56 protein-coding genes are annotated in these 55,092 nt (G+C 71.8%); 33 read left to right on the forward strand and 23 right to left on the reverse strand.

The window, feature by feature from the left end; genetic code table 11:
- The coding region (locus ABD268_RS16370; protein WP_344154543.1) for a hypothetical protein at nt 1-181 on the reverse strand (181 nt) is incomplete at its 3' end.
- 105 nt (nt 182-286) lie between these two features.
- On the opposite strand from ABD268_RS16370, the gene ABD268_RS16375 reads away from it, so the two are divergent.
- Complete coding sequence (locus ABD268_RS16375) at nt 287-1,264, forward strand: GNAT family N-acetyltransferase (RefSeq protein WP_344154546.1); 978 nt, start codon at nt 287-289, stop codon at nt 1,262-1,264.
- 167 nt (nt 1,265-1,431) lie between these two features.
- Nucleotides 1,432-1,797, forward strand: a complete 366-nt coding sequence (locus ABD268_RS16380; protein ID WP_344154549.1) for a YciI family protein — start codon at nt 1,432-1,434, stop codon at nt 1,795-1,797.
- Between the two features lie 77 nt (nt 1,798-1,874).
- Here the strand turns inward: ABD268_RS16380 and ABD268_RS16385 are convergent, their stop codons facing one another.
- A complete protein-coding gene (locus ABD268_RS16385; protein WP_344154552.1) occupies nt 1,875-2,573 on the reverse strand; it encodes an alpha/beta fold hydrolase in 699 nt (232 codons plus the stop codon).
- Nucleotides 2,574-2,711: 138 nt separating this feature from the next.
- Here ABD268_RS16385 and ABD268_RS16390 point away from each other — a divergent pair, with 138 nt between their 5' ends.
- The 3 genes from ABD268_RS16390 to ABD268_RS16400 all read left to right on the forward strand — a co-directional run bounded on the left by ABD268_RS16390 (nt 2,712) and on the right by ABD268_RS16400 (nt 4,584).
- Nucleotides 2,712-3,599 (forward strand): GNAT family N-acetyltransferase, encoded by an 888-nt coding sequence (locus tag ABD268_RS16390; protein ID WP_344154555.1) that lies wholly within the window; start codon nt 2,712-2,714, stop codon nt 3,597-3,599.
- Nucleotides 3,600-3,728: 129 nt separating this feature from the next.
- Nucleotides 3,729-4,139, forward strand: coding sequence for a hypothetical protein (locus ABD268_RS16395; protein ID WP_344154558.1), 411 nt, complete (start codon nt 3,729-3,731; stop codon nt 4,137-4,139).
- A 178-nt stretch (nt 4,140-4,317) separates the two neighbouring features.
- A complete protein-coding gene (locus ABD268_RS16400) occupies nt 4,318-4,584 on the forward strand; it encodes a hypothetical protein (protein ID WP_344154561.1) in 267 nt (88 codons plus the stop codon).
- Here ABD268_RS16400 and ABD268_RS16405 read toward each other — a convergent pair.
- The 4 genes from ABD268_RS16405 to ABD268_RS16420 are packed head-to-tail and all read right to left on the reverse strand — an operon-like array spanning nt 4,535 to nt 8,065.
- A complete protein-coding gene (locus ABD268_RS16405) occupies nt 4,535-5,617 on the reverse strand; it encodes an NAD(P)H-dependent flavin oxidoreductase (protein WP_344154564.1) in 1,083 nt (360 codons plus the stop codon). The two genes, ABD268_RS16400 and ABD268_RS16405, sit on opposite strands and share 50 nt — an antisense overlap.
- Complete coding sequence (locus ABD268_RS16410) at nt 5,614-6,417, reverse strand: CoA-transferase subunit beta (RefSeq protein WP_344154567.1); 804 nt, start codon at nt 6,415-6,417, stop codon at nt 5,614-5,616. Before ABD268_RS16410 ends, ABD268_RS16405 begins: the two co-directional genes overlap by 4 nt.
- Nucleotides 6,417-7,292 carry a CoA transferase subunit A gene (locus ABD268_RS16415; RefSeq protein ID WP_344154570.1) on the reverse strand — a complete coding sequence of 292 codons (876 nt, stop codon included), beginning with the start codon at nt 7,290-7,292 and terminating at the stop codon, nt 6,417-6,419. Before ABD268_RS16415 ends, ABD268_RS16410 begins: the two co-directional genes overlap by 1 nt.
- Complete coding sequence (locus tag ABD268_RS16420; RefSeq protein WP_344154573.1) at nt 7,289-8,065, reverse strand: enoyl-CoA hydratase family protein; 777 nt, start codon at nt 8,063-8,065, stop codon at nt 7,289-7,291. The genes ABD268_RS16415 and ABD268_RS16420 overlap by 4 nt, the downstream gene beginning before the upstream one ends.
- A 153-nt stretch (nt 8,066-8,218) precedes the next feature.
- Between ABD268_RS16420 and ABD268_RS16425 the strand changes: the two genes are divergently transcribed.
- Genes ABD268_RS16425 through ABD268_RS16435 form a run of 3 tightly spaced genes read left to right on the forward strand, consistent with a single transcriptional unit; the run spans nt 8,219 to nt 10,206 of the window.
- A complete protein-coding gene (locus tag ABD268_RS16425; RefSeq protein ID WP_344154576.1) occupies nt 8,219-8,983 on the forward strand; it encodes an SDR family oxidoreductase in 765 nt (254 codons plus the stop codon).
- On the forward strand, nt 8,980-9,897 hold the full coding sequence (locus tag ABD268_RS16430; protein WP_344154579.1) for an SDR family oxidoreductase: 918 nt from the start codon (nt 8,980-8,982) through the stop codon (nt 9,895-9,897). Before ABD268_RS16425 ends, ABD268_RS16430 begins: the two co-directional genes overlap by 4 nt.
- Nucleotides 9,898-9,918: 21 nt before the next feature.
- Entirely contained in the window at nt 9,919-10,206 is a 288-nt protein-coding gene (locus ABD268_RS16435; protein ID WP_344154582.1) for a DUF1905 domain-containing protein, read from the forward strand.
- Between the two features lie 12 nt (nt 10,207-10,218).
- On the opposite strand, the gene ABD268_RS16440 is transcribed toward ABD268_RS16435, so the two are convergent.
- The 4 genes from ABD268_RS16440 to ABD268_RS16455 form a co-directional block, all read right to left on the reverse strand.
- Nucleotides 10,219-10,821: a DivIVA domain-containing protein gene (locus ABD268_RS16440; RefSeq protein ID WP_344154585.1), complete on the reverse strand. Its 603-nt coding sequence runs from the start codon at nt 10,819-10,821 to the stop codon at nt 10,219-10,221.
- Between the two features lie 46 nt (nt 10,822-10,867).
- Nucleotides 10,868-11,977, reverse strand: coding sequence for a DNA glycosylase AlkZ-like family protein (locus tag ABD268_RS16445; protein WP_344154588.1), 1,110 nt, complete (start codon nt 11,975-11,977; stop codon nt 10,868-10,870).
- On the reverse strand, nt 11,974-14,922 hold the full coding sequence (locus ABD268_RS16450; protein WP_344154591.1) for a M36 family metallopeptidase: 2,949 nt from the start codon (nt 14,920-14,922) through the stop codon (nt 11,974-11,976). Before ABD268_RS16450 ends, ABD268_RS16445 begins: the two co-directional genes overlap by 4 nt.
- A 102-nt stretch (nt 14,923-15,024) precedes the next feature.
- Nucleotides 15,025-16,191, reverse strand: a complete 1,167-nt coding sequence (locus ABD268_RS16455) for a steroid 3-ketoacyl-CoA thiolase (protein ID WP_344154594.1) — start codon at nt 16,189-16,191, stop codon at nt 15,025-15,027.
- Nucleotides 16,192-16,338: 147 nt separating this feature from the next.
- Between ABD268_RS16455 and ABD268_RS16460 the strand changes: the two genes are divergently transcribed.
- A complete protein-coding gene (locus ABD268_RS16460) occupies nt 16,339-17,577 on the forward strand; it encodes a cytochrome P450 (protein WP_344154597.1) in 1,239 nt (412 codons plus the stop codon).
- Here the strand turns inward: ABD268_RS16460 and map are convergent.
- Complete coding sequence (map, locus tag ABD268_RS16465) at nt 17,571-18,365, reverse strand: type I methionyl aminopeptidase (protein WP_344154600.1); 795 nt, start codon at nt 18,363-18,365, stop codon at nt 17,571-17,573. The genes ABD268_RS16460 and map overlap by 7 nt on opposite strands.
- A 24-nt stretch (nt 18,366-18,389) precedes the next feature.
- Between map and ABD268_RS16470 the strand changes: the two genes are divergently transcribed.
- Nucleotides 18,390-19,328 (forward strand): aldo/keto reductase, encoded by a 939-nt coding sequence (locus ABD268_RS16470; RefSeq protein ID WP_344154603.1) that lies wholly within the window; start codon nt 18,390-18,392, stop codon nt 19,326-19,328.
- 13 nt (nt 19,329-19,341) lie between these two features.
- Here ABD268_RS16470 and ABD268_RS16475 read toward each other — a convergent pair whose 3' ends face one another.
- Genes ABD268_RS16475 through ABD268_RS16485 form a run of 3 tightly spaced genes read right to left on the reverse strand, consistent with a single transcriptional unit; the run spans nt 19,342 to nt 22,525 of the window.
- The gene (locus ABD268_RS16475) at nt 19,342-20,505 is read right to left on the reverse strand and encodes a thiolase domain-containing protein (protein ID WP_344154606.1); all 1,164 of its coding nucleotides are present in this window, start codon (nt 20,503-20,505) and stop codon (nt 19,342-19,344) included.
- The gene (locus ABD268_RS16480) at nt 20,505-21,557 is read right to left on the reverse strand and encodes a thiolase domain-containing protein (RefSeq protein ID WP_344154609.1); all 1,053 of its coding nucleotides are present in this window, start codon (nt 21,555-21,557) and stop codon (nt 20,505-20,507) included. Before ABD268_RS16480 ends, ABD268_RS16475 begins: the two co-directional genes overlap by 1 nt.
- 8 nt (nt 21,558-21,565) lie before the next feature.
- Nucleotides 21,566-22,525, reverse strand: coding sequence for a Zn-ribbon domain-containing OB-fold protein (locus ABD268_RS16485; RefSeq protein ID WP_344154612.1), 960 nt, complete (start codon nt 22,523-22,525; stop codon nt 21,566-21,568).
- Nucleotides 22,526-22,583: 58 nt separating this feature from the next.
- On the opposite strand from ABD268_RS16485, the gene ABD268_RS16490 reads away from it, so the two are divergent.
- Together ABD268_RS16490 and ABD268_RS16495 are read left to right on the forward strand one after the other, a co-directional pair.
- Nucleotides 22,584-23,627: an LLM class F420-dependent oxidoreductase gene (locus tag ABD268_RS16490; protein ID WP_344154615.1), complete on the forward strand. Its 1,044-nt coding sequence runs from the start codon at nt 22,584-22,586 to the stop codon at nt 23,625-23,627.
- 4 nt (nt 23,628-23,631) lie between these two features.
- A complete protein-coding gene (locus ABD268_RS16495; protein ID WP_344154618.1) occupies nt 23,632-24,171 on the forward strand; it encodes a DUF1697 domain-containing protein in 540 nt (179 codons plus the stop codon).
- Nucleotide 24,172: 1 nt separating this feature from the next.
- Here ABD268_RS16495 and ABD268_RS16500 read toward each other — a convergent pair whose 3' ends face one another.
- Nucleotides 24,173-24,562 (reverse strand): cupin domain-containing protein, encoded by a 390-nt coding sequence (locus ABD268_RS16500; protein WP_344154621.1) that lies wholly within the window; start codon nt 24,560-24,562, stop codon nt 24,173-24,175.
- 55 nt (nt 24,563-24,617) lie between these two features.
- Nucleotides 24,618-25,967: an HNH endonuclease signature motif containing protein gene (locus ABD268_RS16505; RefSeq protein ID WP_344154624.1), complete on the reverse strand. Its 1,350-nt coding sequence runs from the start codon at nt 25,965-25,967 to the stop codon at nt 24,618-24,620.
- Nucleotides 25,968-26,063: 96 nt separating this feature from the next.
- Here ABD268_RS16505 and ABD268_RS16510 point away from each other — a divergent pair, with 96 nt between their 5' ends.
- Nucleotides 26,064-26,426, forward strand: coding sequence for a hypothetical protein (locus tag ABD268_RS16510; protein ID WP_344154627.1), 363 nt, complete (start codon nt 26,064-26,066; stop codon nt 26,424-26,426).
- Nucleotides 26,427-26,568: 142 nt separating this feature from the next.
- Nucleotides 26,569-26,907, forward strand: a complete 339-nt coding sequence (locus ABD268_RS16515; RefSeq protein ID WP_344154630.1) for a VOC family protein — start codon at nt 26,569-26,571, stop codon at nt 26,905-26,907.
- A 72-nt stretch (nt 26,908-26,979) separates the two neighbouring features.
- Here ABD268_RS16515 and mraY read toward each other — a convergent pair whose 3' ends face one another.
- Complete coding sequence (gene mraY, locus ABD268_RS16520) at nt 26,980-28,032, reverse strand: phospho-N-acetylmuramoyl-pentapeptide-transferase (RefSeq protein ID WP_425573748.1); 1,053 nt, start codon at nt 28,030-28,032, stop codon at nt 26,980-26,982.
- Nucleotides 28,033-28,259: 227 nt separating this feature from the next.
- Here mraY and fadD8 point away from each other — a divergent pair, with 227 nt between their 5' ends.
- The 4 genes from fadD8 (at nt 28,260) to ABD268_RS16540 (ending at nt 32,027) form a co-directional block, all read left to right on the forward strand.
- The gene (gene fadD8, locus ABD268_RS16525; protein ID WP_344154636.1) at nt 28,260-29,882 is read left to right on the forward strand and encodes a fatty-acid--CoA ligase FadD8; all 1,623 of its coding nucleotides are present in this window, start codon (nt 28,260-28,262) and stop codon (nt 29,880-29,882) included.
- 27 nt (nt 29,883-29,909) lie between these two features.
- The gene (locus tag ABD268_RS16530) at nt 29,910-30,821 is read left to right on the forward strand and encodes a lytic transglycosylase domain-containing protein (RefSeq protein WP_344154638.1); all 912 of its coding nucleotides are present in this window, start codon (nt 29,910-29,912) and stop codon (nt 30,819-30,821) included.
- A 5-nt stretch (nt 30,822-30,826) separates the two neighbouring features.
- Nucleotides 30,827-31,300 carry an SRPBCC family protein gene (locus ABD268_RS16535; RefSeq protein WP_344154640.1) on the forward strand — a complete coding sequence of 158 codons (474 nt, stop codon included), beginning with the start codon at nt 30,827-30,829 and terminating at the stop codon, nt 31,298-31,300.
- A gap of 262 nt (nt 31,301-31,562) precedes the next feature.
- Nucleotides 31,563-32,027 (forward strand): hypothetical protein, encoded by a 465-nt coding sequence (locus tag ABD268_RS16540; protein WP_344154642.1) that lies wholly within the window; start codon nt 31,563-31,565, stop codon nt 32,025-32,027.
- A 34-nt stretch (nt 32,028-32,061) separates the two neighbouring features.
- Here ABD268_RS16540 and ABD268_RS16545 read toward each other — a convergent pair whose 3' ends face one another.
- Nucleotides 32,062-32,865 (reverse strand): crotonase/enoyl-CoA hydratase family protein, encoded by an 804-nt coding sequence (locus tag ABD268_RS16545; protein ID WP_344154645.1) that lies wholly within the window; start codon nt 32,863-32,865, stop codon nt 32,062-32,064.
- 47 nt (nt 32,866-32,912) lie between these two features.
- Between ABD268_RS16545 and ABD268_RS16550 the strand changes: the two genes are divergently transcribed.
- The 3 genes from ABD268_RS16550 to ABD268_RS16560 all read left to right on the forward strand — a co-directional run bounded on the left by ABD268_RS16550 (nt 32,913) and on the right by ABD268_RS16560 (nt 37,196).
- Complete coding sequence (locus tag ABD268_RS16550) at nt 32,913-34,541, forward strand: acyl-CoA synthetase (RefSeq protein ID WP_344154648.1); 1,629 nt, start codon at nt 32,913-32,915, stop codon at nt 34,539-34,541.
- Nucleotides 34,541-35,644 carry an NAD(P)H-dependent flavin oxidoreductase gene (locus tag ABD268_RS16555; protein WP_344154649.1) on the forward strand — a complete coding sequence of 368 codons (1,104 nt, stop codon included), beginning with the start codon at nt 34,541-34,543 and terminating at the stop codon, nt 35,642-35,644. The genes ABD268_RS16550 and ABD268_RS16555 overlap by 1 nt, the downstream gene beginning before the upstream one ends.
- 61 nt (nt 35,645-35,705) lie before the next feature.
- Nucleotides 35,706-37,196: an LVIVD repeat-containing protein gene (locus ABD268_RS16560; RefSeq protein ID WP_344154651.1), complete on the forward strand. Its 1,491-nt coding sequence runs from the start codon at nt 35,706-35,708 to the stop codon at nt 37,194-37,196.
- 15 nt (nt 37,197-37,211) lie between these two features.
- Here ABD268_RS16560 and ABD268_RS16565 read toward each other — a convergent pair whose 3' ends face one another.
- Nucleotides 37,212-38,324 (reverse strand): acyl-CoA dehydrogenase family protein, encoded by a 1,113-nt coding sequence (locus tag ABD268_RS16565; protein ID WP_344154654.1) that lies wholly within the window; start codon nt 38,322-38,324, stop codon nt 37,212-37,214.
- Between the two features lie 52 nt (nt 38,325-38,376).
- Entirely contained in the window at nt 38,377-39,564 is a 1,188-nt protein-coding gene (locus tag ABD268_RS16570; protein WP_344154657.1) for an acyl-CoA dehydrogenase family protein, read from the reverse strand.
- 87 nt (nt 39,565-39,651) lie between these two features.
- Here ABD268_RS16570 and ABD268_RS16575 point away from each other — a divergent pair, with 87 nt between their 5' ends.
- From ABD268_RS16575 to ABD268_RS16595, 5 genes are all read left to right on the forward strand, one after another.
- Complete coding sequence (locus tag ABD268_RS16575) at nt 39,652-40,842, forward strand: 3-ketosteroid-9-alpha-monooxygenase, oxygenase component (RefSeq protein ID WP_344154660.1); 1,191 nt, start codon at nt 39,652-39,654, stop codon at nt 40,840-40,842.
- Nucleotides 40,842-41,144, forward strand: a complete 303-nt coding sequence (locus tag ABD268_RS16580; RefSeq protein ID WP_344154663.1) for a hypothetical protein — start codon at nt 40,842-40,844, stop codon at nt 41,142-41,144. The genes ABD268_RS16575 and ABD268_RS16580 overlap by 1 nt, the downstream gene beginning before the upstream one ends.
- A 15-nt stretch (nt 41,145-41,159) precedes the next feature.
- Nucleotides 41,160-42,293: a 2Fe-2S iron-sulfur cluster-binding protein gene (locus ABD268_RS16585; RefSeq protein WP_344154666.1), complete on the forward strand. Its 1,134-nt coding sequence runs from the start codon at nt 41,160-41,162 to the stop codon at nt 42,291-42,293.
- 112 nt (nt 42,294-42,405) lie between these two features.
- Entirely contained in the window at nt 42,406-42,843 is a 438-nt protein-coding gene (locus ABD268_RS16590; protein ID WP_344154669.1) for a hypothetical protein, read from the forward strand.
- A 58-nt stretch (nt 42,844-42,901) separates the two neighbouring features.
- A complete protein-coding gene (locus tag ABD268_RS16595) occupies nt 42,902-43,321 on the forward strand; it encodes a hypothetical protein (protein WP_344154672.1) in 420 nt (139 codons plus the stop codon).
- 25 nt (nt 43,322-43,346) lie between these two features.
- On the opposite strand, the gene ABD268_RS16600 is transcribed toward ABD268_RS16595, so the two are convergent.
- Nucleotides 43,347-44,021: an MBL fold metallo-hydrolase gene (locus ABD268_RS16600; RefSeq protein WP_344154675.1), complete on the reverse strand. Its 675-nt coding sequence runs from the start codon at nt 44,019-44,021 to the stop codon at nt 43,347-43,349.
- Entirely contained in the window at nt 44,015-44,716 is a 702-nt protein-coding gene (locus ABD268_RS16605; protein WP_344154678.1) for a maleylpyruvate isomerase family mycothiol-dependent enzyme, read from the reverse strand. The genes ABD268_RS16600 and ABD268_RS16605 overlap by 7 nt, the downstream gene beginning before the upstream one ends.
- Before the next feature lie 143 nt (nt 44,717-44,859).
- Here ABD268_RS16605 and uvrA point away from each other — a divergent pair, with 143 nt between their 5' ends.
- On the forward strand, nt 44,860-47,874 hold the full coding sequence (gene uvrA / locus ABD268_RS16610; RefSeq protein WP_344154681.1) for an excinuclease ABC subunit UvrA: 3,015 nt from the start codon (nt 44,860-44,862) through the stop codon (nt 47,872-47,874).
- Complete coding sequence (locus ABD268_RS16615) at nt 47,871-48,308, forward strand: Rieske (2Fe-2S) protein (protein WP_344154684.1); 438 nt, start codon at nt 47,871-47,873, stop codon at nt 48,306-48,308. Before uvrA ends, ABD268_RS16615 begins: the two co-directional genes overlap by 4 nt.
- Here the strand turns inward: ABD268_RS16615 and ABD268_RS16620 are convergent.
- Nucleotides 48,252-49,595, reverse strand: coding sequence for a tetratricopeptide repeat protein (locus ABD268_RS16620; RefSeq protein ID WP_344154687.1), 1,344 nt, complete (start codon nt 49,593-49,595; stop codon nt 48,252-48,254). The genes ABD268_RS16615 and ABD268_RS16620 overlap by 57 nt on opposite strands.
- Before the next feature lie 88 nt (nt 49,596-49,683).
- Between ABD268_RS16620 and ABD268_RS16625 the strand changes: the two genes are divergently transcribed.
- Genes ABD268_RS16625 through whiA form a run of 5 tightly spaced genes read left to right on the forward strand, consistent with a single transcriptional unit; the run spans nt 49,684 to nt 54,966 of the window.
- On the forward strand, nt 49,684-50,076 hold the full coding sequence (locus tag ABD268_RS16625) for a hypothetical protein (RefSeq protein WP_344154690.1): 393 nt from the start codon (nt 49,684-49,686) through the stop codon (nt 50,074-50,076).
- Nucleotides 50,077-50,100: 24 nt separating this feature from the next.
- The gene (gene uvrC / locus ABD268_RS16630; protein ID WP_344155063.1) at nt 50,101-52,083 is read left to right on the forward strand and encodes an excinuclease ABC subunit UvrC; all 1,983 of its coding nucleotides are present in this window, start codon (nt 50,101-50,103) and stop codon (nt 52,081-52,083) included.
- Entirely contained in the window at nt 52,080-52,958 is an 879-nt protein-coding gene (rapZ, locus tag ABD268_RS16635; RefSeq protein WP_425573749.1) for an RNase adapter RapZ, read from the forward strand. The genes uvrC and rapZ overlap by 4 nt, the downstream gene beginning before the upstream one ends.
- Nucleotides 52,958-53,920 carry a gluconeogenesis factor YvcK family protein gene (locus ABD268_RS16640; protein WP_344154696.1) on the forward strand — a complete coding sequence of 321 codons (963 nt, stop codon included), beginning with the start codon at nt 52,958-52,960 and terminating at the stop codon, nt 53,918-53,920. The genes rapZ and ABD268_RS16640 overlap by 1 nt, the downstream gene beginning before the upstream one ends.
- A gap of 59 nt (nt 53,921-53,979) precedes the next feature.
- On the forward strand, nt 53,980-54,966 hold the full coding sequence (gene whiA / locus ABD268_RS16645) for a DNA-binding protein WhiA (RefSeq protein WP_344154699.1): 987 nt from the start codon (nt 53,980-53,982) through the stop codon (nt 54,964-54,966).
- Nucleotides 54,967-55,092: the final 126 nt, after the last annotated feature.

The raw sequence follows: 55,092 nt of genomic DNA on the forward strand, positions 1-55,092 counted from the left end.
GCTGATCGGTGAGCCGGGCCTGGGCGGCCGCGGCGGCGGACTTGACCCGCTCCAGGGCCTCGAGGTGCTCGAGGCAGGCGGCGTCGTCGGTGGGGGTCTGCAGGTCGGCGAACATGTCGACCAGGCCCGCGAGCGCGTGCTGCTGGAGGTCAGCAACGGGAGCGTCCGGCAAGTCGATCATGTGTTCGAGTATAGTCGGCAGCGCGTGGCGCCACAAGGGCCGGTTCCGTGCAAATAACCGGTGGCGTGCCCGGCCGGGTCGGCGGATCCTCGAAGGATGGAGATCGTGGAGTTCGCTCCCGACGACGACGCGGCGGTCCGCGACTACGTGACGGTCGCGAACGCCGCGCGCGCGGTCGACTCACCGTTCGAGCACCCGATGACCGAGCGGGAGGCCGCGGGCATCCTCCGCTACGGCTGGGACCTCGATCCCGCGCTGCCGTACCTGCTCCGCGTGGACGGCGAGGCGGTGGCGCTGGGGGAGTACGACGTCAGCCGGCGCGACAACTTCCACCTGGCCTGGCTGACCGTGCAGGTGCACCCGGAGCGCCGGCGGCGTGGCCACGGCAGCGCCCTCCTCGACGCGCTGGTGGCGCGCGCCCGGGCGGAGGGACGCACCTCGGTGGGCACCGCCGGCTGGGAGTCGGAGGCGACCACGGGCTTCGCGGCTCGGCACGGGTTCGAGCTGAAGCAGGTCGAGGTGGCGCGACGGCAGGTCGTCGCGGAGGTGGACTGGCCGCGGCTCGACAAGCTGTACGACGAGGCGTTGCCGCTCGCCGCGGCGTACGAGCTCGTGCGCCGCGCCGGCATGACGCCCGAGCAGGACCTCGAGGCCGTCGCGACGATGGTCGCCGCCATCAACGACGCTCCGACCGGTGGCCTCGACATCGAGGACGAGGTGTTCACGCCGCAGCGCGTGCGGGACTACCACGAGGCGCAGCGCGGGTGTGGCCACCGCGTGCGCTTCGTCTACGCGCGGCACCGTGCCACCGGAGAGCTGGCCGGCCAGACGACGGTGGCGGTGGACGGGGAACGCCCACACCTCGCCGAGCAGCACGACACCTCGGTGGTCCGGGCACACCGCGGACACCGGCTGGGCCTGCTGATGAAGATCGAGATGCTGCGCTGGTTGCGCGAGGACGAGCCGCAGCTCGAGTCGATCGACACCTGGAACGCGGAGGAGAACGCCTTCATGATCGACGTCAACGAGGCGCTGGGCCTCCGGGTCCTCGGTCGGGGGCTGGCCTTCCAGCGCTCGATCTGACTGGGTGTGTCCCGGTTCGCCGAGTGGATGAGTCTTGGATGCCGCACGCGCTGGTATGCCAGTGAGCGAGCGTTGGTGCTGTCGCCGGCTGGTGGGTTGGCGCCGAAGTAGGGTGCGGGATCCAGACGTCGTCCACTTCGAAGCATCAAGCGCCGGGAGGCGAGTTCATGGCTCTGTTTGCCGTTCTCATCTATGCCAGCGACTCCGCTCATGAGCCTGGCGAGAGCGCAGAGACCTCCGAGGACATCGCGACGTGCGACGCCCACGCCGAGGAGATGTCGTCGTCAGCCGCCATGACCGCAGCCTGGGCGTTCACGCCGCGATCCATGGCCAGGAGCGTCAGGGAGAGCGGGGTGACCGAGGGCCCGTTCATCGACGGGGCTGACGTCGTCGCAGGCGTCTACCTCCTTGAGGCTCCGGATCTGGAGTCGGCGATCGCGTCGGCCGCGAGCAACCCCGTGGTGCACCAAGGGGGCGGCGTCGAGATCCGACCGGTGCACAGCGGGGGCCTCGTCGCGTCCGACCAGGGCTGACCTGCCCACGGACGCGGTCTTGCCGAAAGTCGGGGGGCTTATCTGCACACCTCTGCGCCCATGGTGAGGTGGGCCTGTCAGAGGCCAGCGCAGGCGCGCTTCACCGTCTTGATCCAGATGTCGGGGGCCGTCCACCAGAAGTCGTGCGGAACGTCCGGCACGATCGAGAACCTGCCGTGACGCACCAGGGTGGCAAGCTGTCGAAGGGGCCAGGACGGGCGAATGTCGTCACCGGCGGCGATGAAGTGCATCGGCACCACACAGTCAGCAAGACCTCGCCACAGGTCGGGTCGGTGGATCCAATCGGTGAAGGACTGGCTCAAGGACGACCACACCTCTTCGGACATGTCGATCTCGACAACCGGCTCCGTCGCCTGGCCCGCTTCGTAGATCTCGGACCAGGTGCGGTCCCGCTGGGCACCCCTGCCTGCGATGCCCACCACACCCTTGACGACATCTGGATGCTCAACGGCGTAGCGAACCGCCAGGTCGCTGCCCCACGAGTGACCGAGTACGACCCATGCGACCACACCCATGGCTCGACGTATCGCTTCGAGATCGGCGATTGCTCGCTCCATGTCGTGGCGACCGCCGCCTGATCGGCCGACACCGCGTGGTTCCGGATACCAGGAACGGTGACCAGGAACGGCGATCTCATCGCTTTCCAGGTACTGCACGCATCCTGGCCCGCCGGTCAGCACCAGGATGTCCGGCCCGTCGCCCGTCACGCCGACATGTAACGCGGTGCCTTCTACATCCACGAAGCGTGATTCCACGCCCGGACGCTAACAGCGGTTCGGTTCCGCCCGGATCTGTAGCCGCGAAGAGGGCGTATCGCGAGCGGATGCCTGGTGGCGTCACGCGTTGCGCGGCCCGGTGCGTCGCTGTCAGCCGAGATCCGTCAGGATGCACGGATGGAGATCTCCGAGGCTCGTCTTCCGGTCGACGCCGACGAGATCGTCGAGTTCGTGGTGAAGCGGACCCCGGGACAGGATCGCGCGGTCCTCCGCGCGGATCTTGATCTGAACAGTGCACGCAGTCTGCGGGTCCTGGTGGCGCGTGAGGCCGACGGTGCGATGGCTGGGGTTGCTCTCGCACGAGCCTCAGCGAACCTGCCGGCGGGTGCGCTGTTCGTCATGGTGGTCACGCGGGCCGACTGCGGCGGGCGAGGTCTCGGCTCGCGCTTGTTCGCGGCGGTGCTGGCGGAGCCGGCCGACGACGTGACTCGTCTGGTGGGGTGCGTTCTCGACGGAGACCAGGTCTCCATGGACGTGGCGCTCCGGTGGGGCTTCGAGCGCAGGCAGACGTCGATCACCAGCGCGTGCGTCCTCGACGGCGCGGTGTCCGTCGAGCCGCCCCGCGGTGTGACCGTCGAGGTGTGCGACGACCTGACCTTCGACGACGAGGAGGGCGTCGAGGCGATGCTTCGAGCCAGCCAGACGAACCCCGAGGCCGATCTCGGGCTGGTCCTCACGTTGTCGGGCCTGCGTCGGACCCCGGCGCCCGGACAGCGGCCCGTGGCAGTGCTCACCCGAGTCGAGGGGCGACCTGCCGCGATCGCGTTCGCCGTGGCCGACGGCGACCAGATGCACCTGATGTACACCGGAGTCGATCCGAACCTGCGGGGTCGAGCCCTGGGCCGCTGCACCAAAGCACTCATGCATGCCCACGCGCACGGCCTGGGCATCCGGATGGCACTCACCGAGAACGACGAGAGCAACGCGGGCATCCGCCACGTCAATGACCAGCTCGGCTACACGCCACACAGCGCGTGGCACTGGATGATGCGGCCGCTTCAATGACCTCGCTGGGCGGGCCCTGGAGGACTCGGCGCTGAGCGGCAGCGGCGGCACGGGTCCAAGCGCTGCGCCGCAGAACACCCGTACGGCAGTATCTGCTTGCCACACCTGACGCATGACCACGGGGGAATCGTGACGTTCCAGCAACCGCCGGGCCCATCGACGCGACCGCTTCTGGCACCACACGCGAGGACTCTTGTTCTCGTCACGCTCGCGGCTCTGGTGGTCGGCGGGATCGCCGGTTACGTGCTTGGGCAACGGCACCCCGTGATGCACGCGACCCAGGTTCGATGCCTCTCGGCCGAGGGCGCCATCTCGTGCCTGACAGCAGATGACAGCGGCGACGTCGACCGAAACGATGACTGGACCTACGGCGTCCCGTCGGACGTCGCCTGGACAAGCGGCGGCACCTTCCACGACGGGCGCTGGCCTGAGTGCCTGCCGCCGACCGGCCGCGGTCTTTCAGACGTCGTCCGGCTTACCTGGGTCGAGGTCGCGGCCGGAGAAACGGGCTGGCGCGACGTCGTCGCGGTCGCGTGCTGAGTTGACGCGAGGGACCACCTCGCAAGCGCTGGGAGGTAGAGCGCCCGGCTCGTACGACGTGCCACTGTCGGCCATGCCATGGTCGAGGGACTCGCGGTAGCACCGCGGGGGCCGGAGGCGCAGACTGGAGGAGGCGACCCGACCTCCGTTGACGGGGCCGCCGGATCAGAGGCGAGTCATGGGTGGTCGTGAGAAGCTGCGCGAGCTGCACGACGCCTACGTGTGGGAGCTGAACGCGGCTGTCGGCGCGGGTCGCCTCGACCTGGTCCGGGAGCTCGCGGACCAGTACTTCGACGAAGCCCTGGAGCTCATCACCGGTGGTGAGCAGGCGACGTGTGGCAGGACGGACTGTGCCGTGTGCGCCGGGTCCCGCCCGGCGGGCACCACGTCGCGGTTCAGACGACGTACGACGTGGCGCGGCGCAGCTCGTCGGCGGCCCGGGTGACGACCCGGTCGATCAGCTCCTCGCAGCTGGGCAGGTCGTCGATCACGCCGACGACCTGCCCAGCTGCGAGCACGCCCGCCGAGGTGTCGCCCTCGACGAGCCCGGCCCGGAGCATGGTCGGGGTGTTGGCCGCGAGGGTCATCTGCGCCAGGGAGCGGCCCTGGGTGCGACGCATCTCCCGGCCGTCGCGGGCGAGCTCGCGCCAGCTCAGGCCGCTGGACCGCTTGAGCTCGAGGGTGCGCCGCGCGGTCGGGACGAGCCGGCGCACCGCGCTGGTCTCCTCGATCTCCTCCACCAGCGGGGTGCGCAGCATCCGGTGCGGCATGCCGTCGACCTTGGCGGTGACCACCGTGCCGGTGAGGCCGTGGGCGAGGTAGAGGTCCTTCACCGCCTGCGGGACGGGCGAGTCCCGGGTGAGCAGGAAGCGGGTGCCCATGCCGACGCCCGCGGCGCCGTACGACAGCGCGGCGGCCAGCCCGCGACCGTCGAAGAACCCACCGGCTGCGACGACCGGGATCTCGCTCTGTGCATTCCTGAGGGCGTCGAGCACCGTCGGCAGCAGCAGCGTGGTCGGGACCGGCCCGGTGTGCCCGCCACCCTCGCCGCCCTGGACCATCACCGCGTCGGCGCCCCAGGCGGCGACCTTCTCCGCGTGCCGGGCGGCACCGACCGACGGCATCACCACGATCCCGTGGTCCTTGAGCCTGCGCACCAGGTCCCGCTTCGGCGCCAGCGCGAACGACGCCACCCTGACCTCGTGCCTGACGAGCAGGTCGCAACGGTCGTCGGCGTCGCCGGCGTCGGCGCGGAGGTTGACCCCGAACGGCTGGTCGGTGCGGCCCTTGACCTCGAGGATGGCCCGCTCCAGCTCCGCGAGGCTCATCGTGGCGCTGGCGAGGATGCCGAGGCCGCCGGCGTTCGCCGTACCGCTGACCAGGCCGGGGCCGGACACCCAGCCCATCCCGGTCTGCACGACGGGGTGGCGGACGCCGACCAGGTCGGTGAACGGGGTCCTCAGCAGCTGCTCGATCACCGGGCCGTCTCCTTCGGGGGGACTTCCCGGTCGCGCAGGCCCTGGGGGTCGAGGACCTCCCGGATGAGGACGAGCTCCTCCGTCGTGGGCTCGCGGGTGGTGGGCACGCCGGGCCCCTCGGGGGCGGCCAGGTGGATCTCGCAGCCCGAGGCGTCCCGCACCTCCTGCACGGTCACGCCGGGGTGCACGGAGAGCAACCGGAGCGTCTCGTCGGGCCCGCCCACGTCGAAGACCCCGAGGTTGCTGACGATCCGGTGGATGTCGTTGAACCGGGCGGCGGCCGGGCCGGCCTCCTGCGCCCGCTTCGGACCGACCCCGGAGACGACGTCGACCCGCTCGACGAAGACCCGGGGGGAGTGCCGCGGCACCCAGTACGACGTCCGGTTGTTCACGGTGTTTCCCGGGGCGCCGCGGGAGCCGAGCAGCTGCCGCTGCGGGCGGTCGAAGTCGCCGATGGCCGAGATGTTCTGGTTGCCGTGCCGGTCGACCTGGGTGGCCCCCATCATCACGTGCCGCTTCCCCCAGGCGACCACGTCGAAGACCCGCCGGAACGGGATCCAGCCCTCGACCACGTCACCCTTCGCGAACAACGGCGGCACGCCGGCCAGGAAGAGCGACTCGCCGTCGGAGATCACCAAGTCGGGGTTGCTGGTCAGCTTCGCCAGCCGGACACCGAGCATCGGCAGCAGGCCCATCGGGCTGGCGAAGATCTCGCCGTCGTCCTTGAACGCGTCGGCGATCGCCGCCGCACAGACCTCCGCCCGGGTCGCGGTTTCGGTGGTCGAGACCGTCGAGCGCATCACGACTCCTCCCCGAACGCACGCACGGCCGTCTGGTAGGCCGCCTCGTCCCCCTCGAGGAAGCGCGCGTGGAAGGCGTCCCACGCCTCGTCGCTGCCGGATGCCGCGGCGGCGTACGCCTTCTGGAAGGCCTCGTCGCGCTCGTAGTCGGGCGTGCAGGTGGTGAAGTGCGCGCCGTTCGGCGTCTCGACGACGCCGTCGACCATCATCCGGTTGAGCAGCAGCCGCTGGACCGGGGTGTCGATGGTCAGGCCCGCGGTGTCGACGACCTGCTCGCAGGAGACGAACGCCCGGTCGGCGGCCATGCAGAAGAGGTCGTCGAAGTAGGGGTCCGGACCGAGGTACGTCGCGTTGCCGTGCCGGTCGGCCCGGTTGAGGTGGACCAGGGCGATGTCGAGGTGCAGGGCGGGGACCGCGACCAGCTCCTCGCCGTCGTCGTAGGGGCTGGTGACCGTCCGCAGCCACGGGTTGTTGACCATCACGTCCGACCCGAGCCCGGCTCGCGTCGGCAGGAACGGCAGCCGCTGGGCCGCGGCCCGCAGCCCGGTTTGGAACATCCCCTCGTCGAGCTCGACGACCTCCGGGATGGTGCCGGCCTGGCGGGCCCGCTGGAAGTTGGGCTCGAGGGGGATCGAGTCGAGGGAGACGAACGCATAGACGAGCCGGCGGATCCTGCCGGCGCGGGCCAGCAGCCCAACGTCGGCGCCGCCCCAGCTGACCACGGTCAGGTCCGTCAGCTCGGACCGGAGGATCGCGCGGACCAGCGCCATCGGCTTGCGCCGCGGTCCCCAGCCGCCGATCCCCACGGTCATGCCGTCCGCGAGCTCGGCGACCACCTCGTCGACGGTCATCCGCTTGTCCCGCGGCGCGTTCACGAGGCCTCCGTCGGTCGAGCCTGTCGAGACTTCTCGGTCCCTGCGAACTCGTCCCGCAGCTCGTCGGCGACCCCTGCCAGGTTGAGCTCCATCGTGAACCCCTGCTCGAACCGGTAGCTCCTGTTCACGTCCACCGGGTCGATGCCGTTGAGCGCCTCCTTGGCGGCCCGGATGACGCGCGTGTCCTTGGCCGCGATCTCGCGCGCCACGGCCAGGGCCGCGGCGTCCAGCCGCTCGCGGGGCACGACCTCGAGGACGGACCCGTGCGGGACCAGGTCGCCGGCGGCAATGGTCCGCCCGGTGAAGTAGAGGGTGCGCATCAGGTGCGGCGGGACCAGGCGGGCCAGGTGCGTGGCGGCGCCGAGCGCGCCGCGGTCGACCTCCGGGACCCCGAAGTACGCGTCATCGCTGGCCACGACGCAGTCGGCGTTGCCGACCAGCCCGACCCCGCCGCCGAGGCAGAAGCCGTGCACCGCGGCGACCACCGGGACGGCGCACTCGTAGACCGCCTTGAACGCCGCGTAGCAGCCGCGGTTGGCGCCGATCAGGGCGTCGAAGCCGGCGGTGGTCTGCATCTCCTTGATGTCCACGCCCGCGTTGAAGCCGCGCCCCTCGGCCCGCAGCACGACGACGTGGGTGGCCCGGTCGCGGCCCGCGTCGTCGAGCGCGGCCGCCAGGTCGAACCAGCCCCGGACCGTCAGCGCGTTGACCGGCGGGTGGTCCATCGTCACGACCCGGACGCCGTCGTCGTGGAGCTCGGAGGAGATCGTCATCGGCCGCCTGTTCCCTGCGTTCGGGTTGTTCCGGTGATCGGGTTGTTCCGGTGATCGAGTTGTTCCGGTGATCGAGCTTGTCGAGATCACAAACCTAACGTTTGCTTGGTAGTCTAACAGTTGCTTGGTCCGGGCGTCGACGAAGGGATGGTCATGGCGATCTCCATCGACCTGCGCGGCCGCGTCGCGCTGATCACCGGCGGCACCCGGGGGATCGGCCTCGGCATCACGCGGGCGTTCCTCGATGCGGGTGCGGCCGTGGTCACCTGCTCGCGCAGCGACGTCGAGCCCGTCGCCGGCACCACCCACCACGTGTGCGACGTCCGCGACCCCGAGGCGGTGGCCGCCCTCGTCGAGGCGGTGCGCGACACCCACGGCCGGCTCGACGTCCTGGTCAACAACGCCGGGGGGGCGCCGTACGCGCCGGCCGCCGACGCCTCGCCGCGCTTCCACGACCGGGTCGTGGCGCTGAACCTGCTGGCCCCGCTGGCGCTGGCCCAGGCGGCGAACCGGGTGATGCAGGCGCAGGAGACCGGCGGCGTCATCGTCAACATCTCCTCGGTCTCGGCGCTGCGCCCCTCGCCGGGGACCGCGGCGTACGGCGCGGCGAAGGCCGGCCTCGACTCGCTCACCCGGTCGCTCGCGATCGAGTGGGCGCCGAAGGTGCGGATGAACGCGATCGACGTGGGCCTGTGCCGCACCGGGGACACCGAGGACCACTACGGCCGCGACGCCGAGGTGGCCGCGATCGAACGCACCATCCCGCTGGGCCGGATGGCCGACCCGGCGGAGATCGGGAACGTCGCGGTGTTCCTCGCCAGCGACCTCGCGTCCTACGTCTCGGGCGCCCGCCTCGAGTGTCACGGTGGCGGCGAGCCGCCGGCCTTCCGGTCCGCACTGACCCAGGAGCAGCAGTGAGCACACTTCTCGACGGCCGCGTCGCGATCGTCACCGGCGCCGGCCGGGGGATCGGCCGGGCCCACGCCCTCGAGCTGGCCTCGCACGGCGCCGCGGTCGTCGTGAACGACTTCGGCGTCTCGCTGGCCGGCGAGGGCACCGGGGAGTCCCCGGCCGACGAGGTCGTGGCGGAGATCCGGGAGGCCGGGGGGCGCGCCGTCGCCAACGGCGCCGACGTGGCGGACTTCGACCAGGCGGCGGCGATGGTGCGGCAGGCGGTCGAGGAGCTCGGCGGGCTCGACATCCTCGTCAACAACGCGGGCTTCGTGCGCGACCGGATGCTGGTCAACACCTCCGAGGAGGAGTGGGACGCGGTGGTCCGGGTGCACCTCAAGGGGCACTTCGCCCCGCTGCGGCACGCCGGTGCCTACTGGCGCTCGGAGGCCAAGCAGGGCCGTCCCCGCGCCGCCCGCGTGGTCAACACCTCGTCCGGCGCCGGGCTGCAGGGCTCGGTGGGGCAGTCGACGTACTCCGTCGCCAAGGCCGGCATCGCCGGCCTGACGCTGGTCGCCGCGCAGGAGCTCGGCAGGTACGGCGTCACCGTCAACGCGATCGCGCCCGTGGCCCGGACCCGGATGACCGAGGGCGCGTTCCCCGAGATGATGGCCGCCCCCGACGAGCAGGGAGGGGCGGGGTTCGACGCCATGGATCCCGCCAACAACGCGCCGGTCGTGGCCTGGCTGTGCTCCGAGGAGGCCGCCGACGTCACCGGTCGGGTGATCGAGATCGAGGGCGGGAGGATCACCCTGGAGACCGGCTGGCGGCACGGTCCCGCCGTGGACGGCGGCGCCCGCTGGGAGGCCGCCGACGTCGGCCCGGCCCTGCGCCGGCTGATCGCCGAGGGCCCGGTCCCGGAACCGGTGTACGGCGCGTAGCCCCGCTCCTATCGTGTGGGCATGGATCTGGAGTTCAGCGGCGAGATGTGGTTCTGGAAGGGTCCCTCGCCGTGGCACTTCGTCACCGTGCCGGAGGAGGACTGCCTCGACCTCGAGGCGACGTCCGCGCTGGTGAGCTACGGCTGGGGGATGATCCCCGTCGCCGCCCGGATCGGCGCCACCGGCTGGGCGACGTCGCTGTGGCCCAAGGACGGGCGGTACGTCGTGCCGGTCAAGGCCTGGGTGCGGAAGGCCGAGGGGCTCGAGGTCGGCGACACGGTGACGGTTCGCCTCACCGTCGAGGTCTGAGCCCCCGGGGCCTCACCGGCGCCGGGCCCCGCGTACGACGTAGGCGACGATCCGGCCCACGCCGACGGCGAGCGAGGCCACCTGCAGGGCGACGACGACCAGTCCGGCGACGCATGTGCCGCCGATCAGGCCGAACACCAGGGCGGTCCGGGTCGAGGGGTCGCCCGGCCACAGCCCGACCAGCAGGCCGACCAGCAGGCCGGCCCCCATCCCCAGGCCGGCGATGCGACCGCTGACGGTGCTGTCCTGCCAGGCGAGCCGCAGACGCGCGCCGGCCGTGGGGGCGCCGTCGCCCGGCTCGGCGGCGAGCGCTGGCGAAGGCTGTGGCTGGTCCTTCACGCGTTCCGCCAGGTGCTGCTCGAGCTCGTCGAGGTAGGCGTCCACCTCGGCCATGTCGTAGCCCTCGCGAAGTCGGACCGGGGCGAACTGCACGGCCCGCACGTCCTCGGGGCGGATCACCGGCGTCGGGGCGTCCAGGGACTGGGCCGCCCGCAGGATGAAGGCGTCCACCTGCTCCCTCGCGTAGCCCTCACGGAACATGACCGTGGTGAACGAGGGGTGGGTGAGCCGGTCCGGGGCGGGTGCGGCGAAGTGGTCGCCGGCCGTGGAGTTCATCGTCAGCCAGTGTCCCGCATCCGGGCGCCGGCGCCAACGCGCCACCTCAGGTTTCGGGCAGCGTCAGGTCCAGCGCGAGCCACTGCGCCAGGTCCTCGATCTCGCGCCGCACCTCGGCGGCCGTCTCGGCGGTGAACGGCTCGTCCTCGTGGACCGCGTCGACGAACAGCACCCCGGCCTTGCGGTCGGCGGTCGCGTCGAGCTTCCCGACCAGCCGGTCGCCGTAGAGGATCGGCAGCGCGAAGTACCCCCAGCGGCGCTTGGCCACGGGCTTGTACATCTCGAGCTGGTAGTCGAACTCGAACAGGTCGACCATCCGCTTGCGGTCGTAGACCAGCCGGTCCAGCGGCGACAGCAGCGCCGCCCGCCCGGCGAAGGGCCTGTCCAGCTGGTCGGGGTCCACCCGCCACGTCCCGCGCACCCCCTCGATCGTCGCGGCCTCGCCGACCTCGCCCACGTCGTTGGGCTCCGCGGACGGGGACTCGGTCGTGTGTGCCCGGGCGATGTCGAGCGCACGCAGCCGCAGCTCCGCGCGCTGCCGGGCCGCCTCGTCGGCCGGCACGGCCGGGACGTCGGGGTAGACCCGCTCGGCCAGGTCCCACAGCCGGTCCCGCCCCTCCCGGCCGGACACGGCCACCTCGCCGCGCTGCACCATCATGTCGAGCATCCGGCCGACGTTCTTGTTGTTGTTCCAGCCGCTCGAGCCCCAGGTCCGCACGCACGTGTCCGGCAGCGCCTGCTGCGGCAGCGGGCCGTCCGCGCGCAGCCGCTCCAGGATGTCGCGCCGGCAGGCGTCGTTGTCCAGCAGCCAGTCGCGGCGCGCCACCTCCCACTCGCGCAGCTCGCCGGCACCGGGCCAGGTCTCCATCTCCGGGCGCAGCAGCGCGAGGTAGTCGCTGGTGCGGACCAGGCCGTGGATCTCCAGCAGCACCTGCTGGTCCAGCAGGTCGCGCAGCTCGGCCGTCGAGTACGACGAGCCGAGGCGGCTCCACAGCACCAGGTCCGCGCTCGGGGCGACGGCGGCGGTCTGGTCGTGCTGGAGCAGCGTCAGGTGCTCGACCACCTCGAGGACCCCGGCCGGCCGGGAACGGTCCAGCAGCTGAGCGCGGACGGCGATCCGGCGGGCCTCGGCGCGGGACAGCCGTTGGACGGTCATGGCGTCGCCGTGCCGTAGACCTCCAGCTCGGTGAGGTCGGTGTAGGAGCAGCCGGAGTAGGGCCCGTCCGGGCAGCTGGTGGCGAAGTCCGGGGTCTGGTTCCCGAGGATGGTGAACCGGACGTAGCGCACGCCGTTCGCGCCGGCGGTCGGGGCCAGCTCGTTGATCCGGCCGCGGTCGTCGGGCGTGAACGTGCCGGTCCGCGCGGTCGTCCACGTCGTGCCGTCGGACGCGGTCTGGATCCGGTAGTCACCCGTCGAGGCGCTGCCGCCGTCACCGCAGGTCGCCGCGGGGTCGACGCCGAAGGCGCTCACGTCCACGGTCCGGTGCAGGTCCACGACCAGGTGCTTCGGGCGGAACTGGTTGGTGGGAGTGCCCCGGTTGTCACCCGTCGTCGTGCTCCACCCCGTGGCCTGGCTGTTGTCGATCGCCTGCCGGGGTCCGCAGCCGAAGTCGCCGTAGTCGGGCCCGTTGAACTCCGTGATCCGAGCGCCGCCGCTGTAGGCGGCCCAGTCCCGGCGCACGTCGAAGTCCCGGGTCGTCCCGCCCGGGGTCACGTTGACCGAGGTGCGCTCCGGGTCGTAGCCCGCGCCGTTCACGACGAGCTTGCCGTAGTCACCGACCGGGACCGGCCCGAGCGAGTAGCGGCCGTCCGCGCCGGTGACGGCTGTCGGGTTGGCGATCCCGGCGCCACCCTGGAAGGCCAGCGTCACCGGGACGCCGGCCAGCGGCTCGTGGGTGTCGCGGTCGCGGACCACGCCGCTGACGGTGCCGGTGGCGTTGCCGGAGGGCGGGACGGTGGTGCTCGGTGCCGGGGCGGCGTCGTCGCCACCCAGGGAGCCGGCGAAGAAGCCCATGCCCCGGCCGGCGAAGACCTCCCAGATGCCGGCGTGGTGGGTTCCGTCGAACAGCGCCGTGTCGGCGACCAGGATCGCGTTGCGCATGTCGAGGAACGACGGGTTGGCCGGCGCGAGCTCCATCGCCCGGGTCACCAGCGCCTCGCTGGTCCGCGAGCCGAGCCGTGCGCGCAGCGACCACAGGCTCTGCGACCAGATCTCGCCGTCGGCGTGCACCTCGGGGGCTCCGGCGACCTGCGCGTAGTCGGCGTACGTGTAGCCGCCGGCGTGGCCGGTCGCCCCACCGCTGCAGCGGTCGGCGGCGGACCCGACCGCGCAGTCCAGTGGCTCGGTGCGGTCCAGCGCCACCCCGGCGCCGTCGTACTGGAAGAGGACCACGTCGACCGTGCCCGGCTGGTCTTCCTGCAGGCCGCGGGCGACCAGGTAGTCCATGGCGTACCAGTCGCTCCAGGCCTCGCCCATCGCGCCGGCCTGGACGCCACCGAGGGTCGAGAAGCCGCCCGGGTCGATGACGAGCCGGTTCGACAGTCCGTGGGTGTACTCGTGGTAGACGGTGTCCGCCTCGTCACCGACGTTCGTGGGCGCGAACGGGTCGCCGTCGGGGTACGACGTGCCGGGCTGGTGCTGGAGGTACATCTGCATCCGCGGTCGGATCCCGTCGGGCGGGGTGCTCATGTTGGCGTTGTCGATGTGGGCACCGTCCGGCAGCCCGTGGTCGGTGTCGGCACCGTCGTCGGTCTGGGTGTCGACGAAGTCGCCGTCCACGCCGTGCCTGGTGGCGTTGCGCTTCTGGAAGTTTCCGGCCGCCTCGGTGAAGCCGATCGGTGCCTTCAGCAGGTGGTCGTGCCAGTTGTTGACGTAGTAGAAGACCTGGGCGGTGTTCTGCTTGCGGTTGACCCGCCAGGAGTAGGGCTTGTTCGGGTTCCACGAGCAGGGGTATGGGTTGTCGCAGAAGGAAACCTGCTTCAGGTGGAACGGCTGGAGCGTGTAGCTCCAGCGGTGCCCGCGCTTCGGCGGCGCCTCCTCGCCCTTCTGGGCCTTCCCGTCGTCGTTGAGGTCGGAGTAGGCGTGTGCGTTGTTGCCGAACAGCCGGGTTGCCTTGCCGCCCAGCCAGCCGCGCCCGGTGTAGTCCACGGTGTGCGGCGTGCCGCCGGGCCGGTGGCCCGGGAAGTAGTCCACGGCCTTGCCGGTGCTGCGCTCGAGGGAGGACCGGTCCGAGGACAGTGGCCGGCGGTAGAGCAGCCGGCCGCTGGCGGAGTCGAGGACGGAGACGGCCGGGTGGTCGGCCGACATCGTGATGGTCTGCCAGCCGCGGTAGCTGCCGGTGCGCGTCACGAAGAGCACCCGCTCGGCGACGTCCCGGGGACCGGGGGCCGTGGTGGTCTCACCGAGGTCACGTCGGGCGGCGGTGATGGCGGCGTCGGGGCTCGCGATCCGCGCGGACCCGGCCGCGGCCGGGGCGGCCGCCTTGGACACCGGCGAGCCCCCGAGCATCAGCAGCCGCCCGTCCTTCGCGACGGCGGCCTGCAGGCCGTTCCCGAAGACCGTGTCGCCTCCGATGCGCTGCGTCCACGAGAGGTGGTGGATGCCTGCGATGTCGCGGTAGTCGCGACGGAGGTGGAAGGTGGAGAGGTCGCCGGTGGTCAGGCCCAGGGCGTCGTGGTGGGCGCGGACGTAGCCCATCGCCACGCCGGCGGCGGACTTGGCGCTCGGGCCGGTGAGGTAGCCGTCGAGGTTCTCGAGCACCCGGACCGTGCCGGTGCTGCCGTCGTACTCGAGCAGCGCGTCGTCGGCCAGCGAGCGCCGGAAGGTGCGGGCCACGGGGCGGCCCGACGCCTTGGTGGTGGAACGGAGCTCGGCGGCGCGGCCGCGGTCCCCGGTCGCCCGGCGCGCGTCGAAGTAGCCGCGGGGCTCGCTGGTCGCCCGGGGCGCCGCCGCCTGCTCGGGGGCCTGCGTGCCGGTGGCCGGATGCTCGGCCGCGTAGGACGTCGTGCCGGAGGCCAGTCCGCCGGCGAGGGCGAGGGCCCCCGCCGCCAGGACCACCGTCGTGCGAGTGCGGGACCTGGCGCCCGAGCCCATGCCGTTCATGCGTCTCCCTCGTCAGTCTGGACGCAGCCACTCTGGTGCGTCGGGGAGTGACCGGCAAGGGATTGCGGCGGCGAGTCCAGACGGTTTCTGCGCAGGAGGGGTCTAGCCGAGCCGCTCGATCACGGTGCCGGTGGCCATGGCGCCGCCGGCGCACATGGAGACGAGCGCGGTGGTGGCGTCGCGTCGTTCGAGCTCGTGCAGCGCCGTCGTGAGCAGCCGGGTCCCGGTCGAGCCGACCGGGTGGCCGAGTGCGATGGCCCCGCCGTTGACGTTCACCTGCTCGGGGTCGGGGTGGTGCACGGACGCCCAGGACAGCACCACCGACGCGAACGCCTCGTTGACCTCGAACAGGTCGACGTCGGAGACGGCCATGCCGGTGCGCGCGAGCAGGTGGCGGGTGGCATCGACGGGGCCGTCGAGGTGGAAGTAGGGATCGGAGCCGACCAGGCAGTGACTCACGATGCGGGCCCGCGGGGTCAGCCCGAGGGACCGTGCCCGGTCCTCGTCCATGATCAGCACCGCCGAGGCACCGTCGGAGATCTGCGAGGAGGTGCCGGCCGTGTGCAGGCCGTCGGCCAGTACCGGACGCAGCGCGGCGAGGCCTCCCGGCGTGGTGTCGCGCAGGCCCTGGTCGGTGTCCACCAGTCGCGTCTCGCCGGTGGGCTGCCCCTCCTCATCCAGGACCGGGGCCCGGAGCGCGGCGATCTCGCGCTTGAACCGGCCCTCGTCCGCCGCGACCCGCGCCTTGCGCTGGGAGCCGAGTCCGAAGGTGTCCAGGTCGGCCCGTGTCAGGCCGCGGTGCCGGGCGATCCGGTCGGCGGCCTCGAACTGGTTGGGCATGTCGAGGTGCCAGTCGTCCGGCCGCGGGTCGCCGAGGCCGCGCGGCACGTTCGCGCCGAGCGGGATCCGCGACATCGCCTCGACCCCGCAGGCGAGGCCGATGTCGATGGTGCCGGCGCGGACCAGGTCGTGCACCAGGTGCGCGGCCTGCTGGCCCGAACCGCACTGGGCGTCGATGGTGGTCGCGCCGGTGTGCTGGGGGAGGCCGGCGTGCAGCCAGCTGCGCCGGACCATGTCGTTGGACTGCTCCCCGGCCTGGGTGACGCAGCCGCCGATGACCTGCTCGACCTCGGCGGGGTCCAGCCCGGCGCGCTCGAGGACCTGGGTCATCGCGTGGCCCAGCAGCACGGCCGGGTGCACGCCGGCGAGCCAGCCGCGCCGCCGGCCCAGGGGAGTGCGGACGGCCTCGACGATCACCGGGTTGCCCATGGCAGGAAAGTAGAACACGTTCTTGTTCGCGGGCAAGGTCGACCGGCGCCGATCGGGGACCAATCTACGGACCGACCCTTCCGGAGCAAACCGAGAGTATGTAACCATCGCCACTAGAACGTGTTCCACATTCGAGAGGGAAGTGCCGTGACCGCTGCCGACGTGGTGCCCGCAGGATTCGACCCGACGGACCCGGAGCTGAACGAGGCGTCCGTGCCGCACGAGGAGTTCCTCGCCCTGCGTCGCAAGGCTCCGGTCTTCTGGGTCGAGCAGGAGCAACGGGCTCGCGACGGGATGTCGGAGGAGGCAGGGACCGGCTTCTTCGCGGTGAGCAGGCACGCGGACGTGGCCGCGGTGTCCAAGAACAGCAGGGACTTCTCCACGGCGGAGAACGGCGCCATCATCCGCTTCGCGGAGGGCACGCTGCGCGAGCAGGTCGAGCTCCAGCGGGTGATGCTCATCAACCAGGACCCGCCGGAGCACACCGCGACCCGCCAGATCATCTCGCGAGGCTTCACCCCGAGGGCGATCGGCGCCCTCGAGGAGCTGATGAAGCAGCGTGCCGAGACGATCGTCCGGGAGGCCCTGACCCGGGGCGAGGGCAACTTCGTCGAGGAGGTGGCCTGCGAGCTGCCGCTGCAGGCGATCGCGGACTTCATCGGGGTGCCCCAGGAGGACCGGCGCAAGCTCTTCGACTGGTCCAACCAGATGCTCGCCTACGACGACCCCGACTTCGACGTGGAGCCGGACGTCGCCGCGGCGGAGATCCTGGGCTACGCGATGGAGATGGCCGCGGACCGCAAGGCCAACCCGCGCGGCGACATCGTCACCAAGCTGGTGCACGCCGACAAGGACGGGCGCGGCCTCAGCGACGACGAGTTCGGCTACTTCGTCATCATCCTGACCGTCGCCGGGAACGAGACGACCCGCAACGCCATCACCCACGGGATGGACGCGTTCCTCGACCACCCGGACCAGTGGGAGCTCTGGAAGCGCGAGCGCCCCGAGACGATGGTGGACGAGGTGATCCGCTGGGCGACCCCGGTCAGCGTCTTCCAGCGCACCGCGCTGGCCGACGTCGAGGTCGGTGGCGTCGAGGTCCGCAAGGGACAGCGGGTGGGGCTCTTCTACGCCAGTGCCAACTTCGACGACGACGTCTTCGAGGCCCCCCACACCTTCGACATCACCCGCGACCCGAACCCGCACGTCGCCTTCGGTGGGCACGGCGCGCACTACTGCATCGGCGCCAACCTGGCCCGCCAGGAGGTCCGGCTGATGTTCGACGCGCTGGCCGACCTCGCGCCCGACATCACCAAGCTCGCCGAGCCGCGCCGCCTGCGGTCGGGCTGGATCAACGGGATCAAGGACCTCCGGGTCCGCTACTGAGCCTCGTCGGTCGGGCCTGTCGAGGCCCGCGCCGTCAGCACGATCGGCCCGTCCTCGGTGACCGCGATCGTGTGCTCCATGTGCGCGCCACGGGAGCCGTCCGCGCTGCGCAACGTCCAGCCGTCGGCGTCGGTGTAGATCTCGTCGGTGGTGTGCAGGAACCACGGCTCGATGGCGATCACCAGCCCGGGTCGCAGCGGGAAGCCGCGGCCGGGGCGGCCGTCGTTCGGGATGTGCGGGTCACCGTGCATGGTGCGGCCGACGCCGTGGCCACCGAACTGGGTGTTGATCCGCAGGCCGGCCTCCCGCGCCACCGTGGCGATGGCGTGCGAGATGTCGCCGATCCGGTGGCCGACCTGCGCGGCCCCGATGCCGGCTGTCAGGGCGCGGTCAGTGACCTCGATCAGGCGCAGGTCCTCCTCGCGCGGCGTGCCCACGACCAGGCTGTACGCCGAGTCCGAGACCCAGCCGTCCACGCTCGCGGCGAAGTCGACGCTGAGCAGGTCGCCGTCGCGGAGCACGTAGTCGCGGGGGAGCCCGTGCAGGACCGCGTCGTTGACCGAGGTGCACAGCACCTTGCCGAACGGCGAGGCGCCGAACGACGGGTGGTAGTCGAGGTAGCAGGACTCCGCGCCCCGCTCCCGGATCATCTCGTGGGCCAGGGCGTCGAGGTCCAGCAGGTTGACGCCCACGTCGGCGGCCTCGGCGAGCCGGGTGATGACGTCGGCGACGAAGCGTCCGGCCGGACGCATCTCCTCGATCTGGGCAGGGGTGCGGAGCTCGATCACGCAGGGGACCCTACGCTGGCGTCCATGCACGGCAGCGCAGACCTCGTCCTCGGCACCATGTACTTCGGCACCCGCCTCGACGAGCGCGCGTCGTTCGCCCAGCTGGACCGGTTCGTCGAGGCCGGCGGCACCACGCTCGACACCGCCAACTGCTATGCCTTCTGGGAGTCCGGCACCGGGCACGGCGGCCAGAGCGAGGCGGTCATCGGCCGCTGGCTCGCCGCCAACCCGGGCATCCGGGAGCGGATGGTGATCGCGACCAAGGTGGGTGTCGAGCCCACCGACGACGGCGGGGTCGAGGGGCTCTCGGCCGAGGTCGTCCAGCGCGAGTCCGCGCGCAGCCTCGACCGGCTCGGCGTCGACCGGATCGACCTCTACTGGGCGCACGGCGAGGACCGGTCGACCGACCTCGAGGAGACCGTCGCGGCGTTCGGCGCCCTGGTCAAGAACGGCCTGGTCGGCCGCCTCGGGGTCTCCAACCACCCGACCTGGCGGGTGGAGCGCGGTCGCCGGCTCGCGGCCGCGCTGGCCGTGGAGCCGTGGACCGCGCTGCAGCTGACCACGTCGTACGTCGAGCCGCGGCCGGGTGCGCCCGTGCCCGGCAAGGACCACCGGTTCGGGTTCGTCTCCGACGAGACCCGCGACTACCTGGAGAGCCACCCCGAGATCGAGCTGTGGGCCTACAGCCCGCTGATCCAGGGTGCCTTCGACCGCGGGGACCGGCCGCTGCCCGAGGTGTACGACCACCCCGGGACCGCCGGCCGGCTGGCGGCGCTGGAGCAGGTGGCCGAGCGGCGCGGGACCACGCTCTCCCAGGTGGTGCTGGCCTGGCTGCTCTCCGGTTCGCCGCAGGCGCGGCCGATCGTCGGCGTCAGCAGCCTCGACCAGCTGGACGATGCCCTGGCCGCCAGCGGGCTGGAGCTGTCGCCGGAGGAGCTGGCGGCGCTGGACGCGCCGCGCTGACCCGGCCCTCGAATCAGTTCGAGGGCGGCTGGTCGCCCACCACCCACATCGCGAAGAACTGCGAGCCGCCGCCGTAGGCGTGCCCGAGGGCGCGGCGTACACCGTCGACCTGGTGCTCGCCGGCCTGGCCCCGGACCTGGAGCGCGGCCTCCGCGAAGCGCAGCATGCCGGAGGCGCCGATCGGGTTCGAGGACAGCACCCCGCCCGAGCAGTTGACCGGGAGCACGCCGTCCATCGCGGTGCCGCCGGACTCGGCGAGCCGCCAGCCCTCGCCCTCCGGCATGAAGCCGAGGTTCTCCAGCCACATCGGCTCGAACCACGAGAACGGGACGTAGATCTCGGCCGCGTCGATCTCCTCGAGCGGGTTCGTGATGCCGGCCTGCTTCCACAGCGCTGCCGCGGCCTCGCGCCCCGCCTGGGGGTTCACCTGGTCGCGCTCGGCGGCGGTGGTGGGCTCCGAGCGCATCACGGTGCCGTGGATCCAGGCGGGGGACTCGGCCGCCCGGGCGGTGTCCGCGTCGGTGATGACCAGCGCGCAGGCGCCGTCGGAGGACGGGCAGGTCTCGTCGTAGCGGATCGGGTCCCAGAGCATCTGGGACGCGAGCACGGAGTCCACCGTCGTGTCCGGATTGCGCAGGTGCGCAAAGGGGTTGCGCAGGGCGTTCTGCCGGTCCTTGGCGGCCACGATCGCGCCGACGTGCGTGGGCGCGCCGGAGCGGCGGATGTAGGAGCGCACGTGCGGCGCGAAGTAGCCGCCCGCCCCCGCGTGCACGGGCATGATGAACGGCATCGGCACCGAGAGCGCCCACATCGCGTTCGACTCCGACTGCTTCTCGAAGGAGACGGTCAGCACCCGCTGGTGCACGCCGGCCTGCACCAGCGAGGCCGCCACGATCGCGGTGGACCCGCCGACCGATCCGGCGGTGTGCACCCGCAGCAGCGGCTTGCCGGCCGCGCCCAGCGCCTCGGCGAGGAAGAGCTCGGGCATCATCACGCCCTCGAAGAGGTCGGGTGCCTTGCCGACGACGATGGCGTCGATGTCGGCGAAGGTCATCCGCGCGTCCGTGAGCGCCCGGTCGATCGCCTCGCGGCACAGCCCCGCGATCGAGACGTCCTCGCGCTTCGCGCGGTGGTGGGTCTGGCCCACCCCGACCACCGCTGCCGGCACCTTGCCCATCAGGACCGCCCTTCCATCACGCACACGAGGTTCTGCTGGAGTGCCGGCCCACTGGTGGCATGGCCGAGCGCGGACCCGGCGCTGCCGTCCCAGATCCGGCGGGCCGCCTCGCCGATCCGGTTGAGGCCCGCGGTGAACATCGGGTTGGCGGCGAGGGCGCCGCCCGAGGGGTTGATGCGTACGTCGTCGGCGAGTGCGAGCTCGCGGCGCAGCACCAGCTCCTGGTGGCTGAACGGCGCGTGCAGCTCGGCGACCTCGACGTCGGCGACGCCGGCCGCGTTCCCGGCCCGGGCGGCCGAGGGGGAGCGGGTGAGGTCCCGTCCGCCGAGGTGCAGCGGGTCGACGTGGTGGGCGAGCCCGCTGATCCAGGCCGGCCGGTCCACGGCGCCCCGGGCCCGGTCATCGGCGGCCAGCACGATCGCCGCGGCGCCGTCGGTCACCGGGGCGCAGTCGTGCTTGCGCAGCGGGTCGGCGTACATCGGCCGCGCCAGGAGCTCCTCGACCGACGAGCCGCCCCTGCGCACGGCGTACTCGTTCTTCTCCGCGTCGGTCAGCGAGCGGTTCACCACCTCGGCCATCGCCCGCTCGTCCCAGGCGCCGGAGTCGATCCCGGCCCGGGCCTGGAGCCCGGCGAGGGACACGGTGTCCGGCCAGAGCGGGGTGAGCGTGTACGGGTCCAGCTGCAGGGACAGGGTCCGGCGCAGCACCCCGGCCGAGGACTTCCCGAAGCCGTAGACCAGGGCGGTGTCCACCTCGCCGGTCCGGATCTTCAGCCAGGCCTCGTAGAGGGCCCAAGCCGCGTCCATCTCGACATGGGACTCGTTGACCGGCGGCAGGGCGCCGATCGCGTCGACCGCGGAGACGAACGAGAACGACCGGCCGGCCAGGTAGTCCGACGACCCGGAGCACCAGAAGTCGATGTCCTTGCGGGTGAAGCCGGTCTGCTCGTAGCACTCGGCGAAGAGCGGGACCAACAGCTCCACACAGGTGGGGGAGCCGTCGAACTCGGCCATCTGCCGCTGGGCGAACCCCACGACCGCAACCTCTCTCATGCCGCTCCTCACAGGTGCTGCTTGTAGGTGTCGTAGTCCGCGTCGGGCTCGCCGGTCGGCCGGAAGTGGCTGATGTTCTCGACGGTCGTGCCCCACTCCTCGCGCGGCTTCCAGACGGCCTCGACGCGCATCCCCATCCGGACCTCCTCGGCAGGCACGTCGAGGATCAGGTGCAGGAAGGCGATGTCGGCGCCGTCGAGCAGGACGTACGCCGACACGTACGGCGGCGTGATCCGCTGGCCCAGGAAGGGCACGTTGACGACGCAGAAGGTCGTGACCGTGCCGGTGTGGGCGAGCTCCACCTCGTCGGTGGTCGCGACGCCGTCGACCGGGCAGGCGCTGCGCGGTGGCACGTAGACCTTGTGGCACGCCGGGCACCGCTGCCCCAGGATCCGGCCCTGCTCCAGGCCGCGGAAGAACGCCGACTCCTCCGGCGACGCGGCGTACAGGTAGTCGAGGGTGACCGGGGTGACCACCCCGGTGACCGGCTCCGCCGCTGCCGATCCAGTGGTCGAGCCTGTCGAGACCACGTCGTCGAGCGGCTCGAACGCCTCGATGTCGGTGATCGCGCCGATCCGCTGGCCGGCCCAGCGCACCCGCACCCGCATGCCCGTGCTGACCTGGTCCGCCGAGCCGACGTCGAGCGCGTGCAGGAGCGGCACGTCGGCCCCGTCCAGGGTCACCAGCGCGAAGGCGAACGGCCGGTCGAACGGCTGGCCGGGCACCGGCTCCGGCACCCAGGTCCACGAGGTGACCGTGCCGGTGGGGGAGACCTCGACGAAGTCCTCGGTCTGCCGGTGGGTGACCGGGTCGTACTCGGGCGGCGGGACCACCACGCGACCGTCCGAGGTCCGGGCCGCGACCACGCGCGCGTCGCGCAGCCCGGTCAGGAAGCGGCCGAGCACCGGGCCCACCGAGCGCGTGTAGTCGAAGCTCACCGTGACCGGCGCTTGCAGGGTGCGGGACATGAGGACGAAACTAGAACACGTTCTACGTTGTGACAAGTGGGTCTGAGAGGGTGGCGGCATGAAGCTGGGACTGCAGCTGGGGTACTGGGGCGCGCAGCCGCCCGCCGGGGTGGGTGAGCTCGTGCGGGCCGCCGAGGAGTCCGGGTTCGACGCGGTGTTCACCGCCGAGGCGTGGGGATCGGACGCGTTCACGCCGCTCGCGTGGTGGGGGCGCGAGACCTCCCGCCTCCGGCTCGGGACCTCGATCGTCCAGATGTCCGGACGCACGCCCACCTCGATCGCCATGCACGCCCTCACGCTCGACCACCTGAGCGGCGGCCGGGTCGTCCTCGGCATGGGCGTGAGCGGTCCGCAGGTGGTGGAGGGGTGGTACGGCCAGCCCTTCGCCAGACCGCTGGCCCGCACCCGCGAGGTCGTCGACATCATCCGCCAGGTGCTCGCGCGCGAGGCGCCCGTGACGAACGACGGGCCGCACTACCCGCTGCCCTACCGGGGCGAGGGGTCGGTCGGCCTCGGCAAGCCGCTGAAGCCGATCGTGCACCCGCTGCGTCCCGACATCCCGATCTGGCTGGGAGCCGAGGGGCCGAAGAACGTCGCCCAGACCGCCGAGATCGCCGACGGCTGGCTGCCGATCTTCTACACCCCGAGGTCGGCGGGGATGTACCAGCCCTGGCTGGACGAGGGCTTCGCGCGCGAGGGGGCGCGACGTACCCGAGCCGACTTCGAGATAGCCGCCACCTGCCACCTGCAGGTCACCGACGACAAGGCCGGCGTGCTCGCCGCGCTGAAGCCGTTCGTCTCCCTCTACATGGGCGGGATGGGGGCCAAGGAGCAGAACTTCCACAAGCGGGTCTTTGAGCGGATGGGGTACGCCGACCTCGCCGACCGCGTGCAGGAGCTCTACCTGGCGGGGCGCAAGGACGAGGCGACGGCACTCATCCCCGACGACCTGGTGGACGACATGCACATCGTCGGCACGGTCGGCGAGGTCCGCGAGCGGGTGGCCCAGTGGGAGGAGACGGGCGTGACCACGCTGCTGCTGAGCTGCCGGACGCCCGAGGAGGTCCGTCAGGTGGCCGATGTGGTCCCACGGCGCGGCTGAGCCGATGCGGTACGTCGTACTCCTGCGCGGCATCAACGTGGGCGGGCGGAACAAGGTGGCCATGCGGGCACTCCGGGAGCACCTCGACGACCACTTCGGGAACGTCCGCACCTACATCCAGACCGGCAACGTGCTGCTGGAGTCCGAACGGCCGGCCACGGAGGTCGCCGCCCACATCGAGCAGAGCCTGCCCTCCAGGTTCGAGCTGGACTCTGAGCTCATCCGCGTGCTGGTCCTCGACTCCGCGGCCTTCGGGTCGGTCCTCGACCAGGCGCCACCGGGGTTCGGGTCGGAACCCGAGCGGTACCGGTACGACGTGGGCTTCTACCTCGGTGTCGCAGCGGCTGACGTCGAGCCGCACATCCCCGTCAACCCCGAGGTCGACGACGTGAGCTGCGGTGACCTGGCCTTCTACCACCGGCGAGTGACCGCGCTCGCCTCACGGAGCCGGGTCTCGAAGATCATCGGCACGCCCGTCTACGCCGCCCTGACGATCCGGAACTGGCGCACCGTGACCGCGCTTGGGCAGATGCTCGAGGCCTGAATCAGTCGTCGAGGGGATCCGGCCCCTCGACATTGGTGGTCAGCGGGCCGGTGCCGGAGCGGGTGATCACCTCCTGCGAGGTGGTCGACCCGGAGTTGACCTCTCGGTGCACGACGTACCTGGGGATGCGGACGAAGTCGCCGGGCCCGGCATCGAGGGCCTGGGCGCCGCCGGGACCGAACTCGATGCGAACGGTGCCCTCGATGACGTAGACGGAGGTGTCGTGATCGCCGTGGTGGTGCCACCCGGAGGCCACCCCGGGCTCCGTGCGCACGAAGCCGGACCAGAGCCCGTCCACGGCGATGGCCTGCTCGCGCGTCTTTCCCGGCGTCGGGTCGGTGACCCGACGATCCTCGGGATGGACGCAGGTGACGTCGTCCGAATCGCTCATCGCGCCTTCCTTCCTCCGTGCCGAGCATCCTCACGCTACGCCGCTGTGGCTGTGGTCAGGCGGCGCACTCGAGCCCGAGCTCGATCGGCGAGTGCCAGATCTCGATGACGTGAGCCGGCCGGTGTCGTTCGGGAGGGCCTTGGTCGAGGGTCTCGCGCGGGAGCCGGCGGGTGCCGGTGTGGTCGACGAGGTAGAACGCGCCGTGCGGGTCGCGCCAGAGGTAGAGGCCGGGGTAGGGCTGCTGGACCTGCCACCGGCCGTGGGTCTTGATCCGGTGGTGCGGGATGGTCATCGGGCCGTAGTTGCCCACCCCGGTGACACCGCCCCGGGCGTGCGGCACGGTGTGGTCCACCTGCTTGGTCCGGGTAGTGCAGGAGGCGTAGGGAAAGGTGTCGGCCGGCGTCATCAGATGCACGGCCTGCCGATGTCGGTCCGGGATCTCGTAGGCGTCCACCGGCGCCTGGCCGGCGAGGTCGAGCACGGGCCGGACCGTGAACCGGGCCCGCGGCCCGAGCAGGTTGCGGACCCAGTCCTCGGTGACCGGGCCGTGGCCCTCGACGCGGGCGATGCCCTCACCGTCGGGGTGCCGGTAGGTGTGGACGTGGAGCTGGACCTCGGGGAGCAGGTCCGGGAGCTTCGTGTCGGGTTCGGCGCCGGGGTGGGCCATCAGCAGCAGGGCGTGCACCCGACGGTCGTCGTCGGTGGGGAGGTGCTCGGCGTCCGGCAGCGTCTGCGCGAGGTGCTGGGCGGCCGCGGTGACCGCGGCCTCGATCTGGTCGATGGTCGCGACGTCGGCGCGGATCAGGAACGACGCCATCCCGTGCGCCTCGCCGCGCAGCTTCTTCGCGAACCGTGCCGTGGCGGCTCGCTGCTCCTTCTCCCGGGCGACCTCGGGCGCGGCCTGGGCGACCTTGGCCTCGACCAGGGCCTCGAACCGGGGCCACGGGATCCGCCCGTCGGCGGACTCGGCGACCGCGGCGTCGACGTACGCCGCCTGCGCCAGGCTCAGGTCGCGCGTCTTCGCGGTCACGTGGCGGGCGTAGGAGGCGCGCACCTCCATGGCCCGGACCCGCGCCCACAGTTGTGGGTGCCGGTGGTGCAGGTCCTGGGCGTCGGCCATCAGCCGCGCGGCCGCATAGGGCGAGCGGCCGATCCGGGCGCCGAGCTCCGCGGCCGCGAACTCGGAGACCTCCGGCACGCCGTCGCCGCCCAGCCGTCGTGCCTGCTCCCGGCCCGGCTTCCCGGTCTCGGCGGGATCGAGCCGCTCCGCGGAGTGGAGGACCGACCAGTGGTAGGCCGCCCGGAGCAGGTCCACCTCCGCGCGGCGGGCCGCCTCGGCACGGGCGCCGGCGAAGTCGAGGACCTGGTCCTCCGACATGTCGTCGAGCGCCTGCATCTCGGGCATGGAGACAGTCAAACAGCGACCACCGACACTCGGACTCCAGGACCGGCGAGGTAGCGGGATGGCCTCGGCCCCTCGTCGTCGATCACGGGAGAACGCATGTCAGAGCTGCATGGACCCTCTGGGGGCGGCGCATCCGCCGACGCCTGGCTCACACCGACAGTCGCGGCGATCGCCGGCTTCACCATCGCAGTGCTGAGCCTGCTCACCAACGGCGCCTGGGTTCTCGCCCTGCAGAGCTTCATCGCCCGGGACGGCTCGAACGCCTTCGAAGACGTCGTCATGGCCACCGGGGTCACCCAGGGCCTGTTGGCGGTCACGGCGCTCGTCCTCGGCAGGCGCGGCCTCGCCTCGACCGCGGTCACGGCCCGCAACCTCGGGGGCGCCACGGCGGTCCTGGGCGTCCTCGGGCTGGTGGTCGCCTTCCTGACCGTCGTGGCTGGTCTGATCGCCGCCACCTGACCTGCGCTCAGGCGGGTTGGCGAACCAGGACGAAGGTAGTGGGCGGACCGTAGCCGGGTAGCGCTGGTTCTGGGCAGCGACTGCCAGCCGCCCGTCTGCCGATGAGCGGTCATTCGTTCAATGGCCGAAATAGGTTGCCGTCATGGTCTGCTACGTCAAGTCGGTCACCTTCGACTGCGAGGACGCACTCGTCGTCGCCGAGTTCTGGGCGGCGGCCCTCGGATCGAACGTGGACGAGGACAGCACCCGAGATCGAGCCTGGGTGGAGGCTCCCGGCTGGGGAGGGCCGAATCTCTGGTTCCAGCGCGTGCCTGAACGGAGGGCCGCGAAGAACCGGCAGCACTTCGATCTGCGTGCCGTTGGAGTGTTGCAGGACGAGTTGGATCGACTCGTTGCGTGCGGTGCCCGGATTCAGTCTCGGAGCGAGGACCTCGTTGTCATGACCGATCCGGAAGGCAACGAGTTCTGCGTCGAGCCATGACGAACAAACGCAAGCTCGGGCCGGCGGCCTACTCGCGCTGGGATGGTGGGCTCGACGTGCCCAGTCGACGATTCAGCTCACGCTTCCCACCCAGCCGCTGTAGAAGATCCCGAGCGCAGCCGCGACGCAGACGCCCGCAACGATCCAGAAGCGGATCACCACCGTCACCTGCTCCCATCCGAGCATCTCGAAGTGATGATGAAGCGGCGTCATGCGGAAGACTCTCCTGCCCACTCCCGTGGTGCGCCTGGTCAGCTTGAACCAAGAAACCTGGATCATCACCGACCCGGTGACGGCCACGTACAGGCCCCCGAGGACGACCAGAAGCAGCTCGGTGCGCGTCAGCACCGCGAACCCCGCCATGGCTGCCCCGAGGGCGAGGGAGCCCGTGTCTCCCATGATGATCTTGGCCGGAGATGCGTTCCACCACAGGAACCCGAAGCAGGCACCGGTCAGCGCGGCCGCGACCGTGGCCAGGTCCAGGGGAGAGGCGACCTGGTAGCACAAGCCGTCCGCCGGGCTCGCCGAGCCGCACAGGTGGTTGTTCTGCCAGATCCCGATGATGATGTAGGCGGCGAAGACCATCACGGCGCTGCCGGTGAGCAGGCCGTCGAGGCCGTCGATCAGGTTCGTGGCGTTGCTGGTCCCGCTCACCATGAACCAGATGAGCGCCAGCACGATCGCCGCCGGCAACGCCGGGCCGACGTCAGTGACGAGGGACAACCTGAGAGATGCAGGAGCGAGCCCGCCGTTCGACGGGGCGTGGAGAAGCGCCAGGAGTCCGAACGTGAGGCTGACCCCGGTCTGCCCCAGCAGCTTGGCCTTGCTCCGCAGACCGAGACTGCGCTGCTTCCGCACCTTGATGAAGTCGTCGAGGAAGCCCACCCCTGACATGCCCACCAGGAGGAAGAGCACCAGGAGCGCGGACCGTGAGGGTGCGTCGCCGGACACGAGCCGGGCGAGTCCGTAGCCGATCAGCACCGAGACCACGATCGCGGCGCCTCCCATCGTGGGAGTGCCGCGCTTGAGGTGATGCGTCTCCGGACCGTCGTCGCGGATCAGCTGACCCAGGCCCCAGGACGCGAACTGCGGGATCGCCCAGCGAGTGAGGAGCAACGACACCATGAGCGCGCACGTGCCGCTCAGCAGGATGGCAGTCAACCCGAGTCCGTACCGATCGTGTGGGTGCGTTCCATCGAGACCGTCACGGTCCGGGCGGCTCGCTCATCTTGGGCAGGAGCAGACACGAGACCACATCCGCCGGTGTGCATCAATCTCATCGACGTGTGTCGGTGCATCTTCGTCCGGGGCCGGCACTGGCCTAGAACTGAAACAGGTTCTAGTCTCGCGGCATGACCGACCTGTTCACCGGCACCCACAACGGACACCTGATGCTGGCGGCGCTGCGGCGACACCGGGACGAGCCCGTCATGTTCCTCGGCGAGACCACGCTCACCGGTGGTGAGACCGAGGCGCGGGTCAGCCAGTACGTCCAGGCCTTCGAGGCGCTCGGCGCCGGCCGCGGTGCCGGGGCCGCCCTGCTGGCGCTGAACCGGCCCGAGGTGCTGTTCATCCTCGGCGCGGGCCAGACGCAGGGCTACCGGCGGACGTCGCTGCACCCGCTGGGCTCGCTGGACGACCACGCCTACGTGCTGGACGACGCCGAGATCACGACGCTGGTCATCGACCCGGTGCCCACGTTCGTCGAGCGCGCCGTCGGGCTGCTCGAGAGGTGCCCCGGTCTGCGGCAGGTGCTGACCATCGGACCGGTGCCCGACGAGCTCGCCGAGACCGCGGCGTCCGGGGGCCGCTCGTGCGCGGACCTCGCGGCGAAGGCGGCGACGTTCGACCCGCAGCGGCTGGAGGCGGTCACGCTGCCGCCCGACCACGTCGTGTCGATCACCTACACCGGCGGCACCACCGGCAAGCCGAAGGGCGTCATCGGCACCGCCCGCACCATGGCGACGATGACCCAGATCCAGCTCGCCGAGTGGGAGTGGCCCGAGTCGCCCCGGTTCCTGATGTGCACGCCGCTCTCGCACGCGGGGGCGGCGTTCTTCGTGCCGACGGTGATCAAGGGGGGCACGCTGCACGTGCTGGCGAGGTTCGACCCAGCCGAGGTGCTGCGCACCATCGAGGAGCAGCGGATCACCGCCACGATGCTGGTGCCGTCGATGCTCTACGCCCTGATGGACCACCCCGACTCGCGGACGCGGGACCTCTCCTCGCTCGAGACCGTCTACTACGGCGCCTCCGCGATCAACCCGGTGCGCCTGCAGGAGGCGATCGAGCGGTTCGGCCCGATCTTCGCCCAGTACTACGGCCAGTCCGAGGCGCCGATGGTGATCAGCTACCTGGCCAAGGGCGACCACGTCGTCTCGACAGGCTCGACCCCCGGCCGGCTCTCCTCGTGCGGGCGGCCCTCGGCGTTCCTGCGCACCGCCCTGCTCGGTGAGGACGGGCGGCCCGTCGCGGTGGGGGAGCCGGGCGAGATCTGCGTGGCGGGCCCGCTGCTGGCGGGCGGCTACTGGAAGCTCCCGGACACCACCGCCGAGACGTTCCGCGACGACGGCTGGATGCACACCGGCGACGTGGCGCGGGAGGACGAGGACGGCTTCTGGTTCATCGTCGACCGCACCAAGGACATGATCGTCACCGGCGGGTTCAACGTCTTCCCCCGCGAGGTCGAGGACGTCGTGGCCGAGCACCCGGCGGTCGCCCAGGTCGGCGTCATCGGCACCCCCGACGAGCGCTGGGGGGAAGCGGTCACCGCGGTCGTGGTGCTGCGTCCGGGCCACGAGCTCGACGAGGCGCTGGCGGCGGACATCAAACAGCTGGTGAAGGTTCGCAAGGGCGCGGTCCAGGCACCCAAGCAGGTGATCGCCGCGGAGTCGCTGCCGCTGACCGGCCTCGGCAAGCCCGACAAGAAGGCGCTGCGCGCGCAGTTCTGGACCGGCGCACGCGCCGTGGGCTGACTGTGCCCGCGTGCCTACCCTGACGAGGTGAGCTCCCCGTACGCCGCGCCTGCGGCCGCCGTCGTGGCTGCGGCCTGCCTGCTCGTTTCCTGCAGCGGACCGGCCGCGGAGGACGCCGGTGGCCCGGACGCCGGTGGCCGGGCACCAGGGGTGAGCGCGGCGCCGAGCCCGTCCGGGGCCACGTCGGCGACGGTCCCGTCCGGGCGGCCGGAGGTGCTGGCGACCCAGCTCGCGCGCGCCGCGGCAACGCTGCGGGACCCGGACGCCGCGGCGGCCGAGCAGCAGCGCGCCGGCGAGCTGCAGCAGCTCGCCGTACGCGGCCTGGCCACGGGCTCCGACCGGTTCGAGGACCGGGTGACGGGTCGGCTGGACCGCCCTACGGCGCTCGTCACCCGAGCGAGCGTCCGGGCCTCCCGACTGCTCGGTGCCATGACCGCTCCGGAGCCCCGGCTGCCGCGCTGGCGCATCGTCGCGCCGGCTCCGCCCGGGGAGCTCCTCGGCTACTTCCGGGCCGCCGAGCGGCGCACCGGTGTGCCATGGACCTATCTGGCCGCGATCAACCTGGTCGAGACGCGCATGGGCCGGATCCGCGGCACCAGCACCGCCGGGGCACACGGGCCCATGCAGTTCATCCCGGCCACCTGGGCGGCGTACGGCGCGGGCGGCGACGTCAATGATCCGGGCGACGCCATCCTCGGCGCGGCGCGCCTGCTGAGGGCCAACGGCGCGCCGGGTGACATGGCCGGGGCGCTGTGGCACTACAACCAGTCACGCAGCTACGTGCGGGCTGTGAGCGCGTACGCCCACAGCATGCAGGTGGCGGACTGGGCCTACCGCGGCTACTGGCACTGGCGGGTGCTCTACAGCCAGCGGCGGGGCACCTACGTGCTCCCCGTCGGCTACCCGGACCGTCGGGCCGTGCTCCTGCCGGAGGACTGACGCGCATGGCGCACCAGGTGAACCGGATCGACTACCGCGGGGCGTTCTGGTTCCCGGTCGGGCCGGACGAGCTGTGGCGGACCATCGAGCGCTTCGACCGGTTCGAGTCCTGGTGGGACTGGCTGCGGGACTTCCGCACCGACAGCGACGCGCTGGTCGCGGGCAACGTCCTGCACGCGACCGTCGTCCCTCCCGTCCCCTGGCGGCTGAGCATGGACATCCGGCTGGAGAGGTCGCAGCGGCCGCACCTGCTGGAGGCCGTGGTCGCCGGCGACGTGGGCGGCAGCGCGGTGTTCCGGCTGGAGCCCGACGACGACGGGACCCTGGTGGCGGTGGTCTGGTCGCTGGAGATGCTGAGCCGGCCACTGCGCCTGGCAGCGATCGTCGCGTACCCGCTCATGCGCTGGGGGCACGACCGCGTCGTGGAGATGGCGGTCGCCGGGTTCCGCCGGCGAGCCCTGGACGGCAGCCCGACGTGACGGGCGCGCGTGCCAGGCGGGGCCGAGAGCAGCTCGGCTCAGGTCGCGCCGCCGGGCGACCGATGAATGACACATGCGATGGTCGATCCAGGTGTCGGTGCGCCTGCTCCTTGCTGCCGTGACGGCGGCGCTGCCGATGACTGCTCTGGCAGGTTGTGGCGCCGAGACCGGGGCACGGACGGTCACCACCACGACCACGAAGCCCTCTGCCTCCACACCTGCCACTGATTCGCCGTCGGTGGCCACCGCATCTCCGGCAACCATGAGCACGGTGCAGGCGTACGACCTCCTCGCGGAGGAGTCCGCCCGGTTCGTCGCCGCCGCTGAGGCCGCCGAGGAGTCGAACCCGGACGCGGATCCGCAGACGGCCGAGGAGCTGCTCGCACTGATCGACTACACGTTCGCCGACGGGGTGGCGCTGTCGGTCTACGACGAAGAACACGTCTGCTTCACCGGCCCGGAATCGACGTACCTGGCACTGTCCGAGCGCGAGAACGACCTGCGGCGCATCTTCGGCACGGGGGAGTGCGCCTATGACGACGGAGACGTCGTGCTCGAGGTCACCTTCGTACCCGGTGCGCGCCTGCGCGTGGAGGAGCGCGTCCTGGAGGGGAAAGGCCTCGCCGAGCAGATCCCGGCACTCGGTGGCTTCGTCGACGCGCTCAACAAGGCACTGGACGGCGGCGGGCCCCAAGGTGACGTGACCGGGAACGGAGCCCACCGCTGACCGGATCCGCGTCGAGCCCCCGGCGGGAGGGCGGTCAACGACCCCGGAAGACCGGCTGCCGCTTCTCGGCGAAGGCGCGCGGCCCCTCCTTGGCGTCCTCGGAGGCGAAGACCGCGGCACCCACGGCCGCGTCGTCCTTCCAGCAGTCGTCCTCGTGCCGGCCCTCGGAGTCGCGCATCGTCCTCAGCACGGCCTGGACGGCGAGCGGTCCGTTGGCCGCGATCATGCCGGCGATCTCGTGCGCCTTCTCGAGCGCGCTGCCGTCCGGCACGACGTGCCCGATGAGGCCGATCTCCTTCGCCTCCGGCGCCTTGATGTGGCGCCCGGTGAGCAGCAGGTCCGCGGCGACGGTGTACGAGATCTGGCGCACCAGTCGCACCGCCGAGCCGCCGAGCGGGTAGAGGCCCCAGCGCGGCTCGGACACGCCGAAGCGGGCCGACTCCCCGGCGACCCGGATGTCGGTGGCCTGGAGGATCTCGGTGCCACCCGCGATCGCGGCGCCCTCGACGGCCGCGACCAGCGGCTTGGTCAGCCGGAAGCCCTTGAGCAGGCTCTTGATCGCCGAGGGGTCGAACGCGCCGGACTCGAAGCTGTCCGACGGGGCCGACTGCGACATCGCCTTCAGGTCGGCGCCCGCGCAGAAGCTGCCCCCGGCCCCGGTCAGGATCGCGACCCGGACGCTGTCGTCGGAGTTCACCCGGTCCCACGCCTCGCTCATGATCGCGAGCATCTCCCCGGAGAGGGCGTTGCGGCTCTCGGGACGGTTCATGGTCACCACGAGCGTGTGGCCGACCTGCTCGACCAGGCAGTGGGGGGCGGTCTCGGCGGGGGAGCTCATGGTCGCGATGCTAGCCACTAACAAGAACGTGTTCTAGTCTTGCCCGCGTGGCCCTGAACATCGCAGACCTCTTCGAGCACGCGGTCGACGCGGCCGCCGACAAGTCCGCGCTGCAGGTCGAGGACCGGACGGTCACCTACGCCGAGCTCGAGGCCGAGGCCAACCGGCTCGCACACTTCCTGGCCTCCCGGGGCGTGGGCGTCGGGGACCACGTCGGCGTCTACGCCAAGAACAGCGTCGAGCACGTCGTCGCGCTGCTCGCGATCTTCAAGATCCGGGCCGTCGCGATCAACGTCAACTACCGCTACGTCGAGGGCGAGCTCGACTACCTCTTCGAGAACGCCGACCTGGTGGCGCTGGTCCACGAGCGCCCCTACGCGCCGCTGGTCGCCGCCTGTGCCCGCAAGCGTCCCGACCTGCACACCGTCGTGGTGATGCCCGACCCGTCGGACCCGGGCAACGCCGCCGACACCACGGCGTACGACGGCGTCCCGTGGGCCGACGCCCTGGCGGGGCAGGGCGCCGAGCGCGACTTCGGCGCGCGCAGCCCGGACGACCTCTACATCGTCTACACCGGTGGCACCACCGGGTACCCCAAGGGCGTCATGTGGCGCCACGAAGACTTCTGGCGGGTGCTCGGCGGCGGCATCGACTTCATGACCGGCGAGCCGCTGACCGAGCACGACCAGTCGAAGCAGGCCGCCCAGGACGGCCGGATGGTGACCTTCCCGCTCAGCCCGCTCATGCACGGTGGCGCCCAGGCCGCCCTCCTGATGCACCTGTTCGCGGGGCACCTGACGATCCTGGAGCCCAGGTTCGACCCGGTCCGCACCTGGCAGATCATCGAGCGCGAGGGCGTCCAGCTGATCTTCATGACCGGGGACGCGATGGCACGCCCGCTCATCGAGGCCTACGAGGCGGGGAGCTACCACTGCCCGAGCCTGGTCGCGGTCTCCAGCAGTGCCGCGATCTTCAGCCGCGCGGTCAAGGAGCGCTGGATGGCGGCGTTCCCGAACACGTTCTTCACCGACTCGGTCGGCGCCTCGGAGACCGGCTTCCAGGGCACGGGGCTGCAGGACCAGGAGTCGATCAAGGGCGAGGGCGCACTGGTCTCCCTCGGCGCCGGGAGCGTCGTGCTCGACGACGCCGACCGGGTCCTCGACACCGCCACGCACGTGGGCGCGGTGGGCCGGCTGGCGCGCGCGCACCACGTCCCGGTCGGCTACTACAAGGACCCCGAGAAGTCCGCCCGGACCTTCATCGAGATCGACGGGGTGCGCTACTCCGTGCCCGGCGACTTCGCCCGGATCGAGCCGGACAACAAGGTGACCCTGCTCGGGCGCGGGTCGAACTGCGTCAACACCGGTGGGGAGAAGGTCTACCCCGAGGAGGTGGAGATGGCGATCAAGGCGCACCCGGCGGTGTACGACGCGCTCGTGGTCGGGCTGCCCGACGACAAGTACGGCCAGGCCGTGGCCGCGGTCGTGCAGCCCCGGGCGGGCGAGACGGTCGAGCTCGACGAGCTCCGGAGCTTCCTGCGGGCCTCGCTGTCGGGCTACAAGCTGCCGCGCAGCCTGGCCCTCGTCGACGAGGTCCCCCGCAACGCGACGGGCAAGGCCCAGTACCCCCGGGCCAGGGAGCTCGCCCTGGCCGCCACCACGATGGCAGGAGCCTGATGCGCAGCCCGCTCTGCGATGCCTTCGGCATCGACCACCCGATCTTCGCGTTCACCCCGTCCGAGCACGTCGCCGCGGCGGTGTCGCGGGCCGGTGGCCTCGGCGTCCTGGGATGCGTCCGGTTCAACGACACCGACGAGCTGGAGCGCACCCTGGGCTGGCTCGACGACAACACCGACGGCAAGCCGTACGGCGTGGACGTCGTGATGCCGATGAAGGTCCCCACCGAGGGCACGTCGGTCGACCTGCAGGCGATGATCCCGCCCGAGCACCTCTCCTTCGTGGAGCGCACGCTGCAGCAGCTCGGCGTACCCCCGCTGCCCGAGGGTGAGGGGCGGGCCGGGGTGCTCGGCTGGCTCCACTCGGTGGCGCGCTCCCACGTCGACGTGGCGCTGGCCCACCGGCCGGTGCTGATCGCCAACGCGCTCGGCTCGCCGCCGCTCGACGTCATCGAGAAGGCCCACGAGCACGGCGTCAAGGTGGCCGCGCTGGCCGGCGCCGCGAAGCACGCGCTGTCGCACGTCGCCAACGGCGTCGACGTGATCGTCGCCCAGGGCTACGAGGCCGGCGGCCACACCGGCGAGATCGCGAGCATGGTGCTGACCCCCGAGATCGTCGACGCGGTCGGGCCGGACGTGCCCGTCCTCGGCGCCGGCGGGATCGGCTCCGGGCGGCAGATCGCGGCTTCGATGGCGCTCGGCGCGCAGGGCGTGTGGACCGGGTCGATCTGGCTCGGCACCGAGGAGTACCAGAACCTCCAGTCCAACGAGGGCTGGACCGAGGCGTTCACCCGGGCGACCTCCAGCGACACCGTGCGCACCCGCATCTACACCGGCAAGCCGGCCCGGCTGCTGAAGACGAGGTGGACCGAGGCGTGGGCGGCCGACGACGCCCCCGAGCCGCTGCCGATGCCGCTGCAGAACCTCCTGGTCGCCGAGGCGCACAACCGGATCAACGCCTCCGGCGACCCGGACGTGATCTCGATGCCGATCGGCCAGATCGTGGGCCGGATGAACGAGGTCCGTCCCGTCGCCGAGGTGATGGCCGACCTGGTGAGCGGCTTCGCCGACGCCGTGGCCAGGCTCGACAAGCTCCGGGCCTGAGGGGTCCGCGGTCCGGTGAGCTCGTCCGTACTCTTCGCGGCTCCCGCTCGTTGACGTGGTCATGGACAGCAGCCGTCGTGCCCGCACCGCCGCCCTCCGACGCCTCGGTGTCGTCACCGCAGCCCTCGCCGCGTGCTGTGCCGGGGTGGTCGTCTCCGGTGTGATGTCGGCGACCGGATCGTCGTTCCCGGCGGCCACGCCGGAGGCCCGGTGCGGGGCGGGCGCCCGGCCGGAGACCGACATCCAGGGTCGGGTGCCGCAGTCGGACTACGACTCGGGGCGGGCGGCCAAGGGCTACCGGTGCAACACCCGGCAGGTCTCGCACCAGGGCCGGACCGGCGGCTTCAAGGTGCTCCGGTACACCGACGCCAGGGGCCACACCTGTGCGTTCTACGACTCCACCCTGCTGTTCCCGAAGGACGCTCCCTTCCAGTTCACGTCCGGCGAGGGGCTCGGCGTGGTCGTCCTGGACATGGACGACCCGGCGCAGCCTCGGAGGACCGCCAACCTCCAGACGCTCGGCATGGACACCCCGCACGAGTCGGTGCTGCTGAACCAGCGGCGCGGCCTGCTCGGCGCCGTCTCCGGCAATCCGGGGACCGAGCCCGGCGTGCTCGACCTGTACGACGTGAAGACCAGCTGCCGGCACCCCGAGCTGCTGTCCTCGACGCCGACCGCGCTGCTCGGGCACGAGAGCGGCTGGTCGCCCGACGGGCTGACCTTCTACGCCTCGAGCACCGGCGGCCAGACCCTGGTGGCCATCGACCTGACCGACCCCACCGCGCCGAAGCCGATCTTCGAGCAGTCGGGGGTGAACTACCACGGCATGCGGGTCTCCGCCGACGGCCGCACGCTCTACGTCGCGAACATCGGCAACTCGGGCGCGGGCGCCCGCTTCTCCTCCGGCGGCCTCCGGATCATCGACGTCAGCGAGATCCAGGACCGCCAGCCCGATCCCCAGGTGCGGGTCATCAAGGACCTCACCTGGCCCGAGCACTCGATCCCGCAGGTGCCGCAGCCGTTCACCCGCAACGGCCGCGATTACCTGCTCGAGGTCGACGAGTACGCCAACTACTCGCTCACCGCCGGCGTGGACCAGGCGAATGCGCCGGTGGGGGCCGCCCGCATCATCGACGTGACCGACCCCGAGCAACCGACGATCGTCTCCGACCTGAGGCTCCAGGTGCACCAGCCGTCGGCACGCGAGGGCGACGAGAAGAACGACCCGGGCGCGGACATCCCGGTGCAGGGGTACGCCGCGCACTACTGCTCGGTGCCCTACGTGAAGGACCCGGAGGTCGTCGCCTGTTCGATGATCCTGTCCGGGCTGCGGGTGTTCGACATCAGCCGCCTGGCGGAGCCCCGCGAGGTCGGCTACTTCAACAGGCCGCTGACCGGCACGCGCCCGGACAACCCCAGCGCGATGGGCGCCTTCGCGATGTCCCAGCCCGCCTGGGACGTGAAGCGCCACTCGATCTGGTACTCCGACGGCAACACGGGCTTCTACGACGTCCGGCTCACCAACGGGGCGGGCAGCCTCCTCGACCGCTGAGGGGGCTCGGGGTCGTCATGCCGGTTCTGCAGCCAGCGCCCGGCCCACGGCCAGCGCCTGCTGGGTCGCGCCGCCGTGCAGGAACTCGAAGCGCTTGGCGCTGGTGAAGTAGCGATGCGCCTCGCCGTCGAGGTCGATGCCGACGCCGCCGTGCACGTGCACCGTGGTGTGGGCGAGCCGGTGGCCCGCGTCGGCGGCCCAGAGCTTCGCGGTGGCCAGCTCGGTGTCCGCGGGCAGGCCTTCCTCGAGCCGCCACGCGGCCTGCCACAGGGTCAGGCGCTGGCCGAGGACGTCGATGTAGCCGTCGGCGAGGCGCTGCGAGACGGCCTGGAAGGTGCCGATCGGGCGACCGAACTGCTCGCGCGTCCCCGCGTACGCCGCGGTCAGACGCAGCGCCCCCTCGGTGATGCCGAGCTGCTGCGCCGACGCCGCGAGCAGGAGCAGCTGACGGAGCCGGTGGGCCGCGTTCCCGTCCGCGGCGCCCAGGAGCCGGTCGCCGCCGACCGGGACGCCGTCCAGGTCGAGGCGGGCGACGGTGTCGCCGTCGGAGATGCGCTGGCCGAGGACGCGGACCCCGGCGTCGTCGGGCCGCACCAGGAAGACGGCCACGCCCGTGGGGGTGTCCGCGGGGACCAGGAACGCGTCGGCGTACGTGCCGGCGGGGACGACGGTCTTGGCGCCGGTGACCCGCCAGCCGTCTCCGTCGCTCGCCGCCGTGGTGGCCGGCCGCTCGGGGGCGAACGCGAGATCCTCGGCCAGCGCCGCGGTGAGGACCCGGGCACCCGTCGCCGCGTCCGGAAGCCATGCCCGCCGCTGCGCGTCGGTGCCGACCTCGGCGACCAGTCGCGCGGCCGGGCCGTGCACCGCGAGCGGCACGGGCGCCACGGTCCGACCGACCGCGACCAGCACCCGGCACAGCTCCAGCAGCCCGAGGCCGGCGCCGTCGTGCTCCTCGGGCAGCCAGAGCCCGAGCAGCCCGGCCCGGCCGAGCCGTGCCCACAGCTCGCGGTCGAAGCGGTCGCCCGCCTGCTCGACCGCCCGCATCCGCTCGCCGGTGGTGCCGTCCGCCAGGATCCGCGAGGCCAGCTCGGCCGCTTCGTCCTGCTCGGGGGTGAAGCTGAAGTCCATGTCTCTCCCTCGGTGATCGAGCTCTCCTCGGTGATCGAGCTTGTCGAGATCCTCAGCGTCTCGCCGCGGGCAGGCCGAGCCCGACGTAGCCGATGATGTCCCGCTGGATCTCGTTGGTGCCGCCGCCGAACGTCATCACCAGCGCCGAGCGGTGGTAGCGCTCGAGCCGCCCCGCGAGCACCGCGCCCTCGGAGTCGCCGGTGACCGCGGCGTTCGGGCCGACGACCTCCATCAGCGTGCGGTACACCTCGGTGGCCAGCTCGGAGCCGTAGATCTTGGTGGCCGACGCCTCGGCGGGGGAGAGCGCGACCCTGGCGTCCGCGTCGGCGGCGAGCTTCCAGTTGACCAGGGTGAGCGCCTCGGTCCGGGCGTGGGCGCGACCGAGCGCGACCTGCACCCACTCGGCGTCGATCACGCGCTCGCCGTTCGCGGCCTTGGTGTCCTGCGCCCAGCGACGCACCAGCGCGATGGAGTGCGTCAGGGGCGCGGACGACGTGAGCGCGACGCGCTCGTGGTTGAGCTGGTTCGTCATCAGCGCCCAGCCGCCGTTCAGCTCGCCGACCAGGTTCCCGACCGGCACCCGGACGTCCTCGTAGTACGTCGCGCTGGTGCCGACCCCGGCGACCGTGTGCACCGGCGTGTACGAGAAGCCTGTGGCGTCCGCCGGGACGAGGATCATCGACAGCCCCTTGTGACGCGGGAGGCCGGGGTCGGTGCGGCAGGCGAGCCAGATCCAGTCGGCGTACTGGATCAACGAGGTCCACATCTTCTGGCCGTTGATGACCCACTCGTCGCCCTCGCGGACCGCCCGGGTCCGCAGCGAGGCGAGGTCGGTGCCGGAGCCCGGCTCGGAGTAGCCGATCGAGAAGTGCAGGTCGCCGGCGAGGATGCGGGGGAGGAAGTAGTCCTTCTGCTCGTCGGTGCCGAAGCGCATGATCGTCGGACCGACGGTGTTCAGCGTGAGGTACGGGACCGGGACGCCGGCCACGGCCGCGGCGTCGGTGAAGATCAGCTGCTCGACCATCGAGCGCGCCTGCCCGCCGTACTCCTCCGGCCAGCCGATGCCGAGCCAGCCGTCGCTGCCGAGCTGCCGGATCACGTCGCGGTAGACGTGGGAGTCGCCGAACTCGCCGGTGGCCGACGCCAGGCCGGCGCGGACCTCGGGGGTGACGAGGGCGGCGAAGTAGTCGCGGAGCTCCTCCCGGAGGGCGATCTGCTCGGGTGTGAGGGCGACGTGCATGTGGTAAAACTATAACGTGTTCTCGTTTTGGTCCACAGCAGCTCACCGGCACTGGAGGCACGCCCGATGACGGACACCCGAGGAAGCGTGAGAGCCCTCGACCGGGGCACGCCGCCCGAGCGGTTCGCGCGCGGCTGGCACTGCCTCGGCCTCGCCCGGGGCTTCGAGGACGGTGGGCCGCACGCGGTGGAGGCCTTCGGCGGCAAGCTCGTCGTCTGGTCCGACACCCGGGGCGAGCTGCACGTCCTGGACGGCTACTGCCGGCACATGGGCGGGGACCTCACCCGGGGGACGGTCAAGGGCGACGAGATCGCCTGCCCCTTCCACGACTGGCGGTGGGGAGGTGACGGGAAGTGCAAGGCGATCCCGTACGCCCGCCGGGTGCCGCTGCGGGCGCGGACCCAGAAGTACGCCTCGGTCGTGCGCAACGGCCAGCTGCTGGTCTGGCACGACGTCGAGGGTTCCGCTCCCGACCTGGAGATCCTGCCCCCGGAGCTGGAGGGGATCGGCACCGACGCGTGGACCGACTGGACGTGGGAGGTCATCGACGTCCCGAACGCGCACTGCCGCGAGATCATCGACAACGTCGTCGACATGGCGCACTTCTTCTACATCCACTTCGCGTTCCCGACGAAGTTCCGCAACGTCTTCGAGGACCACATGGCCACCCAGTTCATGGAGTCGACCGGTCGACCGGACATGGCGGGCGAGGGGTACGGAGACGAGGACCTGGTCCTGAAGTCGGAGGCCACCTACTACGGGCCGTCGTACATGGTGAACTGGCTCAACACCGACTACAAGGGCTTCAACACCGACGTCGTCCTGGTCAACTGCCACGTGCCGACGTCCGAAAGGTCCTTCAAGCTGCAGTACGGCCTGTGCGTCCGCAAGCCCGAGGGCGTGGACGAGGAGACCGCGAGCTACATCGCCACGCGCTACTCCGACATGTTCGGCGACGGCTTCATGCAGGACGTGGCGATCTGGCTGGACAAGGCGCCGGTCCAGAACCCGCTGCTGTGCGAGGAGGACGGGCCGGTCTACCAGCTGCGGCGGTGGTACGAGCAGTTCTACGTCGACCGGGCCGACGTCACGCCCGAGATGACCGAGCGCTTCGAGTTCGAGGTCGACACCACCAAGGCCAACGAGTACTGGCGTGAGGAGGTCGCCGCCAACCTCGCGAGGAAGGCCGAGGAGGACTCGGCACCGGCGGCCGACGCCTCCCCTTCGCCGGACGACGCCTCCCCTTCGTCGGTCGAGCCTGTCGAGACCCAGCGCTGATGGCCTCCTTCGTCCCCACCAGCGCGGAGACGCTGGAGGACCAGCGGCTCTACACGCGGGCGCGGCTGGTGGAGGTCGCGTGCCTCGACTGCCTGGCCCGGGTCGGGGTCAAGAAGAACTCCGAGCACCACACCTCCATCCAGTGGACGGACCGGGCGCTCACCGACTGCCAGGAGTTCGCGAGGATGGCGGGCGAGCCCGGTGGTCGCCGGGTGTACGCCGGGTGCTCGCGGCTGTCCGCGAGCATCGACGCTGCGGTGCGTGAGGGTACGGTCCCGGTCGGTGCCGAGGACGGCTACTGAGGAGGACGGCTACTGATGAGCAACCTGGACACCGAGTCCTTCGAGCCCCCGTCGTTCGGGCTCAGGGTCGTGGACGTGGTCGAGGAGACCGCCGACGCGCACTCGATCACCCTCGAGGTGCCCGCGGAGCATGCGGCGAAGTTCGGCTACCGGCCCGGCCAGTTCCTGACCGTGGCGGTGCCGAGCGACCGCACCGGCGTGGCGGCGCGCTGCTACAGCCTTTGCAGCAGCCCGACCGGCGGCGCGGAGGAGCGGCTCACGATCACCGTCAAGCGCACCGCCGACGGCTACGCCTCGAACTGGATCTGCGACAACCTCCGCGAGGGGGACACGCTGAGGGTGCTGCCGCCGAGCGGGATCTTCACCCCGGAGTCGCTGGACCACGACCTCCTGCTCCTCGCCGGCGGGTCGGGGATCACCCCGGTCATGTCGATCACCCGCACCGCGCTGGCGCAGGGGAGTGGCCGGGTCGTGCTGTTCTACGCCAACCGCGACGAGCGCTCGGTCATCTTCGCCGGCGAGCTGGCCCGGCTGGCGGCCGAGCATCCGGACCGGCTGCTCGTCGTGCACTGGCTGGAGTCCGTGCAGGGGCTGCCCGGGCAGGACCAGCTGCGGGCGTTCGCCGCGGCGTACTCGACGTACGAGGCGTTCGTCTGCGGGCCCGCCCCCTTCATGAAGGTCGCCGTGGGGGCGCTCAAGGAGCTCGGGTTCCCGCGGGCCAGGCGGCACCAGGAGAAGTTCGTCTCGCTGGGCGGCAACCCGTTCGGCGACCTGCACGAGCAGGAGACCGCCGAGCACGAGATCCACGACGCGGAGTCCGACCCGGACGACCCGGACTGCGCGGACGAGGCCCAGGAGCCGGGGCCGGCAGGTCCGGTCAAGCTCGAGGTCGAGCTCGATGGTGCGGACCACACCTTCGACGACTGGGCGCCGGGCACGAAGCTGCTCGAGCACCTCGAGGCGAAGGGCGTGAAGGCGCCGTACTCCTGCCGCGAGGGGGAGTGCTCCGCCTGCGCGGTGCGCCTGCTCGAGGGCGAGGTCCGGATGCTGCACAACGACGTCCTGGAGCAGGAGGACCTCGACGAGGGCATCCGGCTGGGCTGCCAGTCGGTCCCGGTGACCGACCACGTCAAGGTCACCTACCACTGAGGACTGCCGGTCGCCCCCGAGCCGTCGGGTACGCTCACGAGGCGCGTTTGAGCCGTGGCCACGGCGGGAACGCTGAGATCTCGAGCGCCCCCTATCCCCCCGGAGTCCCCGCATGCTCGTGTTCGGGCTGATCGCCGTCAACGCGGCAGTCTTCATCATCGTGTCCGTCGCGTACTGGAAGATCGAGGCCGCGCCGATGGCGCGGTACTCCCGGCTACGACAGCTCCAGCGCCGGCTCGCCGAGCTGCACAAGCACCCCGACCGAGTCACGATGCAGGACGTCGGGATGCTGCTCGCCGCGGAGCTCCCGGCCGGCCGCGCGGCCTCGGTGTGCGCGTCCGCGGAGGCCCGGGGCGTCCCCGCCCTGGTGCTGTGGACCTGGATCGACCTGTACGACGCCGAGCTGGTGGCGCTGGCCGTGGAGTCCGGCATGACGCGCGACGAGATGGTGCACCGGGTGGCGACCGGGACGGCCCCGGACCGGGGCTCGCTGCAGATCTTCGCGGCGCTGCGTGCCGGCGGTCTAGTCCGGCTGCAGCCGCAGGGGTAGGAGGCGCCCGGAACGGGAAGGCTCCGCTCGAGCGCCCCAACCCCCCTCAGGAGCCTCCATGCTCGTTGCCGGCCTGATCCTCGTGAACGCCGCCGTCATCGGCGTGTGCTCCATCGCGTACTGGGCGGTCGGTGCCGCCCCCCGCTCGGGCGACTCGCATCGGCGTCAGCTCGAGCGGCGCCGCAGCCTCCTCCGTGAGAACCCCGACCAGGTCACCTCGCTCGACGTCGAGCTGCTGCTCGCCGAGTCGATGCCCTGCGCACGCGCCGCAGAGGTCTGCCAGACCGCGCGTGCGCACCACATCCCCGCGCTGGTGCTGTGGACCTGGGTCGAGCTGTACGACGCCGAGCTCGCGGCCCTCGCGGTCGAGTCCGGCATGACTCGCGACGAGATGGTGCACCACATGACGACCGGGACGGCCCCGGACCGGCGCTCCCTGGAGATCTTCGCGGCGTTCCGCGGGGCTGTCGCCTCCTAGGCCGTCGCTCCCGATGGCCGATGCCTCACCAGCCGCGGGCGCGCCACTCCGCGAGGTGGGGCCGCTCGGCACCGATGGTCGAGTCGTTCCCGTGCCCGGGGTAGAACCAGGTGTCGTCCGGGAGCCGCTGGAAGACCTTGGTCTCGACGTCGTCGATGAGCTGCACGAATGCCGCCTCGTCACCGAAGGTGTTGCCGACCCCACCGGGGAACAGGGAGTCGCCGGTGAAGAGGTGCGGGTGCCCGCCCGGGTCGTCGTACAGCAGCGCGACGGAGCCGGGCGTGTGGCCGGCGAGCGCGATGACCTCGAGGGTGCAGTCGCCGACGGCGATCGTGTCGCCCTGCCGGACCTCGCGGGTCACGGGCACGCCGGTCTGCTCGGTGATCGCCGCGGCGTCCGGGGCGCCGGCCACGACCGCGGCGCCCGTGGCCGCGACCACGTCGGCGAGGGCCCGGTGGTGGTCCCAGTGCTGGTGGGTGGTGACCACCGTGGAGATTCCGGCGTCGCCGAGCAGCGGGAGCAGCCGGTCCGGCTCCGCAGCCGCGTCGACGAGCACCTGCTCGCCGGTCGCGTGGCACCGGAGCAGGTAGCAGTTGTTGGACATCTGCTGGTCGACGGCCAGCTTGGTGATGGTCAGCGCCCCCAGCTCGCGGACGTCGGGGGAACCTCCCGGCTCCACGTCTCCCGTGTAGGTCACCATGCCCCGATTCCCGGCAGCCCGCCGTCGTCGCTCGTCAGTCCGTCCCCCGTGCCCCGGCCGGTCAGCCACCACGCGAGGTCGGCGCTCGTCCCCGACACGGTAGGCCCTGAGCCCGAACCGAAGGTCCAGGACCGGTCGGTGTCGGTGGCTCGCGCCGTGAACGGACTGTCCCAGGCCTCGCGCTTGGCCATCGAGTCGATGACCGCGCACGCGAACCCCGGGTCCCAGTGGGCACGGGTGTAGCCGGCGTCGAGGTCCGCATGGTGGATCTCCAGCTCGCGCATCCGCATGTCGGGCACCGAGGCCGTCCGGAAGGTGCGGCCGCCGGGCACCCGCTCGATCGGGGTGGATCCCGCGTCCTCGGGGACGGCGGCGAGCGCGTCGGCGAAGTCGGTGGTGGCGGCGAGGAGCCGGGTCCGCAGCTCCCCGGGGTCCGCCTGCGCGAGGTCCTCGATGTCCTGGTCCCGCGCCTCCTGCGAGGGGTACATGGGGATCTGCTCGCCCTGGACGATCCCGCCCAGCGCGCCGGACAGCCCCTCCGCGTTCAGGATCAGGTGGGCCACCACGTGGGACCGGGTCCAGCCGGGGAGACCGCTGGGCTCCGCCCAGGCGGCGTCCTCGAGGCGGTCGACGGTGCGGATCAGGCGTTGGGCGGCCTCGGCGAGGAGCGAGGAATCGGCGTACGGAGACGGCATGGGGCCCATCCTGTCGTGCGGCGTACGTCACTTCCAGCCCCCGCGCGCTCACCCGCTCGGGTGCTTGATGGCCGGAGTGTCGGTGCCGCGTGCCATTGTTGGGACCGTTCGAATTCGACGCCGACCAATCCAGGGGATCGCCAGTGGCGGAGCAGCTGATCATCCGTGGGGCCCGGGAGCACAACCTCAAGGACGTCTCCCTCGACCTGCCCCGGGACTCCCTCATCGTCTTCACCGGGCTGTCCGGCTCGGGCAAGTCCTCGCTGGCGTTCGACACCATCTTCGCCGAGGGCCAGCGGCGGTACGTCGAGTCGCTGTCGGCGTACGCACGCCAGTTCCTCGGCCAGATGGACAAGCCCGACGTCGACTTCATCGAGGGCCTCTCGCCCGCGGTCTCCATCGACCAGAAGTCCACGTCGAAGAACCCGCGCTCCACCGTCGGCACGATCACCGAGGTCTACGACTACCTCCGCCTGCTCTACGCCCGGGCCGGCCGGCCGCACTGCCCGACCTGTGGGGCGCCCATCGAGCGGCAGACCCCCCAGCAGATCGTCGACCGGGTCCTCGCGCTCGAGGAGGGCCGGCGCTTCCAGGTGCTGGCGCCGGTCATCCGCGGCCGCAAGGGCGAGTACCTCGAGCTGTTCCGGCAGCTGCAGACGCAGGGCTTCTCCCGGGCGCGGGTGGACGGCGAGACGCACACGCTGGACGCCTTGTCGTCCGGGGAGCCGAAGCTGGAGAAGCAGAAGAAGCACACGATCGAGGTCGTGGTCGACCGGCTCGCGGTGAAGGAGTCGTCGAAGCGACGGCTGACCGACTCGGTCGAGACCGCGCTGAACCTCGCCGGCGGACTGGTGCTCTTCGACTTCGTCGACCTGGACGCGAAGGACCCGGGTCGCGAGATGAAGTTCAGCGAGAAGATGTCGTGCCCCAACGACCATGCGATCGACACCGACGAGCTCGAGCCCCGGTCGTTCTCGTTCAACTCTCCCTTCGGCGCCTGCCCCCAGTGCCACGGCCTGGGCACCCGCATGGAGGTCGACCCCGAGCTGGTGGTGCCCGACCCGCAGGCCACGCTGGGTGAGGGCGCGATTCAGCCGTGGAGCCAGGCCCACGTCGCGGACTACTTCCTGCGGCTGATGGGCGCGCTCGGTGAGGAGCTGGGCTTCGACCTGAACACCCCGTGGGAGGACCTCGGCGCCAAGGCGCAGAAGTCTCTGCTCGACGGGCACCCGACGAAGGTCCACGTCGTCACCCGCAACCGGTACGGCCGCCAGCGCGCCTACTACGCCGAGTTCGAGGGCGTCCGCGGCTACATCGAGCGCCGGCACCGCGAGGCCGAGTCCGACACCAGCCGGGAGCGGTTCGAGGGCTTCATGCGCGAGGTGCCGTGCCCCGCCTGCAGCGGCAGCCGGCTCAAGCCGGTCTCGATGGCGGTGACCCTGGGGTCGCGCGAGCACGGCGGGAAGAACATCGCCGAGGTCTGCGCGCTGCCGATCAACGAGACCGCCGACTTCCTGCGCAGCCTCGACCTGACCGCCCGCGAGCGCCAGATCGGTGAGCGGGTGCTCAAGGAGATCCAGGAGCGGCTCAACTTCCTGCTCGACGTCGGCCTCGACTACCTCTCGCTGGACCGGCCCTCGGGCTCGCTCAGTGGCGGCGAGGCGCAGCGGATCCGGCTCGCCACGCAGATCGGCGCCGGCCTGGTCGGCGTCCTCTACGTGCTCGACGAGCCCTCCATCGGCCTGCACCAGCGCGACAACCACCGGCTGATCGAGACCCTGGTCCGGCTCAAGGAGCTCGGCAACACCCTGATCGTGGTGGAGCACGATGAGGACACGATCCGGGTGGCGGACTGGATCGTCGACATCGGCCCGGGGGCGGGAGAGCACGGCGGCCAGGTGGTCCACAGCGGCAAGGTCGCCGACCTGCTGACGCATCCGGACTCGATGACCGGGCAGTACCTCTCCGGCCGTCGCGAGATCCCGGTCCCGGAGGTCCGGCGCCCGCGCACCAAGGGTCGCGAGCTCACCGTGCACGGCGCCCGCGAGCACAACCTGCGCGACGTCGACGTGACGTTCCCGCTCGGGCTGTTCGTGGCCGTCACCGGCGTGTCCGGCTCGGGCAAGTCGACGCTGGTCAACGACATCCTCTACACGTCGCTGGCCAAGCAGATCTACAACGCGCGCGCGGTCCCCGGCCGGCACAAGAAGATCAGCGGCCTCGAGCACGTCGACAAGGTGATCCACGTCGACCAGTCGCCGATCGGCCGCACGCCGCGGTCGAACCCGGCGACGTACACCGGCGTCTTCGACCACATCCGCAAGCTGTTCGCCGCCACCCCCGAGGCGAAGATGCGGGGCTACCTGCAGGGCCGCTTCTCGTTCAACGTCAAGGGCGGCCGCTGCGAGGCCTGCGCCGGCGACGGCACGATCAAGATCGAGATGAACTTCCTGCCGGACGTCTACGTGCCGTGCGAGGTCTGCCACGGAGCCCGCTACAACCGGGAGACGCTCGAGGTCCACTACAAGGGCAAGACCATCGCCGAGGTCCTCGACATGCCGATCGAGGAGGCCGTCGAGTTCTTCGCGGCGGTGCCGGCGATCGCGCGACACCTCAAGACCCTGGTCGAGGTCGGCCTCGGGTACGTCCGGCTCGGGCAGCCGGCGACCACCCTCTCGGGCGGCGAGGCACAGCGCGTGAAGCTGTCGGCCGAGCTCCAGAAGCGCTCCACGGGCCGCACCGTCTACGTGCTCGACGAGCCCACCACCGGCCTGCACTTCGAGGACATCCGCAAGCTGCTCCTCGTCCTCGGGCGGCTGGTCGACGCCGGCAACACCGTCCTGGTGATCGAGCACAACCTCGACGTCATCAAGACCGCCGACTGGCTGGTCGACATGGGGCCCGAGGGTGGCTCGCGGGGCGGCCTGGTCGTGGCCGAGGGCACCCCGGAGGCGGTCGCCGCCGTCCCCGAGAGCTTCACCGGCCAGTTCCTCGCCCCGATGCTCGACGGGCGTGAGGCGAAGCAGCCGGCTCGCCGGCTGGCAGCCGACACGGCACCGGCGGGCCGACCGGCCGCGAAGAAGGCCACGGCCAGGAAGACCGCCACGAAGAAGACCGCCGCGAAGAAGTCGACCGCCAGGAAGGGGAGCCGAGGGTGAGCGAGGACCGGACCGGGAAGCCCGGCATGGAGGTCGGCCGCCGCCAGGCGCTCGCCGGCGCGGCGACCGTGGGCCTGGGGCTGCCGCTCCTCGCCGCGTGCGGCGGTGGGGGGTCGTCCTCCGACACCTCCTCGTCGGCCCCCGCGGGCACCGACCTGGGCGCAGCCGCCGACATCCCGGTCGGCGGGGGAGCGGTCTTCGCGGACCAGAAGGTCGTGGTGACCCAGCCGACCCAGGGCGACTTCAAGGGCTTCTCGGCCATCTGCACCCATCAGGGCTGCGTGGTCGCGAACGTCGCGGACGGCACCATCAACTGCCCCTGCCACGGCAGCCACTTCTCGATCGAGGACGGGTCGGTCGAGTCCGGCCCGGCCCCGTCACCGCTCAAGGAGGTCCCGGTGACCATCAAGGGCGGCGAGGTGCGCCTGGCCTGACTGTGAGTCGTCCGGTGCCGAGCACGACCTGCGCCACGCCTCGTCGCGAGGCGAGCGCCGACGGTCCAGCCTGACGTCGAGCACGGCACGGGCGTCGGCGAGCCGGCCCGCCCGCAGCAGCGCCGCGATCCGGGTCTCCTCGATGATCTCGCGCTGGGCGTCGGAGCCGCCGAGGCGAGGAAGGGCGCCGGTCAGCGCGGCGAGGGCGTCGGCGGCCTGCGAGCAGTGCTCCGCGCGCATCAGGGCCAGTGCCCGGACCAGCGGCGCGACGACCTCGCGCTGGGTGGGCTGCGGATGCCGCTCGGCCCGGACGGCGAGACGGGCCAGCGCCGGGCCGTCGTCGAGAGCCAGCAGGGTGACCGCGGCGTGCATCGCGAGGAACGGCGTGGCCGGCGCCTCCAGCACCTCCCGGCCCACGACCGTCGCCACGTCCTCGATCCCCGGCACGTCGACCGCCCCCGGGGTGAGGCCCCAGCGGAAGAGCAGCGAGCCGCTGTCGACCAGGGTGCGGCAGCCGAGCCCGGGCACCGGCCGCAGCTGCGCGTCGTACCGCCGGCGGACCGCGTCCAGGTCGCCCAGCGACAGCTCGTGCATGGCCGCGTGCCACGAGAAGTGGCTCCGGCTCCCGGACCCGGCGCCGGCGCCGGTCACCCACCCGTCCATCCAGGACAGCCCGGCCTCGTGGTCGCCGGTCTCGTAGTGCGCATGGGCGCGCGCGTGGGCCGAGTGCCCGGCGTCCGGCTCCCGAGCGAGGGACCGGCAAGCCAGCGACATGGCCTCGTCGAAGCGGCGCTGCTCCTGGCGCACGAAGGCCAGCAGCCCGGCGAACCACCAGTCGTCGCCGTACGCAGGGATGGCCCGCTCCACGAGCACCCAGCCCTCCGCCGGCACCTCCGTGACGCCGGCGAACGCGATGGTCGGCACCGCGGTCGTGAGCAGCAGGGCGTCGCGGGGGTAGGCGGCGAGGTGCCGGACGAGTGGCGCCGAGCTGCCGCGCACGTGGGAGGTGATCGCTGCGACGTGGCTGCGCTCGCGATCGCTGGCCCGGGCCGCGTGGAGCGCGGCGTGGTCGAGGCGGGCCCGCAGGTCGACCGGTGCGCACATCTCGTGCCCGAGCAGGGCGAGCGCCGCGTGGCCGAGCGCGAAGGTCGGGTCGAGCGCCACCGAGGTCGCCAGCGCCTCGACCGCCCCCGTCCGCAGGCGCAGGAGGTGACCGATCCCGCGGTTGTACGCCGCCGCTGCCTCGCTGCTCGTGGTCAGGCGGTATCCGTAGGAGTCGGTCGGCACCAAACTAGAGTAAGTCACTGAACTATAGTCCCGCGGGAGGTCGGTCGGCGTTTTCCCCATCCTGCGGCTGCGCCCGCATACTTCTCCCGTGCCGAACGTCCTCTTCCGCGGCCTGAGTGGCCTCCTCCGGTCGACGTTCTGGTTGGTGCCGGCGGCCGTGATCCAGATGCACGGGTTCAGTGACCGGACCGTGGTCCTGGTCTCGACGCTGACCGGGGTCGCCTGGCAGCTGGTCCACCGCCGTGACCTGGCCGACCGCCTCGTGGTGCTGGCGATGTTCTGGCTGGCCCTGGGTTTCGGCACCGCCGTGTTCTTCGGGTCCGAGGTGCGTCTGGATGTCGGCCCCACGACCTCGACCGTCGGGATCGTCATGGGGCTGGTCGCTGCCGAGCAGCTCCTGCGATTCCTCGAGGGACGCCGCATCCTGCGGCAGCGCGCGGCGTGGGCCGGCCGCGACGAGGCTGTCCCCGCCGGACCGTAGGGTTGGGGCGTGCCTGCCCGACCCATGCGTTCGTCCCGGGGACCGCTGTCCTACCGGCCCGAGCCGGGGTCGATCCCGACCCAGCCGGGCGTCTACCGGTTCCGTGACGCGAAGGGTCGCGTCATCTACGTCGGCAAGGCGAAGAACCTCCGCTCCCGGCTCTCGTCGTACTTCCAGGACATCGGCAACCTCCACCAGCGCACCGCGACGATGGTGACGACCGCGGCGAGCGTCGAGTGGACCGTGGTCAACACCGAGGTCGAGGCGCTCCAGCTGGAGTACTCCTGGATCAAGGAGTACGACCCACGCTTCAACGTGAAGTACCGCGACGACAAGTCCTACCCCTGGCTGGCGGTCACCGTCGGCGAGGAGTTCCCGCGGGTGATGGTGGGCCGTGGCGCCAAGCGCAAGGGCACTCGCTACTTCGGCCCCTACAGCCATGCGTGGGCGATCAGGGAGACCGTCGACATCCTGCTCCGGGTGTTCCCGATGCGCTCGTGCAGCAACGGTGTCTTCAAGCGCTCCGCCCAGATCGGCCGGCCCTGCCTGCTCGGCTACATCGACAAGTGCTCGGCACCCTGCGTCGGCAACGTCAGCGCCGAGGAGCACCGCGCGATCGTCGACGACTTCTGCGACTTCATGGGTGGCCAGACCCGGCCGTTCATCCGGCGCATCGAGAAGGAGATGTACGCCGCGTCCGAGGCCCTCGACTTCGAGAAGGCCGCGCGGCTCCGCGACGACCTGGGCGCGATGGAGCGGGCGCTGGAGAAGCAGGCGGTGGTGCTCGGCGACGGTGCCGATGCCGACGTCATCGCGTTGTCGGAGGACCCGCTCGAGGTCGCGGTGCAGATCTTCTACGTGCGCGGCGGGCGGATCCGGGGTCAGCGGGGCTGGGTCGCCGACCGGGTCGACGAGGGGGACACCCCCGAGCTGGTCCAGGACTTCCTGCTGCAGCTGTACGCCGGTGACGCGGACACCATCCCGCGCGAGATCCTGGTGCCCGCCCTGCCGCCGGACCACGAGACCTTCGAGCAGCTGCTCGGGGAGCTGCGGGGGAGCCGGGTTGCGATCCGGGTGCCGCAGCGCGGCGACAAGAAGACGCTGCAGGAGACCGTGGCCCGCAACGCGATGCAGGCGCTCGCCCTGCACAAGACCAAGCGCGCCAGCGACCTGACCACCCGCAACCGGGCCCTGGAGGAGATCCAGACGGCGCTCGAGCTCGACGAGGTGCCGCTGCGCATCGAGTGCTACGACGTCTCCAACCTCCAGGGCACCGAGGTGGTGGCCTCGATGGTGGTCTTCGAGGACGGCCTGGCCCGCAAGAGCGAGTACCGCCGCTTCGTGATCAAGGGCGTCGACGGCCAGAACGACGTGGCGTCGATGCACGAGGTGATCACCCGCCGCTTCCGTCGGCTGCTCGACGAGCAGGCACGCTCCCAGGCGGTCGAGGGGGATGACGGGCCGATGCTGGTCGACCCTGAGACCGGCCGCCCGCGCAGGTTCGCCTACGCCCCCGGGCTGGTCGTGGTCGACGGCGGCCCGCCCCAGGTCGCGGCGGCGCAGCGGGCACTGGACGAGCTGGGCATCGACGACATCCCGGTGTGCGGGCTGGCCAAGCGCCTGGAGGAGGTCTGGCTGCCCGTCCAGGAGGACCCGGTGATCCTGGCCCGCTCCTCCGAGGGCCTCTACCTGCTCCAGCGGATCCGCGACGAGGCACACCGGTTCGCGATCACCCACCACCGGTCCCGGCGTTCCAAGACCATGGTGGAGAGCGTGCTCGACGACGTGCCCGGCCTCGGTGAGGTCCGTCGCAAGACGCTGCTCAAGCACTTCGGGTCGCTGAAGAAGCTGCGGGAGGCGAGCGTGGAGGAGATCGCGACGGTGCCGGGCATCGGCGCCCGCACCGCCACCGCGATCAAGGACGCGGTCGCCGTCACCGGCACCAACGGCAAGACTGGCCCGCGGGTCAGCATCAACACCGCCACCGGCGAGATCGAGGAGTCCTGATGACGGCAGCCGACACGCACCGCGGCGAGCTGGTGGTCGTCACCGGCATGACCGGTGCCGGGCGCAGCACCGCGGCGAAGGAGCTCGAGGACCTCGGCTTCTACGTCGTCGACAACATGCCCCCGAGCCTGCTGCGCGATGTGGTCCGGCTGGTCGACGAGAGCAAGGGGACCGAGCAGCCGATCGCGGTCGTCGTCGACGTCCGGTCCGGGTCGTTCTTCCAGTCCCTCCAGGCCAACCTCGCCCAGGGGGCGACCGGCCGGCGTACGACGCTGGTGTTCCTCGAGGCCACCGACGAGGTGCTGGTCCGGCGCCAGGAGGCCGCCCGCCGCCCGCACCCGCTGCAGGCCGGGGGTCGCCTGCTCGACGGTCTCCAGCGGGAGCGGCGCGTGCTCGGCGACCTGCGCAGCGAGGCCGACCTGGTCATCGACACCACCTCGCTCAACGTCCACCAGCTCACGGACCGGATCGCGGAGGCCTTCGGCACCCCCGACTCGACCCGGCTCACCGTCACCGTCACCAGCTTCGGGTTCAAGTACGGCATCCCCGTGGACGCGGACTTCGTGGCCGACATGCGCTTCCTGCCCAACCCGTTCTGGGTCCCGGAGCTCCGGGCGGGGACGGGGCGCGACCCCGAGGTCTCGGACTACGTGATGAGCCGGCCCGGGGCCAAGGAGTTCCTCGACGGCTACCTGCCGGTGCTGGTGGGCGTGGCCGAGGGCTACCTGCGCGAGGGCAAGCGGTTCATGACCATCGCCGTCGGCTGCACCGGCGGCAAGCACCGCAGCGTCGCGATGACCGAGGAGATCGCCCGCCGGATGCGGGACCACGGCTACGTCGCCCGTGCCGCGCACCGCGACCTCGGGCGGGAGTGATGTCGGCACGCGCCCAGTCCGCCGTGGCCCTCGGCGGCGGCCACGGCCTGTACGCCTCGCTCACTGCCCTGCGTCACCTGGTCGACGACCTGGTGGTCGACGACCTCACCGCGATCGTGACCGTCGCAGACAACGGCGGCTCCTCGGGTCGGCTGCGGGGCGAGTTCGGGGTGCTGCCGCCCGGTGACCTCCGGATGGCGCTGGCGGCGCTGTGCGGCGAGGACGACTGGGGCGCCACCTGGGCGCGGGTGCTGCAGCACCGCTTCGCCGGCGACGGCGAGATGCGCGGCCACGTGGTCGGCAACCTGCTCATCGTCAGCCTCTGGGAGCTGCTCGGCGACCACGTGAAGGCGCTGGACTGGGTGGGCCGCCTGCTGGGTGCGTCCGGCCGGGTGCTGCCGATGGCGCTCACGCCGCTGGACATCGCGGCGGAGGTGCGCGGGCTGGACCCGACGGACCCGGCGGCGCTGTCCACCGTCCGGGGGCAGGTCCAGGTCGCCACCACCGACGGCGTCATCACCTCGGTGCGCCTCGAGCCGGAACCGGTCGCCTGCCCCGAGGCCGTCGCGGCGATCCGGGCGGCGGACTGGGTCGTGCTCGGTCCGGGCTCGTGGTTCAGCTCGGTCATCCCGCACCTGGTGGTGCCCGAGCTGCGCGAGGCGCTGGTGCAGACCGACGCCAGGCTGGTCGTCGTGCTGAACCTCGCGGAGCAGGCGGGGGAGACCCACGGCTTCGGTCCCGAGGACCACCTGGCCGTCCTGGCCGAGCACGCGCCGGACCTCAAGATCCACACGGTGCTCGCCGACCGGTCGACCGTGGGCGACCGGTCCCGGCTCGAGGAGGCGGCCGCGTCGTACGGCGCCGCGCTCGTCGTCGAGGACGTGGCCATGGACGACGGCTCGCCGCGGCACGACGCGGCCAGGCTGGCCGCGGCGTACGAACGGATCATCGCGCGCGGTTGACGCGAGGTGGTCCCGACCGAGGTTTCGATGGTGATTGACGCGCGTGCAAGGATTCCGGCATGGCGATGACGGCACAGGTGAAGGCGGAGCTGTCGAGCACCCAGATCACGAAGACCTGCTGCCGCAAGGCGGAAGTGGCGTGCATGCTGCGGTTCGCCGGCGGGCTGCACATCGTGAGCGGGCGGATCGTGGTGGAGGCCGAGCTCGACACCGGCGCCGCGGCACGACGGCTGCGCAAGGACATCGCGGACGTCTACGGCCACCAGTCCGACGTGGTGATGGTGCAGGGCAACGGCATCCGCAAGGGCAGCCGCTACATCGTCCGGATCGTGAAGGACGGCGAGGCGCTCGCGCGGCAGACCGGGCTGCTGGACCCGCGCGGACGGCCGGTCCGGGGGCTGCCCCCGGCCGTGGTCTCCGGCGGTGGCTGTGACGCGGTGGCGGCCTGGCGGGGCGCCTTCCTGGCGCACGGCTCGCTGACCGAGCCGGGCCGCTCGTCGGCGCTCGAGGTCACCTGCCCCGGCCCGGAGGCGGCGCTGGCGCTGGTCGGCGTCTCGCGCCGGCTCGGCATCCAGGCGAAGGCCCGCGAGGTCCGCGGCGTCGACCGGGTCGTGATCCGCGACGGCGACGCCATCGGCCAGCTGCTGACCCGGCTGGGTGCCCACGAGTCCCTGATGGCCTGGGAGGAGCGCCGGATGCGGCGCGAGGTCCGCGCCACGGCCAACCGGCTGGCGAACTTCGACGACGCCAACCTGCGCCGCTCCGCGCGGGCCGCGGTGGCCGCCGGGGCCCGGGTCGAGCGCGCGCTGGAGATCCTGGGCGAGGAGATCCCCGACCACCTCAAGCTGGCCGGTCACCTGCGGCTCGAGCACAAGCAGGCCTCGCTCGAGGAGCTCGGCCAGCTGCACGACCCGGTGCTGACCAAGGACGCGATCGCGGGTCGGATCCGCCGGCTGCTGGCCATGGCCGACAAGCGCGCCGAGGAGCTCGGGATCCCCGACACCGAGGCCTCGCTGACCCCGGAGATGCTGGCCGACGAGGCCTGATCCTGCCACTCGCCCGGGTTACCCGCACGTACCCCGGGACGAGGACGCGACCCCGGCACTCCTAGCGATAGGGTCGACGAAGACGCGGGTCCCGTCACCTCGGGGTGCCCGCCCCACAAGCTCACC

It is taken from the genome of Nocardioides koreensis (genome assembly GCF_039531775.1).
GTDB lineage: Bacteria > Actinomycetota > Actinomycetes > Propionibacteriales > Nocardioidaceae > Nocardioides > Nocardioides koreensis.

Bases quoted from the DNA above. Each gene is read 5' to 3' on its own strand.
- ABD268_RS16380 (WP_344154549.1), top strand. From the start codon at position 1,432: ATGGCTCTGTTTGCCGTTCTCATCTATGCCAGCGACTCCGCTCATGAG.
- ABD268_RS16390 (WP_344154555.1), top strand. From the start codon at position 2,712: ATGGAGATCTCCGAGGCTCGTCTTCCGGTCGACGCCGACGAGATCGTC.
- ABD268_RS16400 (WP_344154561.1), top strand. From the start codon at position 4,318: ATGGGTGGTCGTGAGAAGCTGCGCGAGCTGCACGACGCCTACGTGTGG.
- ABD268_RS16410 (WP_344154567.1), bottom strand. From the start codon at position 6,417: ATGCGCTCGACGGTCTCGACCACCGAAACCGCGACCCGGGCGGAGGTC.
- ABD268_RS16420 (WP_344154573.1), bottom strand. From the start codon at position 8,065: ATGACGATCTCCTCCGAGCTCCACGACGACGGCGTCCGGGTCGTGACG.
- ABD268_RS16425 (WP_344154576.1), top strand. From the start codon at position 8,219: ATGGCGATCTCCATCGACCTGCGCGGCCGCGTCGCGCTGATCACCGGC.
- ABD268_RS16435 (WP_344154582.1), top strand. From the start codon at position 9,919: ATGGATCTGGAGTTCAGCGGCGAGATGTGGTTCTGGAAGGGTCCCTCG.
- ABD268_RS16440 (WP_344154585.1), bottom strand. From the start codon at position 10,821: ATGAACTCCACGGCCGGCGACCACTTCGCCGCACCCGCCCCGGACCGG.
- ABD268_RS16445 (WP_344154588.1), bottom strand. From the start codon at position 11,977: ATGACCGTCCAACGGCTGTCCCGCGCCGAGGCCCGCCGGATCGCCGTC.
- ABD268_RS16450 (WP_344154591.1), bottom strand. From the start codon at position 14,922: ATGAACGGCATGGGCTCGGGCGCCAGGTCCCGCACTCGCACGACGGTG.
- ABD268_RS16455 (WP_344154594.1), bottom strand. From the start codon at position 16,191: ATGGGCAACCCGGTGATCGTCGAGGCCGTCCGCACTCCCCTGGGCCGG.
- ABD268_RS16470 (WP_344154603.1), top strand. From the start codon at position 18,390: ATGCACGGCAGCGCAGACCTCGTCCTCGGCACCATGTACTTCGGCACC.
- ABD268_RS16475 (WP_344154606.1), bottom strand. From the start codon at position 20,505: ATGGGCAAGGTGCCGGCAGCGGTGGTCGGGGTGGGCCAGACCCACCAC.
- ABD268_RS16480 (WP_344154609.1), bottom strand. From the start codon at position 21,557: ATGAGAGAGGTTGCGGTCGTGGGGTTCGCCCAGCGGCAGATGGCCGAG.
- ABD268_RS16485 (WP_344154612.1), bottom strand. From the start codon at position 22,525: ATGTCCCGCACCCTGCAAGCGCCGGTCACGGTGAGCTTCGACTACACG.
- ABD268_RS16490 (WP_344154615.1), top strand. From the start codon at position 22,584: ATGAAGCTGGGACTGCAGCTGGGGTACTGGGGCGCGCAGCCGCCCGCC.
- ABD268_RS16495 (WP_344154618.1), top strand. From the start codon at position 23,632: ATGCGGTACGTCGTACTCCTGCGCGGCATCAACGTGGGCGGGCGGAAC.
- ABD268_RS16500 (WP_344154621.1), bottom strand. From the start codon at position 24,562: ATGAGCGATTCGGACGACGTCACCTGCGTCCATCCCGAGGATCGTCGG.
- ABD268_RS16505 (WP_344154624.1), bottom strand. From the start codon at position 25,967: ATGCCCGAGATGCAGGCGCTCGACGACATGTCGGAGGACCAGGTCCTC.
- ABD268_RS16510 (WP_344154627.1), top strand. From the start codon at position 26,064: ATGTCAGAGCTGCATGGACCCTCTGGGGGCGGCGCATCCGCCGACGCC.
- ABD268_RS16515 (WP_344154630.1), top strand. From the start codon at position 26,569: ATGGTCTGCTACGTCAAGTCGGTCACCTTCGACTGCGAGGACGCACTC.
- mraY (WP_425573748.1), bottom strand. From the start codon at position 28,032: ATGGTGTCGTTGCTCCTCACTCGCTGGGCGATCCCGCAGTTCGCGTCC.
- fadD8 (WP_344154636.1), top strand. From the start codon at position 28,260: ATGACCGACCTGTTCACCGGCACCCACAACGGACACCTGATGCTGGCG.
- ABD268_RS16535 (WP_344154640.1), top strand. From the start codon at position 30,827: ATGGCGCACCAGGTGAACCGGATCGACTACCGCGGGGCGTTCTGGTTC.
- ABD268_RS16540 (WP_344154642.1), top strand. From the start codon at position 31,563: ATGAGCACGGTGCAGGCGTACGACCTCCTCGCGGAGGAGTCCGCCCGG.
- ABD268_RS16545 (WP_344154645.1), bottom strand. From the start codon at position 32,865: ATGAGCTCCCCCGCCGAGACCGCCCCCCACTGCCTGGTCGAGCAGGTC.
- ABD268_RS16555 (WP_344154649.1), top strand. From the start codon at position 34,541: ATGCGCAGCCCGCTCTGCGATGCCTTCGGCATCGACCACCCGATCTTC.
- ABD268_RS16560 (WP_344154651.1), top strand. From the start codon at position 35,706: ATGGACAGCAGCCGTCGTGCCCGCACCGCCGCCCTCCGACGCCTCGGT.
- ABD268_RS16565 (WP_344154654.1), bottom strand. From the start codon at position 38,324: ATGGACTTCAGCTTCACCCCCGAGCAGGACGAAGCGGCCGAGCTGGCC.
- ABD268_RS16570 (WP_344154657.1), bottom strand. From the start codon at position 39,564: ATGCACGTCGCCCTCACACCCGAGCAGATCGCCCTCCGGGAGGAGCTC.
- ABD268_RS16580 (WP_344154663.1), top strand. From the start codon at position 40,842: ATGGCCTCCTTCGTCCCCACCAGCGCGGAGACGCTGGAGGACCAGCGG.
- ABD268_RS16585 (WP_344154666.1), top strand. From the start codon at position 41,160: ATGAGCAACCTGGACACCGAGTCCTTCGAGCCCCCGTCGTTCGGGCTC.
- ABD268_RS16590 (WP_344154669.1), top strand. From the start codon at position 42,406: ATGCTCGTGTTCGGGCTGATCGCCGTCAACGCGGCAGTCTTCATCATC.
- ABD268_RS16595 (WP_344154672.1), top strand. From the start codon at position 42,902: ATGCTCGTTGCCGGCCTGATCCTCGTGAACGCCGCCGTCATCGGCGTG.
- ABD268_RS16600 (WP_344154675.1), bottom strand. From the start codon at position 44,021: ATGGTGACCTACACGGGAGACGTGGAGCCGGGAGGTTCCCCCGACGTC.
- ABD268_RS16605 (WP_344154678.1), bottom strand. From the start codon at position 44,716: ATGCCGTCTCCGTACGCCGATTCCTCGCTCCTCGCCGAGGCCGCCCAA.
- uvrC (WP_344155063.1), top strand. From the start codon at position 50,101: ATGCGTTCGTCCCGGGGACCGCTGTCCTACCGGCCCGAGCCGGGGTCG.
- ABD268_RS16640 (WP_344154696.1), top strand. From the start codon at position 52,958: ATGTCGGCACGCGCCCAGTCCGCCGTGGCCCTCGGCGGCGGCCACGGC.
- whiA (WP_344154699.1), top strand. From the start codon at position 53,980: ATGGCGATGACGGCACAGGTGAAGGCGGAGCTGTCGAGCACCCAGATC.